Annotated in this window: 53 protein-coding genes, 1 tRNA gene and 1 pseudogene (2 of these 55 cut by a window edge); 17 read left to right on the top strand and 38 right to left on the bottom strand. The window is 47.8% G+C overall.

Annotated features, from left to right (window positions below):
- The 3 genes from gatB to EML15_RS07825 form a co-directional block, all read right to left on the bottom strand.
- On the bottom strand, positions 1-1,245 hold the 5' portion of the coding sequence (gatB, locus tag EML15_RS07835) for an Asp-tRNA(Asn)/Glu-tRNA(Gln) amidotransferase subunit GatB (RefSeq protein WP_144274655.1). The gene continues 261 nt to the left of window position 1, outside the view; the window shows 1,245 of its 1,506 coding nt (coding positions 1-1,245); its start codon is at positions 1,243-1,245; its stop codon lies beyond the left edge, outside the window.
- Between the two features lie 5 nt (positions 1,246-1,250).
- Positions 1,251-2,246 carry a bile acid:sodium symporter family protein gene (locus tag EML15_RS07830; protein WP_144274653.1) on the bottom strand — a complete coding sequence of 332 codons (996 nt, stop codon included), beginning with the start codon at positions 2,244-2,246 and terminating at the stop codon, positions 1,251-1,253.
- Positions 2,247-2,343: 97 nt separating this feature from the next.
- The gene (locus tag EML15_RS07825; RefSeq protein WP_144274651.1) at positions 2,344-3,372 is read right to left on the bottom strand and encodes a 6-phosphofructokinase; all 1,029 of its coding nucleotides are present in this window, start codon (positions 3,370-3,372) and stop codon (positions 2,344-2,346) included.
- 125 nt (positions 3,373-3,497) lie between these two features.
- On the opposite strand from EML15_RS07825, the gene EML15_RS07820 reads away from it, so the two are divergent.
- Positions 3,498-3,827 (top strand): hypothetical protein, encoded by a 330-nt coding sequence (locus tag EML15_RS07820; RefSeq protein ID WP_144274649.1) that lies wholly within the window; start codon positions 3,498-3,500, stop codon positions 3,825-3,827.
- Positions 3,828-3,881: 54 nt separating this feature from the next.
- The gene (locus EML15_RS07815; protein ID WP_246858200.1) at positions 3,882-4,748 is read left to right on the top strand and encodes a siderophore-interacting protein; all 867 of its coding nucleotides are present in this window, start codon (positions 3,882-3,884) and stop codon (positions 4,746-4,748) included.
- A gap of 64 nt (positions 4,749-4,812) precedes the next feature.
- On the opposite strand, the gene EML15_RS07810 is transcribed toward EML15_RS07815, so the two are convergent.
- The 4 genes from EML15_RS07810 to gatC all read right to left on the bottom strand — a co-directional run bounded on the left by EML15_RS07810 (position 4,813) and on the right by gatC (position 9,254).
- Positions 4,813-5,856 (bottom strand): NAD(P)-dependent alcohol dehydrogenase, encoded by a 1,044-nt coding sequence (locus EML15_RS07810; RefSeq protein WP_144274645.1) that lies wholly within the window; start codon positions 5,854-5,856, stop codon positions 4,813-4,815.
- 43 nt (positions 5,857-5,899) lie between these two features.
- Positions 5,900-7,297, bottom strand: coding sequence for an MFS transporter (locus EML15_RS07805; RefSeq protein WP_144274643.1), 1,398 nt, complete (start codon positions 7,295-7,297; stop codon positions 5,900-5,902).
- 172 nt (positions 7,298-7,469) lie between these two features.
- The gene (gatA, locus tag EML15_RS07800; RefSeq protein WP_144274641.1) at positions 7,470-8,954 is read right to left on the bottom strand and encodes an Asp-tRNA(Asn)/Glu-tRNA(Gln) amidotransferase subunit GatA; all 1,485 of its coding nucleotides are present in this window, start codon (positions 8,952-8,954) and stop codon (positions 7,470-7,472) included.
- Positions 8,955-9,254: an Asp-tRNA(Asn)/Glu-tRNA(Gln) amidotransferase subunit GatC gene (gatC, locus tag EML15_RS07795; RefSeq protein WP_144274981.1), complete on the bottom strand. Its 300-nt coding sequence runs from the start codon at positions 9,252-9,254 to the stop codon at positions 8,955-8,957.
- Positions 9,255-9,511: 257 nt separating this feature from the next.
- Here gatC and EML15_RS07790 point away from each other — a divergent pair, with 257 nt between their 5' ends.
- Entirely contained in the window at positions 9,512-10,177 is a 666-nt protein-coding gene (locus EML15_RS07790; protein ID WP_144274639.1) for an amino acid-binding ACT domain protein, read from the top strand.
- Positions 10,178-10,186: 9 nt separating this feature from the next.
- On the opposite strand, the gene ligA is transcribed toward EML15_RS07790, so the two are convergent.
- Positions 10,187-12,274, bottom strand: coding sequence for an NAD-dependent DNA ligase LigA (gene ligA, locus EML15_RS07785; protein ID WP_144274637.1), 2,088 nt, complete (start codon positions 12,272-12,274; stop codon positions 10,187-10,189).
- 103 nt (positions 12,275-12,377) lie between these two features.
- Here ligA and EML15_RS07780 point away from each other — a divergent pair, with 103 nt between their 5' ends.
- Complete coding sequence (locus EML15_RS07780; RefSeq protein WP_246846962.1) at positions 12,378-13,082, top strand: 3'-5' exonuclease; 705 nt, start codon at positions 12,378-12,380, stop codon at positions 13,080-13,082.
- A gap of 14 nt (positions 13,083-13,096) precedes the next feature.
- Here EML15_RS07780 and EML15_RS07775 read toward each other — a convergent pair whose 3' ends face one another.
- On the bottom strand, positions 13,097-14,092 hold the full coding sequence (locus EML15_RS07775) for a hypothetical protein (protein ID WP_144274635.1): 996 nt from the start codon (positions 14,090-14,092) through the stop codon (positions 13,097-13,099).
- 66 nt (positions 14,093-14,158) lie between these two features.
- Complete coding sequence (gene mnmA / locus EML15_RS07770; RefSeq protein WP_144274633.1) at positions 14,159-15,268, bottom strand: tRNA 2-thiouridine(34) synthase MnmA; 1,110 nt, start codon at positions 15,266-15,268, stop codon at positions 14,159-14,161.
- Between the two features lie 202 nt (positions 15,269-15,470).
- On the opposite strand from mnmA, the gene EML15_RS07765 reads away from it, so the two are divergent.
- Positions 15,471-16,412 (top strand): fused MFS/spermidine synthase, encoded by a 942-nt coding sequence (locus EML15_RS07765; protein WP_185967215.1) that lies wholly within the window; start codon positions 15,471-15,473, stop codon positions 16,410-16,412.
- A gap of 17 nt (positions 16,413-16,429) precedes the next feature.
- Here EML15_RS07765 and EML15_RS07760 read toward each other — a convergent pair whose 3' ends face one another.
- On the bottom strand, positions 16,430-17,563 hold the full coding sequence (locus EML15_RS07760) for a cysteine desulfurase family protein (RefSeq protein WP_144274631.1): 1,134 nt from the start codon (positions 17,561-17,563) through the stop codon (positions 16,430-16,432).
- 181 nt (positions 17,564-17,744) lie between these two features.
- On the opposite strand from EML15_RS07760, the gene EML15_RS07755 reads away from it, so the two are divergent.
- Complete coding sequence (locus tag EML15_RS07755) at positions 17,745-20,015, top strand: prolyl oligopeptidase family serine peptidase (RefSeq protein WP_246858199.1); 2,271 nt, start codon at positions 17,745-17,747, stop codon at positions 20,013-20,015.
- A 59-nt stretch (positions 20,016-20,074) separates the two neighbouring features.
- Here the strand turns inward: EML15_RS07755 and EML15_RS07750 are convergent, their stop codons facing one another.
- From EML15_RS07750 to EML15_RS07735, 4 genes are all read right to left on the bottom strand, one after another.
- On the bottom strand, positions 20,075-21,040 hold the full coding sequence (locus tag EML15_RS07750) for an electron transfer flavoprotein subunit alpha/FixB family protein (RefSeq protein ID WP_144274629.1): 966 nt from the start codon (positions 21,038-21,040) through the stop codon (positions 20,075-20,077).
- Positions 21,041-21,085: 45 nt separating this feature from the next.
- Positions 21,086-21,880: an electron transfer flavoprotein subunit beta/FixA family protein gene (locus EML15_RS07745; protein ID WP_144274627.1), complete on the bottom strand. Its 795-nt coding sequence runs from the start codon at positions 21,878-21,880 to the stop codon at positions 21,086-21,088.
- A 96-nt stretch (positions 21,881-21,976) separates the two neighbouring features.
- Positions 21,977-22,774, bottom strand: coding sequence for an NUDIX hydrolase (locus EML15_RS07740; RefSeq protein WP_144274625.1), 798 nt, complete (start codon positions 22,772-22,774; stop codon positions 21,977-21,979).
- A 31-nt stretch (positions 22,775-22,805) separates the two neighbouring features.
- Complete coding sequence (locus tag EML15_RS07735) at positions 22,806-23,657, bottom strand: ABC transporter ATP-binding protein (protein ID WP_144274976.1); 852 nt, start codon at positions 23,655-23,657, stop codon at positions 22,806-22,808.
- Between the two features lie 183 nt (positions 23,658-23,840).
- Here EML15_RS07735 and EML15_RS07730 point away from each other — a divergent pair.
- Both EML15_RS07730 and glgB read left to right on the top strand, forming a co-directional pair.
- A pseudogene (locus EML15_RS07730) lies at positions 23,841-25,841 on the top strand (maltotransferase domain-containing protein); the annotation flags it as partial.
- 151 nt (positions 25,842-25,992) lie between these two features.
- The gene (gene glgB / locus EML15_RS07725; protein ID WP_246858230.1) at positions 25,993-28,131 is read left to right on the top strand and encodes a 1,4-alpha-glucan branching protein GlgB; all 2,139 of its coding nucleotides are present in this window, start codon (positions 25,993-25,995) and stop codon (positions 28,129-28,131) included.
- Between the two features lie 22 nt (positions 28,132-28,153).
- Here the strand turns inward: glgB and EML15_RS07720 are convergent, their stop codons facing one another.
- Both EML15_RS07720 and EML15_RS07715 read right to left on the bottom strand, forming a co-directional pair.
- Positions 28,154-29,050, bottom strand: a complete 897-nt coding sequence (locus EML15_RS07720; RefSeq protein WP_144274619.1) for a tetratricopeptide repeat protein — start codon at positions 29,048-29,050, stop codon at positions 28,154-28,156.
- Between the two features lie 17 nt (positions 29,051-29,067).
- A complete protein-coding gene (locus EML15_RS07715) occupies positions 29,068-29,373 on the bottom strand; it encodes a thiamine-binding protein (protein WP_144274617.1) in 306 nt (101 codons plus the stop codon).
- Between the two features lie 49 nt (positions 29,374-29,422).
- Between EML15_RS07715 and mce the strand changes: the two genes are divergently transcribed.
- Positions 29,423-29,878 carry a methylmalonyl-CoA epimerase gene (gene mce, locus EML15_RS07710; protein WP_144274615.1) on the top strand — a complete coding sequence of 152 codons (456 nt, stop codon included), beginning with the start codon at positions 29,423-29,425 and terminating at the stop codon, positions 29,876-29,878.
- Between the two features lie 9 nt (positions 29,879-29,887).
- Here the strand turns inward: mce and EML15_RS07705 are convergent, their stop codons facing one another.
- The 17 genes from EML15_RS07705 to rho form a co-directional block, all read right to left on the bottom strand.
- Entirely contained in the window at positions 29,888-30,172 is a 285-nt protein-coding gene (locus tag EML15_RS07705) for a hypothetical protein (RefSeq protein WP_144274613.1), read from the bottom strand.
- A gap of 2 nt (positions 30,173-30,174) precedes the next feature.
- Entirely contained in the window at positions 30,175-30,897 is a 723-nt protein-coding gene (nucS, locus tag EML15_RS07700; RefSeq protein ID WP_144274611.1) for an endonuclease NucS, read from the bottom strand.
- A 62-nt stretch (positions 30,898-30,959) separates the two neighbouring features.
- Positions 30,960-31,421, bottom strand: coding sequence for a DUF2550 domain-containing protein (locus EML15_RS07695; protein WP_144274609.1), 462 nt, complete (start codon positions 31,419-31,421; stop codon positions 30,960-30,962).
- A 220-nt stretch (positions 31,422-31,641) separates the two neighbouring features.
- Positions 31,642-32,013, bottom strand: coding sequence for a F0F1 ATP synthase subunit epsilon (locus tag EML15_RS07690; RefSeq protein ID WP_144274606.1), 372 nt, complete (start codon positions 32,011-32,013; stop codon positions 31,642-31,644).
- A 13-nt stretch (positions 32,014-32,026) separates the two neighbouring features.
- Entirely contained in the window at positions 32,027-33,472 is a 1,446-nt protein-coding gene (gene atpD, locus EML15_RS07685) for a F0F1 ATP synthase subunit beta (RefSeq protein WP_144274604.1), read from the bottom strand.
- 3 nt (positions 33,473-33,475) lie between these two features.
- Positions 33,476-34,459, bottom strand: coding sequence for a F0F1 ATP synthase subunit gamma (locus EML15_RS07680; protein ID WP_144274602.1), 984 nt, complete (start codon positions 34,457-34,459; stop codon positions 33,476-33,478).
- Between the two features lie 57 nt (positions 34,460-34,516).
- A complete protein-coding gene (gene atpA, locus EML15_RS07675) occupies positions 34,517-36,145 on the bottom strand; it encodes a F0F1 ATP synthase subunit alpha (RefSeq protein ID WP_144274600.1) in 1,629 nt (542 codons plus the stop codon).
- 65 nt (positions 36,146-36,210) lie between these two features.
- Complete coding sequence (locus tag EML15_RS07670) at positions 36,211-37,029, bottom strand: F0F1 ATP synthase subunit delta (RefSeq protein ID WP_144274598.1); 819 nt, start codon at positions 37,027-37,029, stop codon at positions 36,211-36,213.
- A gap of 5 nt (positions 37,030-37,034) precedes the next feature.
- Complete coding sequence (locus EML15_RS07665) at positions 37,035-37,586, bottom strand: F0F1 ATP synthase subunit B (RefSeq protein ID WP_144274596.1); 552 nt, start codon at positions 37,584-37,586, stop codon at positions 37,035-37,037.
- A gap of 27 nt (positions 37,587-37,613) precedes the next feature.
- Positions 37,614-37,856, bottom strand: coding sequence for an ATP synthase F0 subunit C (gene atpE, locus EML15_RS07660; RefSeq protein ID WP_144274594.1), 243 nt, complete (start codon positions 37,854-37,856; stop codon positions 37,614-37,616).
- A gap of 96 nt (positions 37,857-37,952) precedes the next feature.
- Positions 37,953-38,738 carry a F0F1 ATP synthase subunit A gene (gene atpB / locus EML15_RS07655; protein WP_144274592.1) on the bottom strand — a complete coding sequence of 262 codons (786 nt, stop codon included), beginning with the start codon at positions 38,736-38,738 and terminating at the stop codon, positions 37,953-37,955.
- Positions 38,739-39,139: 401 nt separating this feature from the next.
- On the bottom strand, positions 39,140-39,595 hold the full coding sequence (locus EML15_RS07650; RefSeq protein WP_144274590.1) for a hypothetical protein: 456 nt from the start codon (positions 39,593-39,595) through the stop codon (positions 39,140-39,142).
- 24 nt (positions 39,596-39,619) lie between these two features.
- Positions 39,620-40,774, bottom strand: coding sequence for an MraY family glycosyltransferase (locus tag EML15_RS07645; RefSeq protein ID WP_144274588.1), 1,155 nt, complete (start codon positions 40,772-40,774; stop codon positions 39,620-39,622).
- Positions 40,775-41,425 carry an L-threonylcarbamoyladenylate synthase gene (locus EML15_RS07640; protein WP_144274586.1) on the bottom strand — a complete coding sequence of 217 codons (651 nt, stop codon included), beginning with the start codon at positions 41,423-41,425 and terminating at the stop codon, positions 40,775-40,777. It lies immediately after the preceding gene.
- Positions 41,426-41,539: 114 nt separating this feature from the next.
- Positions 41,540-42,403, bottom strand: coding sequence for a peptide chain release factor N(5)-glutamine methyltransferase (prmC, locus tag EML15_RS07635; RefSeq protein ID WP_144274584.1), 864 nt, complete (start codon positions 42,401-42,403; stop codon positions 41,540-41,542).
- A gap of 72 nt (positions 42,404-42,475) precedes the next feature.
- Complete coding sequence (gene prfA, locus EML15_RS07630; protein WP_144274582.1) at positions 42,476-43,549, bottom strand: peptide chain release factor 1; 1,074 nt, start codon at positions 43,547-43,549, stop codon at positions 42,476-42,478.
- Positions 43,550-45,448, bottom strand: coding sequence for a transcription termination factor Rho (gene rho, locus EML15_RS07625; RefSeq protein ID WP_144274580.1), 1,899 nt, complete (start codon positions 45,446-45,448; stop codon positions 43,550-43,552).
- Positions 45,449-45,851: 403 nt separating this feature from the next.
- Here rho and EML15_RS07620 point away from each other — a divergent pair, with 403 nt between their 5' ends.
- Positions 45,852-47,585 carry a long-chain fatty-acid--CoA ligase gene (locus EML15_RS07620; protein WP_144274578.1) on the top strand — a complete coding sequence of 578 codons (1,734 nt, stop codon included), beginning with the start codon at positions 45,852-45,854 and terminating at the stop codon, positions 47,583-47,585.
- On the opposite strand, the gene thrB is transcribed toward EML15_RS07620, so the two are convergent.
- Genes thrB through argS form a run of 4 tightly spaced genes read right to left on the bottom strand, consistent with a single transcriptional unit; the run spans position 47,582 to position 52,913 of the window.
- Entirely contained in the window at positions 47,582-48,508 is a 927-nt protein-coding gene (gene thrB / locus EML15_RS07615; protein ID WP_144274576.1) for a homoserine kinase, read from the bottom strand. The genes EML15_RS07620 and thrB overlap by 4 nt on opposite strands.
- A gap of 11 nt (positions 48,509-48,519) precedes the next feature.
- Positions 48,520-49,857, bottom strand: a complete 1,338-nt coding sequence (locus EML15_RS07610; RefSeq protein ID WP_144274574.1) for a homoserine dehydrogenase — start codon at positions 49,855-49,857, stop codon at positions 48,520-48,522.
- A 59-nt stretch (positions 49,858-49,916) separates the two neighbouring features.
- Positions 49,917-51,248, bottom strand: coding sequence for a diaminopimelate decarboxylase (gene lysA / locus EML15_RS07605; protein ID WP_144274572.1), 1,332 nt, complete (start codon positions 51,246-51,248; stop codon positions 49,917-49,919).
- A 3-nt stretch (positions 51,249-51,251) separates the two neighbouring features.
- Positions 51,252-52,913 (bottom strand): arginine--tRNA ligase, encoded by a 1,662-nt coding sequence (argS, locus tag EML15_RS07600; RefSeq protein WP_144274570.1) that lies wholly within the window; start codon positions 52,911-52,913, stop codon positions 51,252-51,254.
- Positions 52,914-53,054: 141 nt separating this feature from the next.
- Here argS and EML15_RS07595 point away from each other — a divergent pair, with 141 nt between their 5' ends.
- The 7 genes from EML15_RS07595 to EML15_RS07565 all read left to right on the top strand — a co-directional run.
- Positions 53,055-53,225 (top strand): hypothetical protein, encoded by a 171-nt coding sequence (locus tag EML15_RS07595; protein WP_168195033.1) that lies wholly within the window; start codon positions 53,055-53,057, stop codon positions 53,223-53,225.
- 21 nt (positions 53,226-53,246) lie between these two features.
- Positions 53,247-53,702 (top strand): hypothetical protein, encoded by a 456-nt coding sequence (locus EML15_RS07590; protein WP_144274568.1) that lies wholly within the window; start codon positions 53,247-53,249, stop codon positions 53,700-53,702.
- Between the two features lie 22 nt (positions 53,703-53,724).
- Positions 53,725-54,510 carry a (Fe-S)-binding protein gene (locus tag EML15_RS07585; protein WP_144274566.1) on the top strand — a complete coding sequence of 262 codons (786 nt, stop codon included), beginning with the start codon at positions 53,725-53,727 and terminating at the stop codon, positions 54,508-54,510.
- The gene (locus EML15_RS07580; protein ID WP_144274564.1) at positions 54,507-56,009 is read left to right on the top strand and encodes a LutB/LldF family L-lactate oxidation iron-sulfur protein; all 1,503 of its coding nucleotides are present in this window, start codon (positions 54,507-54,509) and stop codon (positions 56,007-56,009) included. The genes EML15_RS07585 and EML15_RS07580 overlap by 4 nt, the downstream gene beginning before the upstream one ends.
- A complete protein-coding gene (locus tag EML15_RS07575; RefSeq protein ID WP_144274562.1) occupies positions 56,009-56,632 on the top strand; it encodes an LUD domain-containing protein in 624 nt (207 codons plus the stop codon). Before EML15_RS07580 ends, EML15_RS07575 begins: the two co-directional genes overlap by 1 nt.
- A 68-nt stretch (positions 56,633-56,700) precedes the next feature.
- Positions 56,701-56,773: transfer RNA gene (locus EML15_RS07570), tRNA-Arg, on the top strand.
- A gap of 92 nt (positions 56,774-56,865) precedes the next feature.
- Positions 56,866-57,671, top strand: the 5' portion of a protein-coding gene (locus tag EML15_RS07565) for an HNH endonuclease signature motif containing protein (protein ID WP_185967214.1). The gene runs 184 nt beyond the window's last position; the window shows 806 of its 990 coding nt (coding positions 1-806); it begins with the start codon at positions 56,866-56,868; its stop codon lies beyond the right edge, outside the window.

Here is a 57,671-nt window from a genome sequence, read left to right as displayed (position 1 = left end):
ACGAGCTAATTTATTGGTTAGTTTTCCTTCTTTCACCAAAGCAACAACAGTTGCCACTTGCGCTGGGGTGATCTTTAGCTCCGCAAGCTCAACCTCGTTTTCATTAGCCTTTTGCGCCAAATACGCCACCCACCAAGAACGTGCTTCTGCCGGTGCAGCACCGTGTTCCACAGTTTCGATGATGAGCTCTAATGCTCCTGCATTAACAAGATCACGCATTTCTTCATCTTTAAGACCCCACTCAGCTTGAATACGTGCCCGCCGCACCCACGGTAGCTCTGGCAAAGAAGCACGAATCTCCTCCACCCACTGCTCAGGAGCAAGCACTGGTGGCAAATCTGGATCATTAAAATAACGATAATCCTCAGCAGTCTCTTTAGGACGACCTTTAGAAGTAGAACCATCTGATTCTTGATAATGGCGTGTTTCTTGCTCAATAACACCACCGTCTTGCAACACCTGTGCTTGGCGCTGCATCTCATAACGAACAGCCTGCTCAACAGACTTTAAGGAGTTGATATTCTTTGTTTCAGTACGAGTACCAAATTCTTGTTGACCAATAGGACGCAATGACACGTTAGAATCCACACGCATCGACCCCTGATCCATACGAGCATCAGAAACCCCCAATGCTTTTACAAGATCACGCAAAGCAGAAACATAGGCGCGAGCCACCTCTGGGGCGCGTTCGCCTGCACCGACAATAGGTTTTGTAACGATCTCAATAAGTGGAATACCAGCACGATTGCAATCAACTAATGATGCAGTAGCGCCATGAATACGACCATCAGCCCCACCCAAATGGGTCAACTTACCTGTGTCTTCTTCCATATGCGCTCGTTCGATTTCCACCCGCCACGGGGTACCATCATCTAACACCACATCGAGGTAGCCGTCGTAAGCAATAGGCTCATCATACTGGGAGATCTGATAATTTTTGGGCTGATCAGGATAGAAATAGTTTTTCCTCGCAAAACGCGAAGATGGTGCAATAGAGCAATTAAGCGCAAGACCAATTTTGATTGCCCACTCCACGCCTTTCGCATTTACGACAGGTAATGCACCAGGAAGTCCTAGAGAAACTGGATCGACGTTACTATTAGGCTCCGCACCAAAATGTGCCGAAGGCGCTGAAAACATTTTTGTCTCAGTAGCCAACTCAACGTGCACTTCCAAGCCCATCACGGGTTCATAGTGCTCTAAAACCTCATCGAAATCCATTACGTCATATAGTGCGCTTGTCATTCTGCCTATACTACTATGCTTTCCTTGTTCTGCACACGACGATCACGCCAACGCCACAAAGCAGCAAGCATCGCACCAGAAAGGTTATGCCATACAGAAAAGACTGCAGCAGGTAGCGCAGATAATGGCTCAAAATACTGCGTTGCCAAACTAGCTGCTAAGCCTGAGTTCTGCATTCCCACCTCTACCGACAACGTACGAGCAACAACAGGTGATTGTCGGGTAATTCTGCCAGCAACATAGCCCAGAAGATAACCAATCAGATTGTGCGCAACAACAGCAATGAACACGATAAGCCCTGCGGAAAGAATTTTTTCTTTGCTATTGCCCACGACGATTGCCACAATCATGGAAATAGCTAATACTGAAATCCACGGCAAAACCACTGTAATTTTTTCTACTAACTTGGGCAGAATAAGCCGCACTACCAAACCCAAAAGAACAGGTAATAGCACTGCTTTGACAATAGAAATTGCCATTGCGTCGGCAGCGACTGCCAAATAAGAACCAGCGAGCCACAAAGTTAGCATAGGTGTCAAAATCGGTGAGAGTAGCGTCGAAATGCTTGTAATTGTCACTGAAAGAGCTACATCACCACGGCAAAGATAACTCACTACATTGGAGCTTGTTCCACCTGGTGAACACCCCACAAGCACAACGCCAACGGCGATTGCGCTTGGCAAATGCAACAGCCACACAATAAGTACAGCTGTCAGTGGCATGATGAGGTACTGCGCCACCACGCCAATGAGCACTGGGATTGGTCGACGAGCGACGAGTACAAAATCTACCGGGCGCAGTGTCAGCCCCATTCCGAACATGACGATGCCCAGCAGCGGAGAAACCCAGCTAGAAAAAGACGCCATCGACTCTGCGCCTGCTAAACCGATAAAACCGCCAATGATAACCAAGATAGGAAAACCGAGTGCTGCCACAAAGGCTGCTTTATCTTTAGCTGCGTCTGCTTTCGATATATCTGGAGTATCAATTTTTTCAGCCATATTTCACCCAACTATCTCTTATAGTGAGACAAATAATTTCATTGTATGAAATGATGGCATAGGACTAGCCAATACGCAAAAACCATCAACCAAACCATCAACCAAAAAGTGCACGCGCTGTGCGATAACGCCCCTCAGGAACCACCTTGAGCGTACCAACGGCATCTTCAAGATCAATAAGCTCAATATGCTCCCCATGAAGGGCAACCATCTTCCCAAAATCACCGTTATGACACGCACGAGCAGCATGCACACCATAACGCGTAGCAAGCACCCGATCATAAGCTGTTGGGGTACCACCACGTTGAATATGGCCTAATACAGAGGTACGAACATCATGGCCGAGGCGACGTTTGATTTCCTCACCAATAACTTGCCCAATACCGTTAAAGGTCTGATGTCCAAATTGATCCACATCGCCAGCAGAAAAATCCATAGTGCCTTCTTTTGGCAATGCCCCCTCAGCTACGACGATAATGCCATACTTCTCCCCCATTTGGAATCGACGCTGCATCTTCTTACAAATCTCAGCAATATCAAAAGGCTGCTCAGGAATAACAATATAATGAGCACCTCCTGCCATTCCAGCATGGAGCGCAATCCAACCCACATGACGACCCATGACCTCAACAATCATGACACGATTATGTGACTCTGCAGTAGTGTGCAAACGATCAATAGCATCAGTAGCAACGCTGACAGCAGTATCAAAACCAAAAGTATAGTCAGTACCATTGACATCGTTATCAATAGTCTTTGGCACCCCAACCACCGGAATACCATTGTCCGAAAGCCATTGAGCACCTTTGAGCGTTCCCTCTCCACCGATGGGAATCAACGCATCTATCTCAGCATCTGCCAGATTAGCCTTAATTTGCTCCAACCCAGCCTTGAACGTATCCGGATGCACACGACCGGTACCAAGAATAGTTCCACCACGCAAGAGAATGCGATCAATATGTTCGTCATCATAGAGTTGCACTCGCTTATCTTCCATAAGCCCAACCCAACCATCCTGATAACCAACCACAGTAGAACCATACTCAGAGCACGTACGTACAATTCCACGGATTACAGCATTAAGGCCAGGACAATCGCCACCTGAGGTTAAAGTTGCCAGTCGCATAGACATCAAGTGTAATCTTTTAGATCATTTTATGCTTGACAGCACAACAAAGGACATAAGTAGTATGCACTTTTTATGCTTTCACACTAGATATTGCCCTACACAACAGACTACGATCACTACTTATGAGTTCCACTTTGTTTGCGATAAAAAAACCTCAAGATGTCAATACCGCACTAGTCACCAGTCTCGGGCTTATTGGGGGCTGGGTAAGCGCTAAAGAAACAGGAATCCGCCCACTAGGTGGTGCAATTCTCCTCGGCGCAGGTGGCTGGGCAGCACGGAGTTGGTTAAAGAAAACAAACCCTGCTACTACTGCTGCGTTACTTGGCATTTATACTGCTGGCTTTGGACTTTCACATCCTTTGGCTAAAAAGATCGGACCGTGGCCATCAGTACTGAGCGTTACAGCACTCAGTGCTGGTGCTGCCCATTTCCTTTCTGATGCTCGCTAGTAGCGCTCTTGTTCTTAACTCTATTTCTCACACTTCCTATCGCACATGGATACTATGGATAAGTCCCCTATTGGGTTGCCCAAAAACTCTAAGAAAAAACCACGGGTCGCGCAAGAAGCCACGATCACAGCAAAAACCTCCATCAGCGAACATATGATTCGGCTGAGCTTCCATGCTGAAGCACTTATTGGAAAAGAGTTTCCGTTTAGTGATCACTACGTCAAGTTACTGTTTATCCCACAAGGAGCTCCCTATAGTATTCCATTCAATCTTGCTGATATTCAGCAAAACTATCCCCCGGAGCAACAGCCCATTAAGCGCACCTATACGTTACGCAATATCGACCCTGGAACAGGAAATTTTGATATTGATTTTGTTTCGCATGGTGATATCGGTCTTGCCGGACCATGGGCTGCTCGTGCCCAAGTTGGCGAGAAAATAATGTTTCTTGGTCCAGGTGGAAAATGGAAACCAGAGGAAAAATATCCTCATTTCATTTTCGCTGGCGACGAAGCCGCCGCCCCTGCCATTATTGAATCCCTCCAAGCACTGCCACAATCAAGCACTGCTGAGGTATTTCTGGAGATCGCACATGATAATGCGCATATCCCAGTGCCTGAAAACCACAACATAACATACCATTGGGTGCCTCGACAGGGCGCAGTACATGGCACTCAGCTCATGCAGGCAGTACGCCATGCAGATTATGATTGGTCAGTATCTACCTCCTGGTTTGTGCATGGAGTGGCAGAGATGATTAAAGATATTCGCCGCTTTCTTTTCGTAGAGCATAATGTTTCCCCAGCTGATGTTTCCATTTCAGGATATTGGCGCTTAGGCATGACGGAAGACCAATGGCAAGCGTCGAAAGGCGAGTTCAATCGCAGTATTGAGGCTGAGGAAAACGCACTCAAGAAATAAACAAAACTGCTGCATAGCGTAGGTAACACCATGCAGCAGTTTCCACTAGCTACGAGGGTAATTATTATCCGAATGTGCTGGTATCAATAACAAAACGGAACTTTACGTCTCCAGCAACAACACGGTCATAGGCTGCGTCGACCTCGTCAACAGAAATTTTTTCAATTTTGGCACCAAGTGAGTGCTGTGCACAAAAATCTAGCATCTCTTGAGTTTCCTTAATGCCACCGATATTAGAACCGGTGAGCACTTTCCCACCCATAATGAGTGATCCCATCGATACACCTAATTGCTCAGGCGGTAAACCAACGACGGACATAACGCCATGCGGCTTGAGAAGTTTGAGATATGCATCAAGATCATACGAAGCAGAAATGGTGGACAGGATAAAGTCAAACTCACCACGGTGATTACGGAAAAAATCCTCCTCAGTAGTAGCAAGCACCCGAGTAGCACCAAGCTCTTTTGCTTCTTGCTCTTTCTTGAGACTACGAGAAAGCACGGTAACTGTAGCACCCTTAGCAGCAGCAATCTGCACACCCATGTGCCCCAAACCGCCTAGACCAACAACCGCTACGTTATCGCCTTCTTTAATATCCCAACGCGCCAATGGCGAATATGTAGTGATACCCGCACACAAAAGTGGAGCTGCAATATCGAAGTCGAGTTCATCCGGAATACGGCACACAAAACGCTCATTTACCACTACTTTTTGTGCATAACCGCCTTGAGTAATACTACCGTCTACATCCGTGGAATTATAGGTACCAACGCCTTGTTGACAATCTTGTTCATTGCCTAATGCGCATTGCTCACATTCACCACAAGAATTAACGAGACATCCTACTCCTACGCGATCCCCTACTTTATAGCGAGTGACTTCAGAACCGACCGCACTGACGACACCAGCGATTTCATGCCCAACGGTAAGTGGAAAATGCGCTTGCCCCCATTCATTACGAATAGTGTGGATATCAGAATGGCAAATTCCTGCTGCCTTAATGTCGATGACAATATCGTCGGGACGCGGATCACGTCGTTGAATTTCTGCAACCTCAAAAGGTGCATCAGGACCGGTCTTTTGCAAAACTTTAGTAGAAATTGGCATAGCTACCAGTGTACGCCCATCAGATTAATCATGCGGTTTAAGCTTAGCGACGCACAGACAATGCACTTACCGCAGCAAAGCACAATACCACCGCGCCAAGTATCACAGCCTGTGCATAAGCACTACCAGGGCTGTCTTGACCAATGCGCCACTGCAATACTGCACCAATTGCTGCTGACCCCACAACCGACCCAAGTTGCCGTGTGGTGTTATAAATACCCGAACCTATTCCCATCCGTGACATAGGCACATCACGCATAGTAGATGCAGAGTTCGGTGCCCAGATGAAAACATTACCGATGCCGTTACCCACCATAACCGCATAGAAAGCAAAAAGCGGTGCCCCACTAGACATAAGGATACATAGTCCTGCTAATACCACTGCACTCAGGGAGAAACCACAGGCAGCAAGTTTTTCCGGGGAGCGTTTGTCTGATAGCCTACCGACGAAAGGTGCAAAGATTGCAGCGATTACTGCCATAGGTGCCATCACAAAGCCTGCAGATAACGGTGATAACTGATGTACTTGTTGCAAATAAAGCATGATCGGTAACGGAGTGCCACCAATAACAAATCCCATACAAAAGATTCCGACATTACCCATCGCAAAAGAGGGAATATGGAAAAGATCCAAGGGCATGAGTGGTTCCCGATCCGTCGAAATGGAGCGCTGACGCAGTACAAAAAGCACACCAATGGCTAATCCAACACATACTAATGCCCAAATCCACCATGCCCATTGCGCACGCTCGCCTTGGAGGAGTGCGAAAACTACAGCAAATACTGAGCACACTGAGAGCACTATGGAAAGCAGGTCAATTTTTCGCTCAATTGTGGCAAAACGCGGTACATAACATGCCACCATAAAAACAGACAGAAATCCAATGGGGATATTAATGAAGAAAATCCATTGCCAACCCATTGTCTGGGTAATATAACCACCTGCTAATGGACCACTAAAACTAGCTAAGCTGCCCACCATTCCCCATGCGCCTAAGGCTGCGCCGCGTCGATCTCTGGCAAAAACTCGATTGATCACGCTCATTGTTTGCGGTGTTAATAGTGCAGCACCGATTCCTTGCATAGCTCGAGCAATGATCAGCATGAGCATACTAGACGATAAACCACATACGCATGAGCTTATGGTGAAGATGACCATGCCAAGGATATAGATGTTCTTTGGACCGTACCGATCTCCTAGTCTGCCGGTCACAAGAAGTGGAACTGCGAAACTAAGTAAATATGCTGAAGTGACCCAGATGATCTCGTTGTAGTCAGCATCTAATTCTTTTTGTAGCGTTGCAGTCGCAACAGCAACAATAGATTGATCTAACAGGATCATGAAGAACCCAATACACAGGGCGATCAAGGCATGCCAGGCTTGTTTTTCTGGCAACGGTAATGCTGGTATTTCCCGTTGGGAGCAAGCCTTGTGTCTCATAACCCCTACTTATCTCTGCCCCATGCTCATAATCCTTATGACCACATATACGGCACTGTATCAGTGCTATGGACACAATCAGCACTATCACTTGTGCATTTATGACATAAGCGTATATGCGGTCGTTATGCTTATCTCAGCAGTTAACGTATTGCGTAACAGCTCAGATAGTTCAGGCACGTCCTGCCTCAAAGGCAGCACCTACTCGGTATAGGCGATCATCTGCAAAGGCTGGCGCCATAATCTGTAATCCAGTTGGCAACTGTGTATCACTTGCCAGTCCTGACGGCACAGACATACCACACAGGCCTGCAAGATTGAGGGGCAAGGTACACAGATCGAAGTTATACATAGCCAATGGATCGGAGAGCTTCTCCCCCAGCTTGAATGCTGTAGTAGGCGTAGTAGGTGAAATAAGCACATCAGCTTTTTCATAAGCCTTGGCAAAATCCTGTGCAATGAGGGTACGTACTCGCTGTGCCTGCAAATAATAGGCATCATAGTACCCCACAGACAACGCATAAGTACCAAGAATGATGCGTCGCTTCACTTCAGGACCAAAACCTTGCGCTCGACTAAGCGCCATGACTTCATTTGCAGAATGGGTACCATCATCACCTACGCGCAATCCATAGCGCATACCATCGAAACGGGCAAGGTTGGAAGATACTTCACAAGGCAAGATGAGATAATAGGCTGCTAAAGCGTCATCAAAGTGCGGGCAATCTACTTCCACAATTTCTGCGCCTTGTGCCACTAGCTGATCGACGGCTTTTCGGAATTGTTCCAAAACACCTGCTTGATAGCCATCACGATTAAATTGCTTTACGACACCTACGCGTACACCTTTAAGATCGCCATGCGCACCTTGTTTCGCTGCCTCAACCACAGGAGCAACAGGACGGTCAACGCTGGTGGCATCGTATTTATCGTAGCCAGCAATAACCTCGTGCAGCAATGCGGTATCTAGTACAGTGCGAGCAGTTGGTCCACCTTGATCTAGCGAAGATGCGCAGGCAACCAAACCATAACGAGACACTGTGCCATAAGTTGGCTTGACACCAACGGTATTGGTTAGCGCTGCTGGCTGACGAATCGAACCGCCAGTATCAGTACCAATTCCCAACGGTGCTTGACCTGATGCTAATGCTGCAGAGGTACCACCACCAGAACCACCAGGAGTGCGCTCGATATCCCAAGGGTTATGGGTTGGGCCATAGGCTGAGTTTTCTGTAGAAGACCCCATAGCAAATTCATCCATATTGGTTTTTCCTAGAATCGGAATACCAGCTTGGCGAATTTTTTGGGTCACTGTTGCATCATAAGGCGACATATAGCCATCGAGCATTTTAGAGGCACAGGTTGTTGGTGCATCAGTAGTGACAAACACATCTTTAAGCGCAAGGGGCACTCCGGCCAGAGGGGATGCAGGCGCCTGACCTGCGTCGAGAGCTTCGTCAACAGCTTTAGCAGCAGCAAGAGCTTCTTGCGCACCAACGTGCAAGAATGCTGCGATCTCGGAATCAACGTGTTCGATTCGATCAAGATGTGCCTGTGTTACTTCTTGTGAACTGACTTCACGGCTATGAATCTTTTCTGCGAGCTCGGCAGCGCTAAGGCTGACAAGACCAGAATCTGGTACAAGATAGTTGGTCATTTAGCTTCCCTCTCCAAGAATCTGAGGAACCTGGAATCGTTGTTGCTCTACAGCTGGAGCCTGGTCGAGTGCCTGCTGTGGCGTAAGAATCTGCTCAACGACATCTTCACGCATGGTGGTTGCAATGGAATGTGGGTGACTCATTGGCTCTACACCTTGAGTATCTACTTGTTGAACTGCGCTTACATTTCCCACAATTCCATCAATTTGCTGCGCAAAACGGTCAAGTTCTTCCTCGCTCAGCGCTAAGCGGGCTAAATGAGCTAAATGGGCGACCTCGTCGCGCGAAATCTCAGGCACGTAATGATCCTTTACATTTTCGTCTTTATAGTTATCCTCAGCACCACAGTATAATGCTATTTCTATATCAATGACAGAATCAATGACAGATACGGCAAGCCGCCGGATACTGTTAGAGGGAATCACAACTTTCTTGGGAATATCTTTGACGATATAGAACACCAAAAATACATATTATTACCATTTATGAATATATTTTCTTTTGGTTCCATTTCACGCTACTATAGCTAATAGCACTTTCAACACTAAGGTTTTCTATGTCATATATCATCCGCATTTTATTACCCGATACCCCAGGTAGCCTGGGAAGACTTGCCGACGCCATTGGTTTTATCGGTGGCGATATTCAATCAGTCGACGTGGTCGAAGCATTCAATAATGGCACAGTCATGGATGATTTAGTCGTCTCACTGCCACAAAGCGTTATGGCAGATTCCCTTATCACTGCCGCTCACGAAGTAGAAGGCGTAGAAGTAGATTCTATTCGTCCGTTTAGCGGCACAGTTGACCGTCGAGGGCAAATACATATGCTCGCAGAAGTAGCAGGTGCAAGTACACATTCAGAATCGCTTGCCAAATTAGTAGACGAAATACCTCGTGTCTTGACATCAAGCTGGGCCATTTTGCTCAAGATCACCCCTGCTGGACTAGAGCGAGTCACTGCGTCACCCGCAGCGCCAGCAGATGATGGCAGCTCCCCCACAAACGTCGCTATCGACAAAGCACGTATTCTGCACCCAGAAAACGAGACATGGATACCACAATCCTGGGCTCTACTTGACACAGCGCTGAGCGTCGCACCGCTTAACACCGATAATCTAGTGTTAATTCTTGGTCGAGTTGGCGGTCCTGACTATCTCCCAAGTGAAGTAGAGCACCTGGGCAATTTAGGAAAAATTTTGGGCACCCTCCTACACGCCTAGCCCCATACGCTAGGCAGTCGAACCTGTCTCTAAGAGCGCAATGAAAGCATCTTCATCCAGTATTGTTATGCCCAGATCCTGTGCTTTTTGCGCTTTAGAGCCAGCATTATCTCCAACCACCACATAATCAGTTTTCTTGGATACCGAACCCACTGCCTTAGCACCGCGAGCAATAATTGCCTCCTTCGCTGAATCTCGAGTGAAGTGCTGCAACGTACCAGTGACCACAATGCTCTTACCACTGAGTGTTTGTGCTAGACGCTGACTACTATCAGTTTCCATCGTCACACCTGCGCGTTCCCATTGCGTGACAATATCCTGATGCCAATCGATACTGAACCATTCCTTGAAACTCTGGGCAATAATCTCACCCACCCCGTCAGTATCAGCTAACTCATTCACCTGCGCCTGGCGTGCTGCAGGCAAAGATTGAAACTTATGCGCCAACGCGCGAGCAGCAGTAGGTCCCACATGCCTAATTGACAACGCCACAATAACGCGCCACAACTCCACCTTTTTTACTTCTTCAAGATTTTTCAGCAGCTTCTTTCCTGTGGCATTAACCTCTCCTGCTTTCGTGGTATATACCTTGGTTTTAAGCAGATCATCCTCGGTCAAATTGAATAATCCAGCTTCATTATCAAGCACCTTGGATGCAATAAGATCTTGCGCCCCCTTCTCCCCCAATGCCTCAATATCAAAGGCACCACGACCAGCTAAATAGGTCAAACGCGCACTCAACTGTGCTGGACAAGAGCGAGCATTCGGACAACGCCAATCCGCATCATCTTCTTTTTGCGGCGCAAGAACCGCCCCACACGAAGGACAATGTTGTGGAAAGACAAAAGCTCGTTCACTACCATCACGCTTTTCGACGACAGGCCCTAGTACTTCTGGGATGATCTCTCCGGCTTTACGAATCACAATGGTATCGCCGATGAGTATCCCCTTACGTTTCACCTCTGTCTGATTATGCAGTGTAGCCATAGCAACCGTAGATCCAGCAACAAAAACTGGTTCCATCACAGCAAAAGGAGTAACTCTGCCAGTGCGACCAACACCAACTTGAATATCAAGTAACTTTGTGGTGACTTCCTCGGGCGGATATTTATACGCAATAGCCCATCTCGGCGCACGTGCAGTAGCACCGAGACTGCGTTGAGCAGCAATATCATCAACTTTGATCACAAGACCATCCATTTCGTAAATAGCCTCATGACGATGTTTTGCCCAATAATCCACCTGGTCTACTATTGCTTCTGGACTATCGACGAGTTGCGTATGTTCCGACACCGGCAACCCCCATGCCGCCAATGCCTTATACGCATCATGCTGTGATGATAATTGGATGCCTTCTAATGCACCAATACCATGACAGACCATGCGCAATTTCCGTTTTTTCACTGCTTGCACATCTTTTTGCCGAATCGAACCTGCAGCAGCATTTCTTGGATTGGCAAAAGGCTTACCCCCTTCGCGCTGACGTTGTTCATTAACAGCTGCGAAGTCTGCAACAGCAATGAACACTTCGCCACGTACTTCTAACAGCTCTGGGATAACATAATCTGACGACTCAACTAGCTCATGCGGAATGCTCTCAATGACCTTGGCGTTTTCTGTGACATCCTCGCCAATTCTGCCATCCCCCCTCGTCGCGGCGCGTTCTAATTTTCCATTGCGATACACCAAATCAAGGGAAAGTCCATCAATTTTTAATTCAATAAGATATCGGCTCGCCGGAGTACGGGCGCACCATTCTTGCAACTCTGCTTTGCTAAACGCATTATCAAGGCTCAACATTCTTTCAATATGTTCCACATTGGCAAAACTCGATTGTTTTGCAATGGGAGCGCCAACATTCATCGTTGGACTTTCAGGAACAGCAAGTTCTGGATATTTTTCTTCTAACTGCTCTAATTGCCTAAAGAGTGCGTCGAACTGCGCATCGCTAATGAGAGGAGTCTCATTGTAGTAGGCATGACGGTGCTGGCGGATTTGCTCGACAAGCTCATTCCATTGCCGACGAGTATCTGCATCTACTCCTTGATATTGTCCATCATGCGGCTGTGTATTTTCTGCAGTGAGTCGCTCAGTCATAGTTATACAGTCTACTAGGCATAGCCTATAGCTGGCACTAAGCATGAGCTGGTTTTATTTCTTATGATGTGTTAAGTCGCCATCTTTTACTAAGGTTAAAGACATGAATACTCCTCGCTTTGATTCCATGACCTTTGATCCGCAGAAAGTGCTCAGTTTCGATCTAGAAACCACTTCTGCAGATCCTCGCACTGCTCGCATCGTTACCTCCGCATTAGTACGCATTGATCACCAAGGTGTATCCGCCCAAGAGCTACTTGCTGATCCTGGTATCGATATCCCTGCAGAAGCTACTGCGGTTCATGGCATTACCACTGAATACGCCCGCGCCAATGGGCAAGATCATGACACAGTGGTAAAAACAACAATCAAAAATATCTATCAAGCATGGGAAGATGGCTACACTCTCATTGTTTATAATGCTCCATTTGATCTGAGTGTCCTAAAAAACCTTGATACTGATTTTATTGTCTCCGGACCTGTATTTGATCCATTTACCATCGATAAAGCACTCGATCCGTGGCGCAAAGGCAAACGTACGTTAAGCGATCTGTGCCAACATTACGCAGTACGCATTGATAATGCTCACGAAGCCACTGCTGACGCATTAGCTGCAGCACGTATTGCATGGGTGCAGGCCAAGAAGCAATACCGAGAAGAAATAGCACAGCTCAACCTTAATGAACTCATGGAATTTCAAGCAGTAAAGTATTACGAATCCCAACATAGCTTTGCCAAATATCTCAGCGGTCAAGGTAAAGATGCTTCTAGTGTCAATACCTCATGGCCTTTGGCACCACTAGGTTGAGATATCAACCAGCGCTAAAGCTCTCGGCCATCACGCTGTACGATTTCGGCACACACTCGAGCACATGCCAAGGCATGTGCAGCGTCGATAAGCCTCCCCTGGTCAAGATGCTGACGAGGATGTATCTCAATATCTGCTAATTGCTCGCGGCTTATCGACAATTCATCAAATAGTTTTGCAATGCGTCGAGCTTTATCACGCGGAATGCTCTTATCTGTATCAACATAATCGCCTATGCCAACGCACCCAAAACCAATACCCAATCCTTCTGAGAGCGCCTGGGCAAGATCATCATAAAGATGAGTTCCCTTGATTGTATCCTGGCTGATGAGAAAAGAATCTGGCTGAGCCAACTGAGCAAGGAAGAAATTGGGTTCTTGTCCTAGCATGGCAAGCCGTACATGGCGGTAGTGTTGCTGCAACGTCGAAATAATATGCGCAAGTAACTCAGCTAATTCCTTAGGATGATAAGCAGGCAGAATATCAAAATCATGTGTTCCTTTGACTCTACCTTTTATCAAATTATCCAAAGCAAACTCGTCAAGAATAATATCGCATTCAGCATGGCATCTTTTCTTCAGCTGTTGCGCATAGTCGATGAGATTGGCAAGAAAAATGTCAACGATGTCTTTTAACGCGCCGCTATCGGTTAAGGCGCGATGACCGTCAGCAAGCTCTAATTGGGTGCTCAGTGACCACGGTCCAACACAAGAGACTTGCAATTGCTCTGCCCCGGACCAGTGTTGTTCTATGGCATCTAGTTCGCGTTCTTTCTTATCCCATAGTCTTCTGCTGATTATTTGCGCCCGCGTACTCAACCGCCATGAGCGTGGTCCTTTTTCTACTGGCAGATTATGCAATATAGCCAAGGTCGTTGCCATATGATCATACATAAAACCCCGCTGCGGTACGTGCACTAATGTGCGCAAAGGAGTTTCACCGGCTATCACGTCCATTCCGGCGTGGAAGTCATTGCCAGGCAAGGCACCAAGGTTAAAACTCAGAGTCATTATTGTGTGTGCTCCATTGTGTTTCTCTTACACACGCCATGCACTATGAACAGACAGCACAGACAGCTATGAATCCAGTGCACTATGCGTAGCGCAAATAGTACCTGAACCCAAAACAATATCACCAGCTTCATCAGGGAGATAAATCACTGCTGCTTGACCGCGTGCTACTCCGCTGAGGGGCTGGTGCAGCTCAATATCCATATAGTCGTGCTCCTGATTGACGTGTACAGTACAGGACACCACACTGCCATGCGCACGCACCTGCACCTGTGCCTCAAATGTTCCAGTCATGGCAGGATGAAGAAATTTAAGCCGATCAGCACGAATACGCGAGATATCCAGATCTTCGCGTGAGCCCACAGTGACTTGCCCAGTCCGAGCATTGATGTCGGTAACATAACGTGGCTTGCCGTCGGCAGCTGGTTGCTTAATGTTGAGTCCCTTACGCTGGCCAATCGTATAGTTCCAAGCACCATCATGTTCTTTGAGTTCATTGCCTTGCTTATCGACGATCATGCCAGGGCGTAGTCCGATTTTGGCGCCTAAAAATGCTTGGGTATTGCCATCAGGAATGAAGCAAATATCGTAAGAATCTGGTTTTTTAGCTACAGAAAAACCATACTCAGCAGCTTCTTTCCTAATATCTGGTTTGATCGTGTCGCCCACAGGAAACATACAGTGTGCAATTTCTTGTGCGCCCAACACACCAAGCACATATGACTGGTCTTTATGAGGATCCACGCCACGGCGTAGGAATCCATCGCCGCCATCTTCTGGTTGGGTAAGCCTGGCATAGTGCCCAGTTACTACCGCATCAAAGCCTAATGCGATGCCACGTTCTAGCAATGCGGTGAACTTGATCTTTTCATTACAGCGCAGGCATGGGTTGGGTGTTTCACCGCGTTCATAGGATTCTACGAAATCATCAATGACTTCTTCCTTAAAGCGTTCAGAAAAATCCCAGACATAAAACGGAATGCCGAGCTTATCACATACGCGACGCGCGTCGGCAGAATCTTCTAATGAGCAACAACCACGGGCAGATTCTCGTACAGTTTGCGGATCTTGGCTCAGCGCTAAATGCACGCCTACTACTTCGTGCCCTGCCGCCACAGCCCGTGCAGCAGCTACTGCAGAATCAACGCCGCCACTCATTGCTGCCAAGACTCGCATGAAAAACCTTTCTGTGTTGGAAAGTTGAGAAGTTAGGAAAATATGCAGGCTTTAGAATACTTCAGCACGTGCGCATTATGCACATGACGAATACCCGTATAATCCGTAGAGATCAACATAGCGAGGTACTATTTTATTCCACCTCATTCCAGACCATGATATAGCAATATAACTACGCGATAACTACACAAGAAAGATACTTATGGGAAGAAAACGCTTGCATAAACATTCGCGCAGTGATGGCAATAATGACAGTAACACCAAGGGAATACCGTCGCTACCTGGTGTTTATCAGACAAGTACGGGTTGTGTAGAGATAAAGACCGACCCCTATTCTCCTGGTGGCTATGAAATCTTTGTCAATGGTGTTCCCTCAAGTCATATTGCGTATGATCCATTGGTTCTCGAGTATGAATATATGCGATGGATAGCTGCTGCTACTGAGTTTCATATTCAGCACCATGCGGCGTTATCCCCCGAGCAACTTCGGATAACTCACCTTGGTGGTGGTGCGTGTACTCTTGCTCGTTATTTTGCGCACCGATATCCTCAATCACGTAATACTGTCATTGAATTAGATGCAGAATTAGCACGCCTCGTACGCACCTGGTTTGATTTGCCACGAGCTCCTCGGCTAAAAATTAGACAAGCTGATGCCAGGGCTGCAACCAGAGCTTTTGTTCCCGATAGCCGCGATATTATCATCCGTGATGTTTTTGCTGGTTCCCATACTCCCGCATATTTAGCAACCCGTGAGTTCTATGAAGAATGTGCCCGCAGTTTATCCGCTCACGGACTCTATATTGCTAATTGCGGTGATGACCATTCACTTTCTCTAGCTAAATCAGAACTCCACACAATGCGTAGCGTGTTTGCACATTGTGCTGCTATTGCTGATCCACCGATGTTCAAGGGACGCCGTAGGGGCAATATCATTTTATTGGGTGCGCACGTGCCTCTCGCTGATCAAGAACACGCAGCACCATTGCGCAAAGCCTTGCTGGGTGGCGCGGTTCCAGCACACTATCACGACAATAATTGGGTGCAAGACTTTAGCGCACAAGGTCGTATTCTCTCTGATGCCGAGTGCGGCTACCACGATATTCCTGGTATCTCCAGCGCTCCCAGCACCCCCAGCACATAAGAATTATCGAGCAGTTCTTATGCCATGCCAGCGCGTCGAGCGCGCGCAACAATATCAGGTAGCACAGCAATGAGCGCGTGAATATCTGCTTGTGTCGTGGTGTAGCCCATGGTCAGACGTAGGGTGGATCGTGCTGTCGCAGGATCTATCCCTGCTGCAAGTAGCACTGAGCTTGGTCTATTTACTCCGTTATGGCACGCCGATCCAGTAGAGGCTTCAATTCCTTGTGCATCCAGCAACATAATTAAGCTATCGCCTTCTGCGCCGGGAAAAGACATATACAGATGCGACGCCAATGAATTTTCTGGAGTATGGAAAATAACGTCATCAATCTGAGTAGTGATGGCTTCTTTTAGTTGCGTACGCAATGCACTCAGATGTCTATGCTGCACGTCGATCTCTTGAGTTGCTTCAATCAAAGCTGCAGCGAGTGCGCTAGCAGTAGCTGCATCCACTGTCCCTGATCGTATCCCGCGTTCTTGTCCGCCACCATGAATAATGGCAGCTGGCGCTGGGGAACGTCGAGCGAGCAAAATGCCACCACTGCGTGGACCACCGAATTTATGACCACTAGCAGCAAGTGTTGTCGCCCCTAATTCCTGAAAGTTAATGGGGATTTTTCCCGCTACCTGCACTGCGTCAATGTGCACGGGTGTATTGGTTTGCTGTGCTCGCTCGATTACTTCTGTTACGGGCTGTAGTGCACCGGTTTCATTATTTGCCCACATACAAGCAGCTACATCAGCTGGGGTATCCAGAGCGTCGAAGTGGGTAACAATGCCGTGTGGAGATACCGCGAGTTCTTCATGAATAGCTCCGAATTTCTGGGCATATTGTGCACTCGTCAGTACGGCTGGATGTTCTATGGCACTGGTAATTATTCTGCCACCTTGTCCGCCTGTGCGAGCAAGCCATTGTCCTATTACACCGATATTGTTGGCTTCCGTTCCTGAAGCAGTAAAAATGACTTCAATTGGTTCACAACCGAGTACAGCTGCAATGTCTTCCCGAGCATTATCGACGATACTGCGTGCCTTGCGTCCGGAAGTGTATTGGCTTGCTGGATTAACTGCGCTTGCTGCCTCAAGCCATGCTTGCTTTGCGACCTCACGCATGGGTGATGTTGCTGCATGGTCGAAGTAATGTGACATTGCTCGAGTAACCCCTTTGTCGCTTTCATTTTTGTCTCATTGAGATCTGCGAATTTAGGATACACAGCTTATTTCTTGTAACTCAATTATGAAATAATTTTACCAATTATCTATAAAACTATAGAAACAGTGTTAAACTTATCTTCACCATTGATGTTGTTCTTCATGCGAAGGAGCCTCTATGCAGAAACTAATTACGGGCGCTATCTCGCGTCCCCTCATTGCAACAGCAACAGCATTATGCCTGGGACTTGGTCTTAGTGCGTGCAGTCCACCTGGTCAAAAAGATTCCACTCATGCTGCTAGCCCCACTACAACAGATGAAGCAACTAAAGCAGAAAAAATGAATGAACCCACCCCTGCGGATTACGCTCCATTATGGAATGCAGAAACCGGTCCTTACCCACAGCCAAACCAAGAGTACCTCACCGACATCGAATCCCCTCAAGCATTGGAATGGGTCCAAGCGCATAATAAAAAGACAGAAGATGCGCTCACACATTCCAAAGAGTTTAGTGAAACAAAAGAAAAACTCCTCGATGTTTCTAAAAATGACTCACAGATTCCTTATGTTGTTCGTCGTGGCGATAAACTCTATAACTTCTGGACAGATGACAATCACCCTCGCGGCATTTGGCGCACCACAACCCTGGAAAGTTATACCAGCGATTCACCAAAATGGGAAGTGCTGATTGACGTCGATAAGCTGGCGGAAAAAGATAATATGTCATGGGTATGGAAAGGTGCTGAAGTACGTTACCCCACCTATGACCGCGCTCTAATTAAGTTATCCCCAGGTGGATCAGACGCGGTGGTTATCAAAGAATATGACCTGGAGAAAAAAGAGTTTGTTACTGATAGTCCTTTTAACATCCCAGAAGGAAAAACCTCAGTATCGTGGATTGACAAAGATACGATTTTCTTTGGCACCGATCAACTCGAAAACTCTACGACATTATCAGGTTATCCAGCTAAAACCTTTATCTGGAAACGCGGACAACGCATGGAGGATGCTCAAGAATACTACTCCATCGATACCGAGGATCTTTCTACCCACGCATATCACGACGCCACCCCTGGCTATGAACGCACCTTTGCTTATCGGAGCATAGACTTCTACAATTCAGAAACGTTCTACGATACCTCTGATGATCAAAGCGGCGATTTCAAGCAAGTTCCCGTACCTACCGACGCCGACACATGGATAGTAAATGAATGGTTATTCATCAAACCTCGCAGCGAGTACAAAGGTATTCCCGGTGGCGCACTCGGAGTAGCGAAATTTGACGACGTCATGGCAGGAACAGCAACACCCAAACTTATTTATGCTCCCGACGAACGAAGCAGCCTCGAAGACATCAGCTTCACCAAAAACTATCTCCTCATCACCCATTTAACTGATGTTTCTACTGCCATCGAGTACGCTCCGCTTGACGACCCTACTGCACAACTAAAGCAACTCAAACTACCTGAGAAATCCACAAGCAGTGTGTATGCTACAACCGACGACACCGATGAAGTGTGGTTAAGCAGCAGCAACTTCCTTACTCCTAATTCGTTCTTCCGACTAGATCTCAAAGAAGTAGATAACGGATCCTCGGATTATGACCCTAATAAGCCGCTTAAGCACCAGGATAAACTTTTTGATGCTCAAGGAATGGAAACTCGACAGCACTGGGCAACAAGCGCTGATGGCACTAAGGTTCCCTACTTCATCACAGGTAAGTTCACTGATAAACCGGTACCAACCTTGGTGTATGCCTATGGTGGATTTGAGGTTGCCTATACTCCTGAATACAGCTCCTACCGAGGTCGAGCTTGGTTAGAAAAAGGCAATCTCTATGTTTTGGCAAATATCCGTGGCGGAGGCGAGTTTGGTCCCGACTGGCATAGTAATGCAGCAAAAACAAATCGCAATAAAGCCTTTGAGGATCACAAAGCCGTGCTAGAAGATATCGTGGCGCGCGGTTATGCCACCAAAGATCAAGTGGGTATTCAAGGTGGTTCTAATGGTGGTCTACTAACAGCAACTGCCCTTACTCAGTACCCAGAGACTTTTGGCGCTGCGCTTATCGAAGTACCACTAACAGATATGCTGCGCTACCACACCTGGCTAGCAGGTAATAGCTGGATTGCTGAATATGGCGACCCCGATAAACCAGAAGAACGTGCCGTACTGGAGAAATACTCCCCTGTCCACCATGTGGTAGCTAGAGAAAAACGTGCATACCCACCAGCGTTTATCACGAGCTCCACAAAAGACGATCGAGTACACCCAGGCCATGCTCGTCTCTTCGCAGCGGCACTAGAAGATGCTGGTCAGCCTGTTACATATTATGAAAATGTAGAGGGAGGCCACAACGGTGCAGCAGACTATACCCAAAGTGCCCACATTGATGCTATGGAATACACCTGGCTCGATGAACAATTGCGCAAATCTGATAGCGACTAGCGTTTAAGCTGCAATCATAATAAAAGCGGTAGCTGACTTGCTACCGCTTTTATACTGTTTTAGCCTTTGCGCTTTGCTAATTCTTCCGTAAGCAAAGGAGCAATTTCTTGTGCATCTCCTACAACGCCTAGATCAGCGATCGCAAAGAAAGGAGCTTCTTCATCATTGTTGATAACAATAATTTTCTTCGCGGTCTGCATACCCGAGGTATGTTGAATAGCACCAGAAATTCCTAACCCAATATAAAGATCAGGTGATACACTCACACCAGTCTGCCCAACTTGGAATGTGGCAGGATAATATCCCAAATCAACTGCATCACGGGTGGCTCCTACTGCGCCTCCCAGCACGTCGGCAAGCGGTTCTACGATAGCACCAAAATTTTCTGCACTGTCCATACCTCGTCCACCTGCGACGACCACCTTAGCTTGAGTAAGCTCAGGGCGATCCCCATGCACAGCCGGGGTATAAGACTTCACGGTTACTTCTGTATTCTGTGCTGGTGGCAGCTCGAACTCGTTATAAACTGCAGCACCGGCAGCCACGGTCGTTGCTGCCAAATCCTGAGTACCAGGGCGAAGAGTATAGATAGGGCTATTGCCACCCACTGCTGCTGAAACGGCAATAGTATCTCCAAAAATAGACATGCTCGCACTGCGATCAGCATTGATAGCGACAACGTCGAAAAGCACGCCTGAGGCAAGACGAGCAGCAAGTCTACCAGCGATTTCATTAGTATCTGCGCCGGCGGAAAGAATGATTGGAGCTGGGGTTTGCGCAGCCAGTGCGTGAAGTGCGTTCACCTGTGGCACGATCAAACGAGAATCAAGATCCGGAACAATCGCACCCATTACGCTATCGGCACCAAGTGCACCAAGTTCCGCAACCAGCTCGGGCGCGATAGTAGCGTTGCCAAGTACTACGGCACTGACACTGCCAAATACCTTAGCCTGGCTAATAAGTTCAGCAGTAGTTGGTGCAAGAGCGCCATTATGCTGTTCGACGAGAACATATGCAAAAGACATAATCAATCCTTATTTATTGGTAAGAGCTAATACAATACGAATGTCTTAAATGAGTTTTTCTGCCTCTAAATAATCAGCAATTCTATTCGCAAGCTCTTGAGCATTGCCTCGAATCAGCTCACCACCTTGGCGTTGCGGACGTGTATTGGCAGCAGTGACCACAGTTGCAGAATGAGCCAATCCAACCTGTTGGGCAGCCACACCAATGCTTGCCAGATCAAGGTGCGTTATTTCTGCTTTTTTCGCAGCCAAAATGCCCTTGAAGTTCGGGAATCGTGGCTTATCTGCTTTGTCAGTAATAGAGACAATAGCTGGTAATGGTGCTTCTAATTCATAGTCGCCATCATTAGTTTTACGCACGGCTGTGATAACGCCATTATGCACGCTCATCTGACGCAGATGAGTAAGTGCCGGTTGCTGTCGATATTCTGCCAAAATACCTGGCAAAGCACCCGCAGCCCCATCAGAAGATGCTGCACCACACACGATAAGCTCAATATCGGCAATGGTATTGAGCGCATTAGATAGCGCCCATGCGGTACCTAAAATATCTGAACCGGCAAGCTGTTCGTCGTTAAGCAATACTGCAGAATCTGCCCCCATCGCCAATGCTTTACGCAATGCTTCTTCTGCAGATGCGCCACCTGCAGATAATGCCACCACAGTGTACCCAGCATCAGGGTTTGATTCTCGGACTCTTAAGGCTTGTTCCACAGCGAACTCATTGATTTCGTCGATTGTCTCATCAACATCACTGCGATTGAGGGTGAAATCATCCTCAAGAGTTCGCGTAGACCACGTATCAGGAACATTTTTTACCAAAACCACAATTGCGGGCATATATTTCCTTTTCCTAATCGTTTCTCTTTATATTTTCTTCTTTTTAGTCTAACCTAATTTTCCCTTGGGCAGTGAGAGCGCACTAACGACGCCGCTTCAGAAGCGTTTAGGCGGCTTGACATGAAAAAACTCATAATACCGAGGATCATCAACAGGATCACCAATCACAGGAGCAATATCAATCTCTTTGGCTGCCTCAAACGCTTCTTCTACACTATGAAAATGACTTAAGTGGAGCAATTGTGCCCACGTTGGAATCACCAACTGCAATAATCCTGCACGCCACCCATCAAGGATAAGATCAGGAGTAAACCAGCCAGTCGACGCAGCTTCTCGGGTATTTCCATCAGGTTCTTGCCCATCAGGTGCCGTCGCCAAAAAACTATAGACATCAAATTGATGCTCATCCGTCGGAGCACTCACCCATCGCGCAAAGGGATATAGCAAATCAGTGCGCAGTACCAGTTGATTACGTGCCAAAACCTGAGATAAAGAAAGCCGATGACTTTCTAAAGCAAGCCGCTGTGGATGATACGGAGTAGCATCTTGTACCGGTGCACCACCCACATGACCAGCCAATAAGGTTCCTGTTTCCTCAAAAAGTTCACGTGCAGCACCACATACTAAGCCTCGCGCCATCCGCTTATCGACTTTAAGTGACTGGGACCAAAAATCTAGATCCGGACCGCCCCACGTATTATGCACCTGATCCATAGGTTCTTCTAAGTCACGAGGATCTACACCGCCACCAGGAAATACCGTGGTATTAGGAAAAGTAGGCATAGATGAGACACGCTCTTGGACAAAAACCTCTAACCCTGCTGCGGTATCACGAAGTATCAACACGGTAACCGCAAGTTTTCTACCGCCAAGACCCTCAACTATCGGAGGCATAATGCCGTGCCCCTTCTTCCTTTCCTAATTCCTAAACAGCCCGATGTGAACCACCTTGTCGCGCTCGGCGCGCGAAATAGCGCCCATCGATCTTATCTATCCTCATCTGCTGATGAAACGCACGAGAAAGATTCTCATCAGTGAGCACATCATCTATCAAACCTTGTGCCACTACAGTGCCTTCATCAAGTAAAAGGGCGTGGGTAAAACCATCAGGTATTTCTTCCACATGATGAGTAATCATCACCATTGCTGGTGCATCAGGATCAAGAGCAAGTTCGCTGAGGTATCCCACCAGATCCTCACGACCCCCCAGATCCATACCCGAAGCCGGTTCGTCGAGAAGCAATAATTCTGGGTTAGTCATCAAGGCACGTGCTACAAGCACACGCTTGCGCTCTCCTTCGCTAAGTGTTCCCCAATTGCGATCGACCAAATGCAAAGCGCCAACACGCTCTAGCACCTGGAGGGTTTGCGCAAAATCTGGTTCACTATACTCTTCACGCCACCGACCAAGAATGGCATAACCTGCAGAAATAACCAGATCAGTGACTTTTTCTTCCGGCGCTATCCGACTGGCGACTGCAGCAGAAGAAAGCCCAATCATCGTACGTAGATCACGCATATCAGTTTTGCCGATACGCTCCCCCATCAGCCATGCCCGACCAGCTGAAGGAAATTCTTCTGCTGCTGCCAAGCGAATAAGCGTAGTTTTACCAGCGCCATTTGGCCCGAGGATAACCCAGCGTTCATCGAGTTCTACCTGCCAGGTCACCGATTCCAACAGAGCCTTGCCAGAACGGATAAAAGATACATTCTCAAAGTCTATAAGCAAGTCTGGATTACGATCGCTGTGCTCATTATCTGTATCGTGCTTATACATTCCCACTATCCCCGACATTTCTGACTGTTGTGACTGTTCTGGCATTGCGTCTTCCTCTTCCATTCTGGCTTATCCAGCACGCTAACGCATCTATCTCTAATCATTGTGGATAAAGTACTGCATCTGTGTGAGTGACACAGGTAAACTTAGTGGCAAAGCAATCTATGATGAGGAGCCACCAACTTGTCCACTCAGTCTCCAAGCCTCACCTCTTTTCCCCGCCTTGCTATCGACGACATCCACCCCACTATCGCCCACGGCACAGTTGCAGCAAAAGCCGTGGTTGGTGAGTATATTCCTATCAGTGCTCTTATCTGGCGTGAAGGACATGACTGTATCAATGCCACACTGCGCATTACTCCTCCTGCAGATTCAACACGTGATAGCACAGAACTTACTCAAAGTTTTTATCGTGATCCTGTCGATGTTGATCGAATGCATAGTGGCTTTGTTCCAGATGTCATGGGTATCTGGTCTTTTCAGATAGAAGCATGGTCAGATCCAATGGCAACCTGGCGCAATGCCATAACTAAAAAAGCGCAAGCAGGACAAAACAACGAAGAACTAGCCAATGACTGGGCAACAGGGGCTCAACTTTTTCAACGCACTGCACAATTAACCCACACAGCACAGGAAAAAGACACGCTCCTTTCCGTCGCACAACTTCTCCTTTCCGCACAACCCGTAGCTGAGAAACTATCCGTTGCACTCGCCCAACCAATTCTTGAGCTTATTCGCGCCTATCCTCTGCGGGATTTAGTATCTGCCGCACCAAGCCAACAGGTGCTCGTCGAACGCAAAAAAGCGCTTTTTAGCTCCTGGTATGAGCTTTTTCCTCGCTCTACTGGGGGTTGGGATGATCAAGGAAACCCCATTCATGGCACCTTCCGTAGCACTGCTCAAGCACTCAAGCGCGTAGCAGATATGGGTTTTGATACTGTTTATTTTCCGCCGATTCACCCCATTGGTGCGATCAATCGTAAAGGAAAAAATAATACGCTCGTCGCACAGCCAACAGATGTGGGATCCCCATGGGCAATTGGTTCTGCTGCCGGCGGGCATGATAGCGTGCATCCAGAACTGGGAACCCTGGAGGATTTTCAGTTTTTACTCGATACTGCCACATCACTTGGATTAGAGATTGCTCTTGATCTCGCGTTCCAAGCTGCACCCGATCACCCGTGGGCACAAACCCACCCGGAATTTTTCACTATTCTTGCCGACGGAACGATTGCCTACGCAGAAAATCCACCTAAGAAATACCAAGACATTTATCCCCTGAATTTTGATAACGCACCAACAGCAATTTATGAAGAATTGCTGCGCATCGTACAATTCTGGGTTGATCGTGGGGTGCGTACTTTCCGAGTAGATAATCCTCATACTAAACCAACTAACTTTTGGGCATGGCTGATTTCGCGGATTCATCGCAACAACCCTGAGGTCATTTTCCTTGCTGAAGCCTTTACCAGACCAGCACGCCTGTATGGTTTAGCAAAAGCAGGATTCTCACAGTCTTATACATATTTCACCTGGAAAGTAACAAAAGCCGAGGTAGAGCAATTTGCTCGAGAGATAACGGCAATGGCTGATGTATCACGTCCTCATCTTTTTGTGAACACACCAGATATTTTGCACGCAAGCTTACAGCATGGCGGTCGAGCTATATTTGCTATTCGAGCAGTCTTAGCAGCAACATTATCACCATTATGGGGTGTGTATTCTGGTTATGAGCTTTATGAACACACCGCTGTTGCTCCGGGTAGTGAAGAATATCTTGACAGCGAAAAATTTGAGCTACGCCCACGTGATTTTGCCACTGCACGACGCAACGGGGATTCACTAGAACCATTCATTCAATTACTGAACCAGATTCGACGTGACCACCCAGCATTGCAACAACTTCGGGTATTGCACTTCCACCACACCGATAATGACAATATCCTGGCGTATTCTAAAGTCGATCCTGTCACAGGAAACGCGATTATCGTGGTAGTGAATCTCGATCCACACCACGCACAAGAAACCACCCTAAGCCTTGATCTATCAGCGCTTGGTCAACCAGAGAATAAGGACCACAGTTTTGCGGTCTACGATCTAGTGACCAAGCAGCATTTCACTTGGAGTGCGCATAACTACATTCGACTCGACCCATTCTGCGATGTCGCACATATTCTTAGCATCGCACCTGTACCCAAACACCTAAGAACTGGGGTCATAACGCATAGACCAGCTAATTATCATAACTAATACTCGGACTATAGTTTTTAGATCCTAGGAACCTTTCATGTCTACTTTTTCTTCACTACAGCTACACCACCATGATGAGTATTCTCTGCTCACTCATGCTTGCACTGATCCACACGCAATTTATGGCTTGCATACTCTCGACGCGGGTCATAGCCGTTTTCTCACTCGGTGTATTGGGGCGCAAAAGGTAGAACTGCACTGTGGACAACGCAGTTTTCCCTTAGAAAAACTCGATCATGATTTCTTTGGAGCTATCGTCGCACAGCCTGCTGATAGTGATTATCGCTTGCACATCACCTGGGCTAGTGGGCTTGTCGCAGAATGTGCAGATCCTTACTCTTTTTCACCCACCTTAGGCGAGCTGGACTTGCATCTTATTGGCGAGGGACGACATGAACGTCTGTGGGAGGTTCTTGGCGCCCATGTGCGCGAGTACACCACAGAACTCGGTCAGGTTTCTGGTACGTCTTTTGCAGTATGGGCGCCTCATGCCGCTGGTGTTGCTGTCATTGGGGATTTTAATGGTTGGAACCCTGATCAACATCCTATGCGTCTCCTTGGAGATTCAGGCGTGTGGGAAATTTTCATTCCCACAGTAAGCGCAGGTGCAGTGTATAAATATGCTATCTATACTGCTGATGGCACTCGCTTAGATAAAGCAGATCCGTTAGCTCAGCTGGCGCAAAAACCACCAGAGACAGCGTCGATTGTGTCTGGAACAAACTACCAATGGCAGGATGCTGCTTGGCTTGAACAGCGCAAACACTACTGCGCAGATAATGCACCCATGAGTATTTACGAGGTTCACCTTGGTTCTTGGAAACAAGGACGTAGCTATCATGACCTTGCCACTGAATTAGTCGATTATGTCCACACAATGGGCTATACGCACGTTGAATTTTTGCCAGTAGCACAGCATCCTTTCGGCGGTTCGTGGGGGTATCAGGTGTCTGGTTATTATGCGCCCTACTCTGCTTGGGGGAGCCCAAATGAGCTTAAAGCGCTTATCGACGCCTTCCACAATGCCGGTATTGGTGTCATTATGGACTGGGTTCCAGCGCATTTCCCTAAAGATTCCTTTGCCCTAGGACGCTTTGATGGTCAAGCACTCTATGAGCATCCAGACTGGCGACGTGGTGAGCAAAAGGATTGGGGAACTTTTGTCTTTAATTATGGTCTGAATCACGTACGTAATTTCCTTATTGCCAATGCGCTCTATTGGTGTGAAGAGTTCCATATCGATGGACTGCGCGTCGATGCGGTAGCGTCAATGCTCTATTTGGACTATTCACGAGGCGAAAACGAATGGTTGCCCAATGAATACGGAGGCAGAGAGCACATAGAAGCAGTGCATTTTTTGCAAGAACTCAACGCCACTGTGCATAAACATCATCGTGGGGTACTCACTATTGCTGAGGAATCGACTTCCTGGCCAGGAGTTACCGCTCCTACGACGCAGGGCGGATTAGGTTTTTCGATGAAATGGAATATGGGGTGGATGAATGATACCTTGGCCTATTTCCAGGAAGATCCCATTCACCGCCAATATCACCATAACAAAATCACATTTTCGCTGGTATATGCGTATTCAGAAAAATTCATTCTTCCGTTCAGTCACGATGAAGTAGTACATGGTAAAGGTTCACTATGGAGAAAAATTCCAGGTGACAAGTGGAATAAAGCAGCTGGCCTACGTACTTTGCTTACCTATATGTATGCTCATCCCGGGAAAAAACTGCTCTTCCAAGGTCAGGAGTTTGGGCAAGAAAGAGAATGGGCTCATGACCGCAGCTTAGACTGGGAGGATATTAACCAAGAAGATCACTATCACGCTGGTATTAGCCGTTTAACCCATGACCTCAATATGCTTTATCGACGCAGCCCTGAACTTTTTAGCCTCGACAATGAAGAATCGGGGTTTAGCTGGGTGAAAGCAGATGAAGCGCAGCATAATATCCTGGCGTTTATTCGCTATAGCGCCACTGGAGAAAAAATGCTGTGCGTCTTTAATTTTAGCGGTGTCAGCCATACTCATTATCGCCTTGGCGTTCCCGAGGCTGGTACCTGGGAATGCGTATTTAATAGTGATGCAGGGATCTACCAAGGGGCAAATAATCTGCTGCCGAGCACGGTGTGCAGTGGCGAAGAATGGGATAATTATCCCTACTCTGTCAATCTGCATATCCCAGCAATGAGCGCGCAGCTCTATCGCTGGGCAGGCTGAGATTCCCGGTATGGCGACCTCATTAGAATAGAGCACTAGCCATTCGGGCTCGTGCTTTGAGCACTCGAGGATCATGAGCCTCATAAAGCGCAAATAATTCCACCAGACGATCTTTGATCGTGGCCTTATCATCTCCAGTCTTTGTCTCTAATAAATCAAGTAGCAAAGAGAAGGCTTCTTCAGGTTGCGAAGCCGCAATATATGCATCAGCTGCTTGGAATGCCGCATCGATATCGTCGGGATGCATACGCGCATAGGCAATGGGATCTGGCTGATCCTTATTCTGCTGCAACCGATAGAGGAATTTTGCGTTATCACGAGCTTGAAGCGCCTGCTGATTCTTGGGTTCTTTTGCCAAGATCGTGTCATAGACCTCAATTGCTGCAAGGAAATCACCATTGTTAAGCGCCTGAGTAGCCGCAGCAAATTGAGGATCTTCGGGTGTTTCTTGTTGAGCTAAACCAGTTAATTGCCCAGCGACAGCCTTGATAACCGCATTGATCCATTGCTCTAGTGCTTGGCGCGGTTGCCCACCCTCGAAATTAGCAATAGGCTGCCCAGCAGCAATGGCGACAACCGTCGGCAAGCCTTGGATACCAAACATACGAGCAACCTCAGGAGTGGCATCAGCGTCGATATAGCCAAAAATAAACTGCAGTGCAGCCTCTTGTGCCAGCGCAGATAAATCAGCTTTGAGTTGTTCTGAATCAGGGCTGCGCGGCGTACCGATCAGCACGACCACCGGCACTTCAGCAGAGCGCTTAATCAGCTCTTGCTCAACATTGTCCATAGTTAATGTAACTGTGGCTGCTGGTTGAGACGTCGCAGGTTGTGCCAGCGCTTGTGCACGTTGTTCCGCTCGTGCCTTTACTTCAGCTAAATCTATTGCGCCAGCGACAAAACGCTGTGGAGTAGTCATTGCTCTTCCTTCTCTTGTTATTCTTGAGCTAAACGACGCTCAACTGATTCTACTTTTGACTTTAGCTGTCCACTATACCCGGGACGAATATCTGCCTTAATCACTAAAGATGCACGCGGAGAAAGTTCAAGCACCACATCTGTTGCTTTCTTTACCACTGCCATGACTTCCTCCCATTCGCCTTCAATGAGGGTAAACATGGCATTTGTCTCATTAGGAAGTCCAGATTCTCGTACCACCTTAATGGCTGCCGCAACGATATCTGCCATTTCGGCTTGTGCATTAGCTACCTCGGTAGGAGCAACAGAAAAAGCAATAATCATGATAAAAGTACCTGCCTAAGTTCATCGTTACCTATTAGACTACATAACCATGAGTTCTTTTTCTGATATCACTATCCCCCACGAACTTGTTGATTGCCTTGACCATGTAGGTATTGCAGTTGCTGATCTCGACGCTGCTGTGGAATTCTATCGCTCTGCATTTGGTTGGGTAAACCATCACCAAGAAACCAATGAGGAACAAGGCGTTGTAGAAGCAATGATTGGTCCTAAAAATCTCGGCACCACTGATGGAATGATCCAGCTGCTTGCCCCACTCAATGAGGAATCAACCATTGCAAAGTTTCTCGACAAAAAAGGGCCAGGATTACAGCAAATGTGCTTGCGCACCAATGATATTGTGGCGCTGAGCAAACATTTAACCGACCAAGGTATTCGTTTGCTCTATCCGGAACCTAAAATCGGTACCGGAGGGGCAAAAATTAACTTTGTACATCCCAAAGATGCAGGTGGTGTCCTGCTAGAGCTCACACAACCCAACCAGTAATTTTCAAGACTACCGCCGTTGCCAGCATCCAGTATGCCAGTGACGGCGATCTTCTATTCCGCGCCCATAATCACGAGGCCACGCCACAATATGCGCCACCGCTGGCATAATATCTTGGTTGCACCCTGGGCAAATATATCTTTTGGTTGCAGCAGAAGCACTCATCCTTCGCACATGGTAAATTTCGCCTTGCGTCCATGCAGGTCCTTCCATGCTTTGCGTACCCCACAAGGTAGCAGCGTCGAGAGGACGAGACGGCTGCTTCGACGGCGCTCGCCTATTCTTTCTTCCCATGATTAGAACAAACGCAATTCCGTAGACTCAATGCCACGGAGCGCATCATAATCGAGAGTGACGCAACGAATCCCTCGGTCATTGGCCAAAGTACGTGCCTGCGGTTTAATTTCTTGCGCAGCAAACACTCCCTGCACTGGAGCCAATAGCTCATCTCTGTTTAATAGTTCTAGATAACGAGAAAGCTGCTCAACGCCATCAATACCACCACGTCGTTTAATCTCGACCGCTACAGTCTGCCCTTGCTCATTGCGGCACAAAATGTCTACTGGTCCGATAGCAGTGGGATATTCACGTCGAATAAGCGAATGCCCTTCCCCTAAAGTATCAATATGCTCGGCTAATAATTCTTGTAAATGCGCCTCGACGCCGTCTTTAATCAATCCAGGATCTTCACCAAGATTGTAAGACAAATCAGAGTGGATGGCTTCAACTGTGATTCTTAGCTGCTCACCTTTTTTATTTTCTACGATCCATAATGCCACCGTTGTCTGCGCGTCCATCTGTGCTTTTACTTGTGCATCGTCAAGCTCGGCTACTGGTACTTCTGTTTCTGTGAGAGTACATGGCGGTGTCATCCAGTTGAGTGGTTTATACGCACGATCATCTGCATGGATTGAAACTGAACCATCAGCTTTGATCATGATAAGCCGATCAGCCATCGGCAGGTGTGCTTCAAGACGACCGACATAATCCACTGAACAACGAGCAATGACTAAACGCATTCTTTAGACCTTAACTGCAGATAAGCAAATATAGCGCACCCCACGCTGAACTTGGCACAGGATTACTTTTGCGTATTATCTTTACCGATTCTACGAAGTAAATCTTTAGGATTCATTTTATCCATACGCGAACTGGGTGCCGCCTCTACCCAAGCGGTGAAAGCCATTTCTGCATGGGGACTGCATACTAATTCATAGTCTTGTCCGTGGTGTGAAAACTGAACAATTTTATCACCAAATAAAAAAGAGTCCTCACGATTAGTTACATCACGATGACCCTTAATAACTACATGCGTACGCTCAAAGAGCATATCTGCTAGCGGTGCGATAGAACGCAACATGAAATAGTGCAAGCTATCCCCATGATAGCGAAAAAGACCATGACGCCAGCCATGCGTACCAGTGGCAGGAAGGCGACGCAAAATAACTGGTGTACCTTTAGAACGCAAAGTTAAGAAACGCCATGCGGCAAATACTACAAAAAATAGGGCGATAATACCCAGTGCAATAAATACGTACTTCACAGGCGAAACGCATCCTTAACACAGAGGGACTGATGGGTGATGTGTTCAGATTTTAATCCATAATACTACTTCGCCTTCTAAAAAACAGAATTACTTTCTAAAATGTGGAACGTATCACTATCCAGCTAGAATGACCTGAAAAAGCAAAGGCGGCATGACTCCCATAAGAGGAATCATGCCGCCAATACATGAACTACGTGAACACTGTCGCAGGTGTAGGTTATACTCCTGCGCTTCGACGGACAGCTTTTAGTTCAGCTTCAGCACGAGCTTTAGATAGTGCATCACTAGACTGCAAATTCGCTTCTGCTGATGTGGTGTCAACCTCATCAGACCAAATAGCGTATTCGGCAAGCACAGTGATTTTATCTGCAGAAACAGAGATGAAGCCACCTTGAACAGCAGCAACAAGTTTGCTGCCATCCACAGGAGTAACCGTCACAATGCCATTTTCGGCTAGTTGCCCTAGAAATGGCACGTGACCAGGCTGCACGCCGAGTTCGCCTTCTGTGGTTTGTGCGGTAACAATGCTAGCGTGTCCGCTCCACAACACACGTTCCACAGAGACTATTTCAACGGTGATGTCAGCCATGTCCGTTCCTCCCCTACTTCTCAGTCAATTTCTTGTATGCAGCTTCGACGTCGTCCAAACCACCTAGACCGTTAAAGGCCTGCTCAGGGTAGTGATCGAAATCGCCATTGCAAATGCGCTCGAAAGCGTCGATGGTATGAGAAAGCGGCACATAAGAACCTGGGATACCAGTGAACTTCTCTGCAACGAAGAAGTTCTGACCCAAGAAACGCTCAAGGCGACGAGCACGCTGAACAGTGATCTTATCCTCTTCAGAAAGCTCATCCATACCAAGAATGGCGATGATGTCCTGAAGTTCTTTGTTCTTCTGCAAGATGTGGATAACTCGCTGCGCAACCTCGTAGTGACGCTCACCAACGATACCTGGCTCAAGAATACGAGAGGTAGATGTTAGTGGGTTCACCGCTGGGTAAATACCCTTGGAAGCAATAGAACGGTCAAGCTCTGTGGTTGCATCCAAGTGAGCGAATGTGGTTGCTGGGGCTGGGTCGGTGTAGTCATCAGCAGGAACATACACAGCCTGCAAAGAGGTAATGGACTTACCCTTTGTAGAAGTAATGCGCTCCTGTAGAACACCCATCTCATCAGCCAAGGTTGGCTGGTAACCCACGGCGGAAGGCATACGGCCTAGCAGCGTGGATACCTCAGAACCTGCCTGGGTGAAACGGAAGATGTTGTCGATGAACAACAGCACGTCCTGGTGCTGAACATCGCGGAAGTACTCCGCCATTGTCAGACCAGAAAGAGCTACACGCATACGAACTCCTGGTGGCTCGTCCATCTGACCGAATACCAAGGCGGTATCCTGAAGCACACCCATTTCTTCCATTTCAAGGAAGAGGTCAGTACCCTCACGAGTACGCTCACCAACACCTGCGAATACAGATGTACCGGAGAACTCACGAGCGATACGGGTAATCATCTCCTGGATAAGAACGGTCTTACCCACACCAGCACCACCGAACAGACCAATCTTTCCACCCTTTACGTATGGGGTAAGAAGGTCGATCACCTTAATGCCAGTTTCCAAAATCTCGGTTTTACCTTCGAGCTGGTCGAATGGTGGTGGGTCGCGGTGGATACCCCACTGCTCACCATCACGGCCTAGACCTGGCTGGTCAAGACAATCACCTAGCGCGTTGAAAACGTGTCCTTTCACAACGTCACCAACTGGCACGGAAATTGGCTTACCAGAATCAGTTACCTCAGCGCCGCGGACAAGTCCGTCGGTAGGCGCCATGGAAATGGTACGCACGAGGTTGTCACCCAAGTGCTGGGCTACCTCAAGCGTAATGGTCTTTGCAACTGCCTCGAGAGTTACCTCGACAGTCAGCGCGTTATACAGTGCCGGCAGCTCGCCGCGTGGGAATTCCACGTCGACGACCGGACCGATGACGCGCACAACGCGACCCGCGACAGACGCGGTTTGCGTGTTCTGCTCTGTAAGAGCTGTGGTCATAATCTAGTCACTTTCTGCGCTTTCGGCGAGCGCACCAGCGCCACCGACAATCTCTGTGATTTCCTGGGTAATTTGTGCCTGACGAGCCTGGTTAGCCACACGTGAAAGATCCTTAACCAATGCAGTAGCATTATCGGTCGCAGATTTCATCGCATTACGACGAGATGCAGATTCCGAAGCAGATGCTTCTAAGAACATTGCATACAAGCTGCGGGATACATACTGTGGCAATAATGCAGACAGCAAAGTATCCGCATCAGGCTCAAACTCTACATCTGACTCTGGTGTACCAGATGTCTTATCGTGACGATCGATTGCACTATCTGTGTGATCGCTCGTCTCAATAACTGGTTCGATGGGCAGCAGTTGGAAAGCACGAGGGGTTTGGGTAAGCATTGACTCAAACTCAGTGTAGACCACATGAACTTGGTCAAAGCCTTTAATGCCGTTTCCTTCTTCAGCAGTTAAGCCCTCGCACCACTGTGTGGTTCCCTCAGACGTTGCAGTGAATCCATCAATGAGATGATGGCGAACGTCGTGAGTACCACTCCACGTCGGATCCTGGGAGAAACCTGTCCAAGCACCTGCGACTTCTTCGCCGCGGAACTTATAATAAGCAACTCCCTTATTTCCTGTGACGTAGCGGACAACCTCATAGCCGGTTTCTTCAAGCAATTTCTGCAACTCAGCAGCTTTCTTGAAGACATTGTAGTTGTACCCACCAGCCATGCCGCGATCACTCGATACTACAAGAATAGCTGCGCGGTTACCGCCTTCTCGTTCACGTAGCATCGGATGATCCAAAGAACTAGCTGAGGCCAAACGCTCCATCACATTGTGGATCTCGGTGGCGTAAGGCAATGAAGCCTCGACCCGTGCCTGCGCTTTAGTAATGCGAGATGTCGCAATAAGCTCTTGCGCTTTAGTAATCTTCTTTGTTGAGTTCACCGATTTAATTCGGTCACGCAATTCTCGAAGATTTGCCATGGATCTTTCGCCTCCCTTCTTTCCTAATTGATGGCTCTAAAATAAAGTCTTAAAACTTTACTTCTTCACCTTTAGCTGGTTCTTTTGTACGTCACCTGCAGCAAGCGCATCAACCTCAGGTTCATTGATAACAACAGTGCCATCAGTGGTCTGGAAAGAACGCTTGAACTTATCGGTAGCAGCAACCAGAGCATTCTGAGAGTCCTCAGAAAGCTGTGCACCACCAGCGATTTGCTCGAAAACTTCAGGTGTTGTGGAGTGAAGATTCTCAATCAACTCTGACTCAAAGCGACGGATGTCTTCGACGGGAACAGAATCGAAGTGTCCATTACCAGCAAGCCAGATTGACACAATTTGATGTTCAACAGTCTGTGGTGAGTTCTCAGATTGCTTGAGCAATTCCACGAGACGAGCACCACGATCAAGCTGAGCTTTCGACGCAGGATCAAGGTCAGACGCGAAAGTAGCGAAAGCCTCAAGATCACGATATGCAGCAAGATCAAGACGCAAGGAACCAGAAACTTTCTTCATGCCCTTTGTCTGTGCAGCACCACCAACACGAGAAACCGACACACCAACGTTAATCGCAGGACGAACACCCTGGTTAAAGAGATCGGACTCAAGGAATACCTGACCATCAGTAATAGAAATTACGTTGGTAGGAATGAAGGCAGATACATCGTTCGCTTTGGTTTCGATGATTGGCAGCGCGGTCATAGAACCAGCTCCCATATCGTCGGAAAGCTTAGCTGCACGTTCTAGCAAACGAGAGTGCAAGTAGAAAACGTCACCTGGGTATGCTTCACGTCCTGGTGGGCGACGAAGAAGCAAGGAGATAGCACGGTATGCCTCAGCCTGCTTAGTCAAATCATCATAGATGACCAATACGTGATTGCCCTGGTACATCCAGTGCTGTCCCAATGCTGCACCTGCGAAAGGCGCAAGCCACTTGAAACCAGCAGAATCAGAAGCAGGTGCTGCCACAATTGTGGTGTACTCCAATGCACCATGCTCTTCTAGGGTTTTACGGACAGCGGCAATTGTTGAGCCTTTTTGACCAATAGCAACATAAATACAACGAACTTGTTTGTTCTTGTCGCCAGACTCCCAGTTAGCCTTCTGGTTCAAGATGGTATCGATGCATACAGCAGTCTTACCAGTCTTACGGTCACCAATGATCAACTGACGCTGACCACGACCAATAGGGGTCATTGCGTCAATAGCTTTGATACCGGTCTGCATTGGCTCTTCCACTGGCTGACGCTGCAAAACAGTTGGTGCCTGCAACTCAAGCACACGGTTTTCTTCAGCTTCAACAGCACCAAGCCCGTCAATGACCTGACCCAAAGGGTTGATAACACGACCAAGGAAATTATCCCCGACCGGAATCGAAAGGACTTCTCCAGTCCGCTTAACTTCATCGCCTTCTTTAAGGCTTTCATAGTTGCCCAAGACTACGACACCAACGCGATCGGTATCGAGGTTCTGAGCGACGCCAATTACGCCACCTGGGAACTCAAGCAGCTCATTCGCCATAACAGATGGAAGTCCAGATACCTGGGCAATACCATCGGCTGCCGAAATCACCACGCCAACCTCCTCACGGGAGGCCTCCGCGGAGTAGCTCGAGGTGTAGTTCGCAATCGCGCTACGGATCTCGTCGGAGGAGATCGTAAGCTCCGCCATGTTCTTCCTGCTCTCGGTTGTTTCTTCCAGCAATTTCTATTCTTAACTATTAGTGTGTTGTCGTGTTAGACAAAATTCGCACGTAGACGTTCAATCTTTCCAGAAGTTGATCCATCTATTACTTCATCGCCAACTCGGATAATCATGCCACCGAGGAGGCTGGGATCAACCTCAGAGTGGATGTTCATCGCACGACCATAAATCTGCTCTAGCTTATTCGCCAATGAGTCATTTTGTGCACCACTGAGTTCTGTAGCAGACACCACAAAAGCAACATCGCGCCCCTGCAATGCAGCAGCTTTCTTCGATAATGCATTGATATCATCAATAACATTGTGCTCAGTGCGACGCGTTACCTGCAAAGCAAGTGCTTCAGTTACCGCAGTAACCTTGCCATAAAGAACACTTGCAAATAACGCACTCTTTCGTTGTGGATCTGCGCTGCGATCATCAAGCAGAAGAGTCAATTGTGCTTCTTTGCCCAAGAGACGAGACAAACGGAAGAGTTCTTCTTCTACTTGCCCAATCTGCCCTTGAACTTCTGCTGATCGCAATAGTGCATGGCGACCTAATTCGACCAAACCAGCACGGAACTCGCGAGGAGTAGACCACTCGAGACTTGCTGCAGTGATGAGCACTTCAAGAGTAGTCTGTGAGACTTTACCGGCAAACACAGCAGAGATGAGACCCGAACGTTGCTGAGCTGTGCGTGATGAATCTGCAACGGCAATGCGTAAACGACGATCGCCTTCCAAAACATCAACAACATCAAAAAGCTCAGCGCCAGTCTGGGCGGCAATAGCTACAGCATTTTCATTCCCCTGCAATGCAGTATCAATATGGGAAGAAACCTGAGCTAGTGCCTCACGGCTCGCTGTATGCATTGTGCTCACTTTCCTGTTGCGCTAACGGTGTCTAGACCAGACAAGAACTGATCAATGGTCCCTGAACGTTTTACGTCGTCAGAGAGTTGTTCTCCGAGCAAACGCTCAGCCAAAGAAATCGAGTTCTGACCCATTTCACGACGTAGCTCTGCAACAACCTGCTCACGCTGAGCAGCAAGTTGCTTTTCGCCAGATTCAATAATTCGGTTGCTCTCTTCGATAGCTTTCGCTTTGTATTCAGCTTCAATTTGCTTACCCCGCGCACGGGCTTCATCACGAATTTCAGCTGCCTCAGCGCGTGCATCAGCAAGTTGAGCATTGTACTTCTCAAGAGCCGCTTTCGCCTCAGCTTGTGCTACTTCAGCACGCTGAATACCACCTGCGATCCGGTCCTCACGTTCGGAAAGAACTTCCTTAAACTTCGGTAACACGAAGTAAGTGAATAGTGCCCCTAGGACAATAAGCACAACGATAGACCAGACGATGTCGTAAGTAGCAGGTAGAAGAACACTATTTGAGCCTTCTTCTGCGGCTAGAAATTGAATGACGTTCGTCATGTATCTGTAGCTTTCGTGTTGTAATGATTAGAAGATAAAAGCGCCGATGAAGCCCAAAAGACCCAAAACCTCGGCGAAAGCGATAGCCAAAATCATAGCGGTACGAAGCTGACCAACCATCTCAGGCTGGCGTGCCATACCCTCAACAGTTTTACCACCGATGATACCGATACCGATACCAGGACCAATGGCAGAAAGACCGAAACCGATACCAGCGATGCTACCTTCAATTCCACCAGCGTTTCCTGCTGCCAAAATGATTTCATTCATGAGAAAAAGTTCCCTTTCTATAAGTCAGATATTTACCTGACAAATACTTCAATACTATAGAGATTTGTGATCCGCAAGGGATGCACTGGTTGCTCATCAGTGTTCATCTGCATGAAGCGATAATTCAATGTACACAGCGACCAACAAGGCGAAAATATACGCCTGCAAGAAGATCACTAGACACTCAAAGAGTGTCATAAGTACACCAAAAACAATGGTTACTGCGGACATTGCAGTCCAGCCATTTAACTGCCAGAAGAAGAAATTTGTCGCAGAGAAAATAAGCACGAGGATGACGTGTCCTGCGAGCATATTAACCATAAGACGAATAGCTAACGATACTGGACGAACAATAAATGTAGATATGAACTCCAGTGGAATAACAAGAAAATAGACCAGGAATGGCAAATGCGGAATTACCACTGATGATCGTATGTACTTGAAGAAACCGTATCGTTTAACTCCGGCATAAATGAAAGCTATATATCCAAATGCCGCCAGCACAATTGGCATACCAATACGAGCATTAGGCGAAATGTTAAGGAATGGAATAACCGAAGGGATATTCATAATAAACACAATGAAGAAAATGGTGGCAATTACCGGAAGGAAACGACGTCCTTCTTTCTTACCTAAAATATCTTCCGCAATGTGAATACGTACAAAATCCAAGAAAAACTCGGCTAGATTCTGCAAACCAGAAGGAACAAGCTTTGGATTGCGCATTGCTATAGCAAAAAAAGCGCCCAAAACCACTGCCATCAGCAGACGGACAAACATCAAGCGGTCGATCTGGAACCAACCGCCAGCCACATCAGTAAACCAGAAGGCATCCGGGAAAAATTCGTGATCAATGTTGGGTGTATGAAATTCACCCTTCATCGACAGTGTTATAACGCTCAGCGTTCTCTCCCGTGTTCGGGCCGTGAAAAAATTTCACGGTGCGATGGACGTCTAAAATCTCACTGTCATCACCATGGATTCCGTCGCACATCAGCACGGTAACAACAGGGACACTTCCCAGAGCCCTTTTTACTCACCTGCAAGCATGGAGTACACACAGCAGACCTACAAAAACCCTGAGTAGTCCATCGATTAGATTAGCAGGCATTTTAGTTAAATATCTATTCCATGCCAGGACTTTTTGGAGCAAAACCTTTAGCTGGCATCACAATTAGCCTTTAGCGGGGAAAACGTATGACTGTAAGTTCAATCACAGCAATAAGAATAGAGTCACTTACCCCCGCATCATCCCCCCGCCGCGATAGCGCCGATAAGGAAACTCACTGTGTATAGGTAGTCTTGGAACGCAAAATCGACATGACTTCTACGCCTAATGTCACTGCCAAAGCAATGAAGGTAGTAGTCACAAAAGCACCTCGATGATAAAAGGTCAGATCACGGATAAGCACCATAACAACAAAGAGAAGCACCATTTTCAGCAACCAACTACCGAGGATAATGCCCACACTAAGCTGCGGTGCAACATAAGCACTCACCCAACCACTCAGCATCGTAAAAAGGGTAAAGCCGCCACCAATGGCACCACCGATAAGCACAGCCCACACGCCTGGCATACCTGCAGCAATTCCCCACACGATCAAAGAAAGGACAATAATGCCCGCTAAAGCTATAAGCCCTCGACGAACCGCCATGGCATATGGCTTGCGTTGGTCGTCGTAAGGCGATAATCGTGCAGCAGCTGAAGAAAGGATAGATTCTGTATTTTCTTGAGACACAAAGACTATCTTACAGTCCAAAGGTCACGATGTATTTTTAGCAGCTTGTTTTTGTCGAATATGTACGGGATACCAGGTAAAGAAAATAGCGACGGCGATAGCAATAACAATGGCACCGACTGCATAAAAAGGCGGCACGATCGAAAAGGACACCGCACCAAAAGCAGCAACCGAAACCCACAAGTAAAGCAACAACGCCACTCGCCTATGTGTATGCCCCAAAGAAAGCAAACGATGGTGCAAGTGCTTCTTATCTGGCATAAACGGCGATTGCCCCTTGCCTACTCGACGAACCACTGCCATGACCAGATCCAACATAGGAACAAACACTGCTGCTATCACTACGATAATGGGCGACATCAACGCAATTAAATCTGCAGTGCCATAGAGCCCCATATTGATCTTCCCACTGGCCGATGTAGCTGCTGCTGCCAGCAACAAACCAATGAGCATCGCACCTGAATCTCCCATGAAAATGCGAGAAGGCTCAAAATTATGTGGCAAAAATCCTGCACAAATTCCCACCAAGGCAGCAGCAATGATTGCTGGTGGATAGGCAGAAACCATGCCTCCTTGGTCGTGGAGAATAATCATAGAAAAAACTAAAATAGCAAGCCCGGCTATCATTCCCAGACCAGCCGCAAGACCATCAAGTCCGTCAATGAAATTGATGGCGTTGATCAACGTAACAGTAAAAAGCACTGTGATAATTGTGGAAAAAAATTGATCCAAAAGTACCGTGGTACCGCCACCAATGGGGATATAGAGCAAAGTCCAGGTCAGACCAAGCAAACTCATGATAAGTGCACCCAATAGTTGCCCCACCAGCTTTGTCAACGCATCAAGATCCCATAAATCGTCCAAGACACCAACGACAACAATGACAAAAGCAGACCAAAGCACTGCACTCATTTCTGGGGTAATCGGTTGGAAACCACGAGTAAGAGCTGGCAATTGTTGCGCCAAAAACACTGCACCAATAAAACCAGAAAACATGGCAACCCCACCTAAACGCGGCTTAGGCTGTTCATGCGCATCACGTTCTCTGATCTCATTGAGAATGCCGTACCTGACCATGACATATCTAATTATGCCAGTAGCAAGATACGTCAAAGCTGCTGCCACTAATAGAACGAGAGCAAGCTCACGCATTGGCACACCAGCAACACCCGATCCCATTTAGGTCAGACTCTCCGGATCACGATTGAGCACTTGGGCAATGCGCTGCTTACTAATAGCTCCCTCACGCAAAATAACAGGGTGGTCACCAGATAAGTCGACAATAGTGGAGGCAACTCCCACCGGAGTAGTACCACCATCAAGATAAACATTGACCGCTGCCCCAAGTTGTTGCTGAGCTTCTTCGACGGTTGTCGCTGGTTTTTGCCCAGACACATTTGCACTCGACACTGCCATTGGTCCAGTCTCACGCAACACTTCTATGGCCACTGGGTGCAAAGGCATACGGAGCATGACCGTGCCACGGGTATCGCCCAGATTCCACGGTAGACTAGGAGCTTGCGGCACCACTAGAGACAGGCCACCTGGCCAAAATGCTTCCACTAATGTTTCTAGCTGCTCATCATAATGAGCGACCAAACCACGCACAGTATCCCAGCTGCCAATAAGCACTGGCACAGGCATATCAGGCCCACGTCGTTTAGTACTGAGTAGTTTTGCGACAGCATCATTATCGAAAGCATCACAGCCCAAACCATAAAGTGTATCGGTAGGCATAACGATCAACCGTCCACTTTTCACGGCGCTTACTGCTGTTCTAATACCAGTTGCGCGAGTGTGTGCATCAGCACAATCATAAACTCTACTCATAACGTTTTGTACCCAATTATTGCTTTCAACACTTAAGACCTGAACAATGCTCACGTCTGATTCATATTGGTCTATCTGCTTATCATAACAGTTTGACCTGACTTAACAATGCACTCAACTACGCTTAGCCAGAATAAAGCGATCAATACCTGCTAAATCCTTGAGCACACGTATGTCCTGAGACAACCCAGTAGCACTCACACATTCCCGTACTGCTGCACTAGTAGTGTCGTCATGTTCAATACCGCATAATCCACCTGGTTTCAGTAGCTGCATCATACGCATGACCATGCCGTTAATCACGGTCATGCCATCTGCACCGGAAAAAACGGCATGATGTGGGTCGTGATAGACCTCTGGTTGTAAGCAGTTGCTTTCTGGTACATAAGGCGGATTACTCACGATGAGGTCAAAGGTAGAGTCTTGACCTTTTAGTAATTCTGGGTCACAGACATCTGCATGGCACAAACTAACGTGTTCCGGCACATTTTTCCGTGCCCACTTTAAGGCTCGCTCATCTTTATCGACTGCCACAATACTTACATTCGGACAATAATGCGCAATGTAGGCCGACAAAGCTCCAGAGCCAGTACACAAATCAGCAACTTTCATGTGCTTATTGCCAATCTGGCGCACAGCCCAATCTGCCAATACCTCTGTCTCCGGTCGCGGAATAAAAACCCCTGGACCAACAGCAAGACTGAGCGGACCAAACCATGCTGTTCCTAGAATATGCTGCACAGGAATGCGCTGAGCACGCTGGGCAACATGAGCAAAAAACTGTGTCGGCATAAGCGCTGTTGCATGGAGTCTTACTTCTAAAACAGCACACCCCAATGCCTCAGCAGCAAAAATAAGTGCATCCTGCTCAGGAGTTTCAATACCAGCTCGAGTAAATACTGCTATGGCTTCTTTGAGAGCTTGTGCCACATTCGAGCCGGAAGTCAAAACCGTATCCGGTATGTGCGACCCAACCATTTTCACTATCAACCCCTATCCCAACACAAAAGGTACTGAGCATTAGTGCCCAGTACCTCATTGGATCGGTTATTATTCCGCTTCCAAACGTTGTGCTCGTTCATCAGCCTGTAGTGCAGTAAATAAATCATCCAAATCGCCGCCAAGCACAGAATCAAGGTTATTTGCTTTATAACCAATGCGATGATCGGCAATACGATTCTCCGGCCAATTGTAAGTGCGGATACGCTCGGAACGATCAATAGTACGAATCTGTGCTGCTCGACCTTCCGCTGCCTGTGCATCAGCTTCAGCCTCAGCCATTGCTTGCAATCGCGCAGATAATACCTGCATAGCACGTGCTTTATTCTGAATCTGTGAGCGTTCCTTTTGACAGGTCACCACAATTCCAGTAGGTAAATGCGTAATACGCACAGCTGAGTCAGTAGTGTTAACGCCTTGACCACCCTTACCTGATGAGCGATAAACATCAATGCGTAAATCTTTTTCATTGATCTCAACTTCCCCGACCTCATCGGGCTCTGGATAAACCAACACACCAGCGGCTGAAGTCTGGATGCGACCTTGAGATTCTGTCACAGGAACACGCTGTACACGGTGCACCCCGCCCTCAAACTTAAATACGCTCCATGCGCCATCACGTGAAGGTTGCTTTGAGCGAATAGACATCGTGAGGTCTTTGACACCCCCCAGATCCGATTCTGAGAGATCTAAAATCTCAGTGCTAAACCCATGTTTTTCAGCATAACGCTGATACATTCGTACTAAGTCGCCAGCAAAAAGTGCTGCCTCCTCACCACCAGCTCCAGCTTTTACCTCCATAAAAATGTCATCACCATCATGGGGGTCACGAGGAGCCAAGAGATCAGCCAGCTTTTCTTCGCTTTCGACGACCAACTGCTCCAAACGCGTAACTTCTTCAGCAAACTCATGATCCTCATGTGCCATTTCTTTGGCATCTGCTAGATCTGCACGCGCCTGCACAAGAACATCATTGACTTTGATAATAGGCTGGAGCTCTGAATAGCGTTTTGACAGCTTGCGGAAGAGTTGCTGATCCCCCATAGTTTCTGGATCTGCCATTTGGGCTTCAATGCCTTGATACTCAGAAACTATGTCATCAACTGCAGAAACCTGAGCTGCCACTTAGTCCTCCTCGTTATCTTCAGCCATTGGAGTTGAGGTAGCAACTTGCATGAGGAACTCGCCATTATTCTTCGTCTTCTTGAGTTGCTTAATCAGCAAATCAATAGCTTGCTGTGGCTCAAGAGCAGAGAGAATACGACGCAATTTGTGCATAATGCGTGCTTCTTCTGGTGCCAAAAGCAACTCATCCTTACGAGTACCAGAAGGATTAACATCCACCGCTGGGAACACCCGACGCTCGGAAATTTTACGATCGAGTTTCAGTTCCGCATTACCAGTACCCTTGAACTCCTCGAAAATGACTGTGTCACCAGCAGAACCAGTTTCTACCATTGCAGTGGCGATGATGGTGAGCGAACCACCATTTTCGATATTGCGCGCCGCTCCCAAGAATCGCTTTGGTGGATAAAGGGCATTAGAATCCACGCCACCAGACAAAATACGACCAGAAGCAGGCGAGGAATTATTGTAAGCACGTCCCAAACGAGTAATCGAATCAAGAAGTACGACAACGTCACGGCCTTGCTCCACCAAACGCTTTGCACGCTCAATAGCCAATTCGGCAACAGCGGTGTGTTCGCTAGGTGGACGGTCAAAGGTAGAAGCAATAACTTCTTCACCTTTAACATTGCGTTTCATGTCAGTAACTTCCTCAGGACGCTCGTCGACAAGCACAACCATGAGATAGCACTCTGGATTATTTGTCTTAATCGCATTCGCGATATTTTGCAAAATAGTTGTTTTACCCGCTTTAGGTGGGGAAACAATCAAAGCACGCTGCCCTTTACCGATTGGCATAATCAAATCAATCACACGTGTGGTAAGAATATGTTTTTCTGTTTCCAAGCGTAAGCGTTGATTTGGATAAAGCGGAGTCAATTTAGCAAACTCTGGGCGAGCTTTCGCTTCTTCAACACTAACTCCATTAATAGTATCCACGTTAACCAATGGATTATATTTTTGGCGACTACGTCCACGTCCACCCTGATGATTATCATTATGAACGCGTACCTGCCCAGTTACTGCGTCACCAGCACGCAAACCAAAACGGCGAATAACCTGTGTACTTACATAAGCATCAGCAGGCCCTGCATGGTAATCAGTAGTACGTAAGAAAGCAACATTGTTGTCGATGATGTCGAGGATACCGGCAACATTTTGTAATACTTCATCTTCACGTGTCTCGTTCGTGTCGGTGTCACGGTCACGATCACGTCCACGACGATTCCTGCGGTTACGACGCTCACCACGCTCTCGACGGCGCTCCTGACGCTCCTCAGCAGCATTATCGTGTGACGCATTCTCCTGCTGCTGTGCTGCTTCCTTCTCCTCAGTTGGCTCAGCAGAATTATCTGCCTCACGCTGAGCCTTTATTTCACGATGCTCTCGACGTGCCCGGTTTCGACGTGCTCGTCGTGCGGCAGAACGTGATTCATACCGTGGCTCTTCTGAGTCAGAGTTTTGTGCATTCTCATCTGCTTTTTCTGCTACATCTGTGGTTTCCACATCGTGAGCAGAATGATCAGCTGTTTCTTCTGCTTTAGCACGCACTGCACGACGGCGAGAAGTTGCTTTACGTGGTTGTTCACCAGCATCTTGAGTATCCTGAGCTGGCGTACTTTCTGATTCAGTGCTGTCATTTATTTGTGCAGTGTTTTTTGCCACTCGACGGCGACCACGCTGCTGTGTTGGCGGTGTTTGCGGTTGTGATTCTTCTTTTACTTCTTGCGTAGCCTTTGCCGCAGTACCAGCCCCCTGTGCACCATTAATCGCGGCGATAAGATCACCTTTACGCAGTGCTGAAACTCCTTTAAGTCCCATTTCAGCAGCAATTTTACGTAGCTCTGGAAGACGCATTGCCGCTAAGTTGCGCTGCGCGCCATTATCTGTACCAGTCACAGATGTCCTTTCATGTGCTCACGCCATGCTGAGAGGTTGTCGCGGCATTATTTTCGGCGAAATACATGGGTTCCATGATTCCACACGAGCCCCCACACCGCCCAGACCTATGGCAGTAGCATTTTAGGGAAATATTTAGTCGATCGTTTGACATGGAAAGTCAAAGCTGTGGAAAAGAGAAAGTCATAATGGCGAAGAATTGGCGGTAAGAAAACTGATATACCCACCAGAAAAACTTCTGACTTATCTCACCGCTTGGCAGTGTAACACATATTCACGCTCCAAGCGAGAAACATTCAGAAAAACAAAGAACTATTGCGTTCGACACGGGATGACGAGAAGATAATTCACCACCTGTGCGTCGATAAGCTAATGCCTGCCTTTCTCACTAAACTAGGTAAATATGCTGTCCACAATGCAAGATCTCCCGTTGAACCTTTCTCGAATCTTGACACATGGTTCCACCCTGCTGGGCGAGACAAAAGTCACCACGTGGGAAAATGACACAACCCACGAAACTACCTTTGCCCACATCGGCGCTCGGGCTGCTGCATTAGCGCATGCACTCAGAGATGAATTGGGTATCGACGCAGATCAACGTGTGGGCACCTTAATGTATAACTGCGCTGAACATTTAGAAACCCTTTTTGCAGTTGCCTGTATGGGAGCCGTATTTAATCCACTCAATAAGCAACTCATGAATGACCAGATACGGCATATCATTAACCACGCACAGGATCAGGTCATTATTGCCGACCAGCGCATGGCAAAACAATTGGGCACCATCCTGGCGCAAGGATGCCCCACTGTGAAATATGTAGTATTCATCGGCAGCAATGATATCAGTGCTGCTGTAGCGCATATTCCAGAAAATATCATCTGCTATTCCTATGAGGCTCTTCTCGACGGCAGATCCACAGACTATAAATGGCCAGTGCTTGATGAAAATACCGCTGCTGCATTATGCTATTCCACTGGTTCTAGCGGTGCACCAAAAGGAGTTGCGTACTCTCATCGCTCCTTATACTTGCAATCATTAAGTCTGCGTACCACAGATTCCATGGCTATCACGCACGGGCAATCATTCCTATGCTGCGTACCTATCTACCATGTTTTATCTTGGGGAGTGCCTATTGCAGCTTTCATGTCTGGCACCCCGCTCGTCTTTCCCAGTGTCAATGTTTCCCCGGCATCATTGGCAAAGGTCATTGCCGCTACTCACCCACGTTCTGCGCATGGCGTGCCAACAATCTGGATTCAGCTCATGGTGCACTACATGCATAATCCACCAGAGCGCATGAGCTTACAAGAGATTTTCGCAGGTGGTTCGGCTGTGCCACCCATGCTTATCACATTGTGGGAAGAACATTATGGTGTGGATGTTGTTCATGTGTGGGGAATGACAGAAACCTCTACAGCAATCACTGTTGCACGGCCGCCTTCTGGAGTATCCGGACAAACACGCCTGACCTATCGAGAAAGCCAAGGGCGATTCCCCGCGTCTATCGAATATCGCGTGGTTAACGATGGAGAAATCGTAAGCTCCACCGACCGGCACCAGGGTGAGATCCAAGTCCGAGGGAATTGGGTTACTGGCAGTTATTATCACTCACCCACCACAGACGCTGATGGCATTGCTGCATTATTCAGGAATGAACCTGTCGACGATGGTCCTGAACAATTCACTCTCGACGGTTGGCTACGCACCGGAGATGTCGGTTCAGTAACCTCAGACGGATTTTTAACAATCCACGACCGAGCACGAGACGTTATTCGCTCTGGTGGTGAATGGATCTATTCGACGCTACTGGAGAACGAAATTATGGCAGCGCCAGAGGTCGTAGAGTGCGCAGTCATTGGCCACCCAGACGAAAAATGGATGGAACGCCCATTGGCAGTAACAGTCTTAGCCAAAGGAATCGATGCCAATGCCGAAACTGCTGCACTGCTACGCGATAAAATGCGTAATGCATTCCCAGCGTGGATGCTCCCGGAATACTGGACTTTTGTGGACTCCATCGACAAGACTTCAGTAGGAAAATTCGACAAAATAGACCTACGCAAACATCTCAATGATGGTGATTTCCAGGTCATTGCGTTGCCTGGTCCAGGGCATAAAGCTGGGAATAAAAGTTAAGAAAACCGCTCCACGCTCACTGGCTCTGCTACGTCTAAAGACAGAACCCGCAAGCCCTCATCACGTGCTTGATCTAAAATTTTCTCATCTATTGGTGTAGTAGAAAGCACCATGATGGTTGGTCCCGCACCAGATAAATATGCAGCATAGCCTTTATTGCGTAGGCGATTCACCCATTCAGCGGTAACTGGCAAAACATCAGCGCGATAAGGCTGGTGCAAACGATCCCTGGTCCCCTCCCACAATAATTCAGGGTGTTTTTGCAAGGCCACAGTCATCACTGCACAGCGCGATACATTAAACCGAGCATCAACATGGGTCACATCACTAGGCAGCACTCGACGCACAGCCTCAGTAGAAGCATGAAAATCTGGCACCAATGCTGTTGCTTTAATTTTTGGGTGAACGTCGATAGTAACTGCATGATATTGCGGTTGCGTACGACCATCTACCGGAACTTCTGTCCACGATACAACTGCAGCACCCAATACCGATGCCGCTGCATTATCCGGGTGCCCCTCAAAAGCCGAAGAAAGCTGCACAAGCTGCTGCTGTGTCAAAGGAAAACCAGCCAAACCATTAGCTGCACTCACCCCAGCCACTGCTGCAGCAGCTGAAGAACCAAGCCCCCTGGACTGCGGAATAGAATTATGGCAGACCACTTTAAGACCTGGCACCTGTGCCTGGGCACAACGTAAACCAGAACGAATTGCTTTGACTACAAGGTGAGAATCATCAAGAGGTAGTTCTCCTTCTCCCTCACCAGAAACTACTACTTCCAGCCCTTGCGCTATGACCTCCACTTCCACGGTGTCATACAGTGTCAGAGCTAACCCTAAGGTATCGAATCCAGGACCTAAATTGGCAGAGGAAGCTGGAACACGCACACGAACTTTTGTGCCTACAGGTATCTCAATGGGCATTTTATGCTCTTTCACTGGGTCACAAGGCGAATAACGCTGTTGATCTTCTTTACCGGTTCAAGCTGTTCCACCAAGGCTACAGTATGTGCCAAATCAGCTTCCCGAGCAGTATGCGTGACAAGAATCAGCCTTGAACTACCCGACTTTTCTTCCTGACGTACTGTGCGTAAAGAAATAGAGTGCTCCGCAAAAATCTTTGTAAGCAGCGCCAACACACCAATACGATCTTCAACTTCCATATCAATGTGATAGCAGGTAGGAACATCACCAAAACTTGCGATAGGCAAATTCGCATATGTTGACTCCCCTGGCGCACGCCCCCCAAACACTTTATTGCGCGCCGCACCAACAATATCGCCCAATACCGCTGACGCTGTAGGATTACCACCAGCACCATTACCATAGAACATGAGTCGACCAGCAGCTTCTGCCTCCACAAAGACTGCATTGAAAGACTTATCGACGCTTGCCAAAGGATGAGAACGTGGAATCAGAGTTGGATGCACTCTGGCCGAAATAGACTCATTACCTTCCTCATCAACAAGACGCTCACAAATAGCCAACAGCTTAATGATATTGCCTGCTTGTTTCGCTGCCAGGATGTCCTCAGCCGATATTTTACTAATACCCTCACAGTACACATCATCGGCAGTAACCCGGGTATGGAATGCTAAGGACGCCAAAATCGCCGCTTTGCTCGCAGCATCATAGCCCTCAACATCTGCAGTAGGATCTGCCTCTGCATAGCCAAGTCTCATTGCCTCAGCAAGCATATCGTCATAGGAAGCACCGGTAGAATCCATAGCATCCAAAATAAAGTTCGTGGTGCCATTGACAATACCAGCCACAGACTGCACTTGGTCACCCGCTAAAGAACGACGCAACGGACCTACCACAGGAATTGCCGCGGCAACGGCAGCCTCAAAGTACAAGTCCACCCCTGCCTCATCAGCAGCTTGCGCTAATTCTGCAGAATGTGCCGCTACAAGCGCTTTATTGGCAGTAACAACAGATTTACCACTGCGCAATGCTTGAAGAACCAACTCTCGTGGGTAGTCAATGCCGCCAATAACCTCGACCACAATATCGACATCATCACGAGACACCAAGAAGCGAGCGTCGTCGGTAAGCAATCCTAAGGAAGCGGCAAAGGAATCACGGTGTTTTTCCATGTTACTTACCGCAACACCTTTAACCTCTAAAGGACCGCCAGCCCGATGTGCAAACTCATCTGCATTTTCCTGCATAAGACGAAGCACTTGGCTACCAACCGTACCGTAGCCAAGTAATGCAACACCTACCGACTCTCCTGCACCTTTTCCAGGATTAAACTGCGCTTGTTGTGTCATGGTGATTTAGTTTAATCTGTTTAATCCACAAAGGCACAAATAAAACCTGATAGGCATAATCACGAGACTTCAAGAGCAAAGAAATCATCAACGGTTTCCCTGCGCAGCATTACAGTTACTTGCCCATCTTTGACGGAAAGCACTGCTGGGCGCATGAACATATTGTATCTACTCGATAAGGCATAACAATAAGCACCAGTAGCAGCAAAAGCGATATATTGCCCTGGTGTAATATCATCAGGCAGCTTGCGGTTACGCACCAAAATATCCCCTGATTCACAATGTGATCCCACTATCCGTGAATCTACAAGTTCCCCAGAGCAAAAACCATCAATCGCACGAACATCATATTCTGCTTCATACAACAGTGGACGCACATTATCAGACATACCACCGTCGACGGCAATATAACGGCGTTTATTTTTCTCCGCTACTGAAACATCTTTGATAGTCCCCACCGTGTAAATACTCACGGCACTCGGTCCTACTATTGACCGCCCCGGCTCCACCATAACACGTGGTGGCTTCACACCTAAGCGCTGAGCCGTATATGCCACCACGTCGATAAGCTCGCGTGCAATCGCAGCAACATCAAAAGGCGCCTCCTGCGCCTGGTACGCAATGCCAAAACCGCCGCCAAGATCGAGCACCTTCAAGACATCGGCACCAATTACCAAGGAGAGCTGCTGATAAAGCTGCAAAACACGCTCAGCTGCTAACTTAAATCCTTCTGCATCAAAAATCTGGCTTCCGATATGACAATGTAAGCCGCACAAAACCAGATTCTGTGCCTCATGGGCTTGCACTGCTGCCTGATATGCAGAACCAGATGCCAAGGAAAAACCAAACTTTTGATCTTCGTGACTCGTCGCAATGAACTCATGGGTATGCGCCTCAATTCCAGGCTTTACTCGAATCAGCACATCCTGGGTACGGCCACATTCTGCAGCAATCTCATCTAAGCGCCGTAATTCATAATAAGAATCAACGACAATTGTGCCTACGCCTAGACTAACGCACCTACGCAAAAACTCATCACTTTTGTTATTACCGTGTGCAGTAATATCCTCTGGCGGAAAATCAGCATGTAATGCCACTTCTAATTCTCCCTGAGAAGCAACATCAATATGCAGTCCCTCCTCATGAACCCACCGAGCAATTGTTGTAGAAATAAAAGCCTTCGACGCATAGTGCACATTGCTTGCGCCAAAAGCACGAGCCATGTCTTGACACCGGGAACGAAAATCCTGTTCGTCAATCACCATGAGCACCGTGCCATATTCTTTGGCAAGTTCAGGCAACGAGACACCCGCAATGCTCACACTGCCATCAGCTTCACGACGAGCATTACGCGGCCACACATGAGCAGGTAAAGCATTGAAATCGCCCATAAGTTACATCCTCTCTGGCGCAGAAACCCCTATGAGCCCCAAAGCATTAGCCAGCACCTGACGGGTTGCTGCTGCTAATTGCAAACGCGCATAATGAATATCCTGAGTTTGCTCGTCCTGCTTAGGCAAAATCTGGCAAGAATCATAAAAACGATGGAATGTACCAGCAAGATCTTCAGCATACCGAGCAATACGATGCGGCTCACGCAACTGGGCAGCTGCTTTCACAATTGCCGGGAACTCCCCTAAGGTACGAATAAGATCGCCCTCACGCTCATGAGTAAGGACAGAGAGGTCAGATACTGTACCTTCAGCCTGAGTCACCCCGATATCGGCAGCTTTACGCGCAATCGAACATAAGCGCGCATGGGCATATTGCACATAATAAACAGGGTTCTCATTAGTCTGCGCTGCCCATTGCCCTAGGTCAATGTCGATAGATGTATCCACAGAAGAACGCACCAAAGAATACCGTGCTGCGTCAATACCAATTGCCTCGACAAGATCGTCGAGAGTAACAACAGTACCCGCACGCTTAGACATACGCACCGGTGAGCCATCCTTGAGCAAATTGACCAACTGGCCAATCAGCACCTCAACCTGCTCAGGGTTATAGCCCATAGCTGCAGCTCCAGCACGCAAGCGGGAAATATATCCATGATGATCAGCGCCGAGCATATAAATGCACAAATCATGACCACGCTCGAACTTATCGGCCACATAGGCAATATCACCTGCAATATAAGCAGCATCACCATCAGACTTAATGACCACGCGATCTTTATCGTCACCATACTCAGTAGAACGCAGCCACCATGCACCATCTTTAAGATACAACTTGTCCGTATCCTTGAGCTTCTGTACCGCCTTATCGACGGCACCCGACTCAAATAATGAGTTCTCATGGAAGAACACATCAAAGTCAGTACCAAACTCATGCAATGACTCTTTAATATGCGCAAACATCATCTCCACACCAAGTGCGCGGAACGACTCATGCTTTTCCTGCGGCTGCTGTTCAAGAACCTGCGGATTGCGCTGCACAATCTCACGGGCAATATCGTGAATATACTCGCCACCATAACCATCCTCAGGGGTTGGCTCGCCCTGAGCAGCAGCAATGAGTGAAAACACAAAGCGATCGATTTGGCGACCATGATCATTAAAATAATACTCACGCGTAACTTTCGCACCACTAGCAGCAAGAATACGCCCCAAGGAATCACCAGCAGCAGCCCATCGCGCCCCACCAAGATGAATAGGCCCTGTAGGGTTAGCGGAAACAAACTCTAGATTAACACGCTGACCAGCATAAAGATCACTTGAGCCATAGTTATCCTTATACTCAAGAATCTGCGTCACGATTTGAGCCTGTGCCCCAGCAGCCAAACAGATATTAATAAAACCAGGACCAGCAATCTCTACTGTATCGATTGCTGAATGCCCTGACAGTGCGTCGGCAAGCAAAGTAGCAAAATCACGTGGTGGCAGACCCACTTTCTTTGCCACCTGCAAAGCAAGATTCGTAGCATAATCACCATGCGCAGCATTACGCGGACGCTCAACCGTAACCTGCTCAGGCAATGCAGCCGTGTCTAAACCTTTATCAGTTAAAACAGTAGTGGCTGTGTCTTTAATCAAAGTAGATAATTCTGCTGGTGTCATGACACAACAGTTTAGCTGATATTGACACTGATACCTATCTTGATACCTGCCCAAGCGTCAAGATAAAAGTTGTGCTATACAAGGATACATAGGGTTTTCATCAAATAGATCTTCAACGACTCAGATCACCTAGGAGAAAACATGAAGCGCTCCGAGATCGAAAAAACCAAAGCAATCGTAATAACAGTCTTTGCTATTACATCATTTTTGCTTGTGCTATGGGTGCATGACTACTCTATGGCATGGCTACCACTTATCCTCGGTGCCCTCGCAGGCTGGTTCTGGTGGAAAACCGACCACTTTTCTCATTAAAACCACTAAAGGTTAAAGATTGTGGCGCATAAACTACACAAATCGCGAAAACCTATCATCACAATCTTTCTCTATTTCGTCGTCGCCCTGCTTTCCCTTTCTGCTGTCTGTCTCATCTACAGCATTGCCAATTTTCAATCCTATGCCGACGCTTTTGCCGCTACACACCCAGATTCATTCCATAACATTGACGATAAAACAATCACACACAGAATCGTCTTCGCAGCATTAGTATTGAGATTTTTAGCAGCCCTAGGTTGGGTTGGTTCCTTTTTATATCTCAAACGCTTCCTGCTCCACCATGAAAAATATCGCACACTCGTGATGATGGGATACAGCATTGTTTCCGTCGGAGGGTTTATCTACCTAAGTTTCCATGCCGAGCTGCACATTATCGCAATAATACGAGTAATTCAGGTAGCAATCTCTCTTCTAATGCTATCTTTTCTTATTATCTCCGTCATTAAAGAGACATAAACTCTACCCAAGGAACTCGCCCATGAAAGTTGCACTCTTTTCTACGTGCATTGGAGACGCACTCTTCCCCGACGCGTCCAAAGCCACTGCAGTGATTTTATCAAGACTCGGCTGTGAAGTAATTTTCCCGCAAGAACAAACCTGCTGCGGACAAATGCATATCAACTCAGGCTATCAAAAAGAAACCACAGCATTCATTAAAAACTATGTCGAAGCATTTTCCGATAACTCCATTGATTATGTCGTAGCACCCTCCGGATCCTGCGTCGGAACAGTCAGAGAACAACATGAACGCGTTGCCCGTCGTTATGGTACTCAAGCCTTAGCCGACGGTGCGAAAACCACAAGCGCGAAAACATATGATTTGCCTGAATTTCTGATAGATGTTTTAGAAACTGACCAACTCGGCGCATTCTTCCCACACAAAGTCACCTACCACCCCTCCTGCCATGGATTACGGTTTATCAAACTAGGAGATCGCCCCTATCGACTACTAAAGAACGTCGAAGGCTTAGAACTCATCGACTTGCCCAATAGCGAAGAATGTTGCGGTTTTGGCGGCACATTCGCCCTCAAAAATGCAGCAACCTCAGCAGCAATGGTCACAGATAAAACCAGAAATATCGAAAGCACCGGAGCTGAATATATTACTGGGGGCGACTCCTCCTGCCTCATGAATATCGCCGGAGCACTCTCACGCAAACGTGCAGGAATTCGCGCAGTGCATATCGCAGAAATTTTAGCCTCAACCAAAAAACACCCGCTCAGCCCCACTTCTGCCATCTATAGCAAAGAGGATATGCTATGAAAATCTCCCTCGGCTCACCCACCATGCCACCACGTGCCTCTGAAAACAGTGAACTACGCTCCGAACACAACTTTGTATATGCCGCACAAACTGGTTTGAGCAATGCTACACAACGAGCAAACCTCAAGAAAGCCACCACGACTATTCGCGATAAGCGCCTGCGCGTCACCAATGAAAAAGAAGATTGGGAGCAACTTCGCCAAGCTGGCTCGGATATTAAACGTGATGTTGGAGCACGCTTAGACGAACTACTCCTCCAATTCGAGCATGCCGTTACCCAACGAGGCGGGCACGTACACTGGGCACGGGATGGGCAAGAAGCCTGCGAGATTATCACACGCTTAGTGCAAGAAACCGGTCAACGCGACGTCGTGAAAATTAAGTCAATGGCCACAATGGAAATTGGACTTAACTCGCACCTCGAACAAGCAGGAATTAGCGCCCAAGAAACCGATCTGGCAGAACTCATCGTACAACTTGGCGACGATAAACCCTCACATATTCTCGTACCAGCCATACACCGCAACCGCGCAGAAATACGTGACATCTTCCTAAAGAAAATGCCACACACTGACGACTCCTTATCCACCAACCCGACTGATCTAGCCGAAGCATCACGAGTGTTCTTAAGAGAACAATTCATGAAAGCCAAAGTAGCCATCTCTGGCGCAAACTTTGGCGTAGCAGAAACCGGAACCATCACCATCATGGAATCCGAAGGCAACGGTCGAATGTGCTTGACCCTGCCAGAAACACTCATCACAGTCATGGGAATCGAAAAAATCGTACCCACTTTCCGCGACCTTGAAGTATTTTTGCAATTGCTCCCCCGATCGTCGACGGGCGAAAGACAAGCACCCTATGTTTCCACATGGTCAGGCGTAACCAAAGGCGACGGACCACAAAACTTTCACATTGTTCTTGTTGACAACGGTCGAACTGCCGTACTAGCAGATGAAATCGGGCGCGAAGCACTCAAATGCATACGCTGCTCCGCCTGCCTCAACGTCTGCCCAGTCTATGAACGCGCAGGTGGGCACGCCTATGGCTCTACCTACCCAGGTCCAATTGGAGCCATCCTCACCCCACAACTGACTGGCATACACGATAAACATGATCCCAGCGCCTACCTACCCTACGCATCATCCCTATGCGGACGCTGCAATGAAGTATGCCCAGTGAAAATTCCGTTCACAGACATCCTATTAGAACTCCGGCACCAAAAAATCGAAAAAGACAAGCCAAAAATTGAAGGTTCACTCATGGGCATCATGCAACTAACTTGGGGAAATGCCAAAGCATGGGACACTGTCTCCCGCATGGTTTCGCTCGGGCGAATTCTCGGCTGGCGCTCACAGAAAATAACACACCTCCCCAGTTTTCTATCCGGCTGGACCGATAACAGAGACGTTGCATTACCCCCACGCGCCACATTCCGACAATGGTTCGAGACTCAACAAGCCCAAGAGCTACTGCGTACTGAAACAAAGGAAGCATAATGGATGCCAAAACCGAAATTTTGCAGCGAATACGCAATGCCAACGCACTCGCCCATGCCCAACCGACAACTATCGCGCGTAACTATACTCATAGCAGTACGCTGCCTAGTGAACAATTACGCGAACTACTCATCGAGCGACTCGTAGACTATAAAGCACAAGTTGTTCGCAGCGGCGTCGACAAGCTCCCACAGCACCTTACGCGCCTGCTTCACGAACGCAATGCACACAACATACGCTACGCACCAGGACTAGACCCAACGCTTTTTGCAGACTTTGATGGCGTCGCCAAGCCCGATGACCCCGCCACAGATCCACGTTTGCTTAACGACGTAGATGCAGTGGTCACCGACTCGCATTCAGCCTCAGCGCAAACAGGCACAATCTGCTTAGAATCAGGCTCCATCTGCGGCAGGCGAGCACTGACCTTAGTTCCCGACTGCCACATATGCATCGTGCGCATGGACAATGTGGTTTATGGTGTTCCCGAATTACTCAGTCGACTCAACCCCAATGTGCCTAACACCATGATTTCTGGACCATCGGCCACCTCAGATATTGAACTCAACCGCGTCGAAGGTGTGCATGGGCCGCGTACTCTCATCTGCATCATTGTCGACTAGAGCTAAGCGTTTATGTTTCTGCTACAGCAAGGTGATAGAATAACCGGCGTTATTCTTTGATAACGCCCGTCTCCGTAGCTCAGTGGATAGAGTATTGGTTTCCGGTACCAAGGGTCGCAGGTTCGAATCCTGTCGGGGACACCGATGTGGATAACTCAAGTATGAATGCGAGTTATCCACAGCCTTGTGTTGAGGCTCTTTTATTGAATACGCCAATCAGTTACAGTATGCCCATGACGCTGTTGCATACTTACCTCCAGGCTCACGCCCAAGGCATAGCCCTGGTTGAAGCAGCATCACAGCTAGAAGAAAAAGACTTAACCGCCCTGGGGGCAGATCTCACCACCACCAAAAACTTGCTTGCACTGGCCAAAATCTATTTCGGCGATACGTCCTTTAGCCAGTACCAAACCCAGTGCATTGGCACTAGCCACAATCTAACCACCCTACTCGCCATCGAACGTTACGTATCAAGGATAAAAACCACACGGAATCAATGGGTACTGCGCGTAAAACTCTGCCAGACCCCAGAGCAGCATATTGCACACGTGGCAAAGCAATACATGCCCTCTACCACGCCCAAAGAAGGTATAAGGATTAGACGCAGAGATAATGGAGCGCCCATGACAGTGTCACTGACCGGGGCATCCACCATTCTGTCGGACTTTGTCAGCGCACTTGATGCTGATCAACCCATCGCTTCACTCAATGCACTGCTATCCGGTAATGCAGTACGCCCACAGACACAAACCCATATCATTATCCCACTAGACAAACTAGACAAAGTTACACAGGGCGATAATGACGTTATCGTGCATACTTCCCACGGCGCTACCATGACTGGGGCAGAATTCGTACAGCGAACACTAGAAGATGAAGGTTTCGCCACTCTGGTATCGCCAGTGCAAGGCGCAATAAATCTTTACCGTACCCGCAGATTCGCATCAACAAAGCAACGCATCATGCTCCAAGCACAATCGCACAGCTGTGCTTGGCCAGGATGTCGAAAGCCCATCGACAAGTGCCAACCCCATCACAT

This window comes from Corynebacterium sp. sy017 (genome assembly GCF_017918135.1).
In the GTDB taxonomy this organism is placed as follows: domain Bacteria; phylum Actinomycetota; class Actinomycetes; order Mycobacteriales; family Mycobacteriaceae; genus Corynebacterium.
Note: the sequence above shows the minus strand (reverse complement) of the source record. Positions and strands in the feature narration are given on the sequence as shown.

What these genes read in the sequence shown, in the direction of transcription:
- EML15_RS07830 (WP_144274653.1), bottom strand. Translation starts at nt 2,246, where the DNA reads ATGGCTGAAAAAATTGATACTCCAGATATATCGAAAGCAGACGCAGCT.
- EML15_RS07825 (WP_144274651.1), bottom strand. Translation starts at nt 3,372, where the DNA reads ATGCGACTGGCAACTTTAACCTCAGGTGGCGATTGTCCTGGCCTTAAT.
- EML15_RS07820 (WP_144274649.1), top strand. Translation starts at nt 3,498, where the DNA reads ATGAGTTCCACTTTGTTTGCGATAAAAAAACCTCAAGATGTCAATACC.
- EML15_RS07815 (WP_246858200.1), top strand. Translation starts at nt 3,882, where the DNA reads ATGGATAAGTCCCCTATTGGGTTGCCCAAAAACTCTAAGAAAAAACCA.
- EML15_RS07810 (WP_144274645.1), bottom strand. Translation starts at nt 5,856, where the DNA reads ATGCCAATTTCTACTAAAGTTTTGCAAAAGACCGGTCCTGATGCACCT.
- EML15_RS07805 (WP_144274643.1), bottom strand. Translation starts at nt 7,297, where the DNA reads ATGAGACACAAGGCTTGCTCCCAACGGGAAATACCAGCATTACCGTTG.
- gatA (WP_144274641.1), bottom strand. Translation starts at nt 8,954, where the DNA reads ATGACCAACTATCTTGTACCAGATTCTGGTCTTGTCAGCCTTAGCGCT.
- EML15_RS07790 (WP_144274639.1), top strand. Translation starts at nt 9,512, where the DNA reads ATGTCATATATCATCCGCATTTTATTACCCGATACCCCAGGTAGCCTG.
- ligA (WP_144274637.1), bottom strand. Translation starts at nt 12,274, where the DNA reads ATGACTGAGCGACTCACTGCAGAAAATACACAGCCGCATGATGGACAA.
- EML15_RS07780 (WP_246846962.1), top strand. Translation starts at nt 12,378, where the DNA reads ATGAATACTCCTCGCTTTGATTCCATGACCTTTGATCCGCAGAAAGTG.
- EML15_RS07775 (WP_144274635.1), bottom strand. Translation starts at nt 14,092, where the DNA reads ATGACTCTGAGTTTTAACCTTGGTGCCTTGCCTGGCAATGACTTCCAC.
- mnmA (WP_144274633.1), bottom strand. Translation starts at nt 15,268, where the DNA reads ATGCGAGTCTTGGCAGCAATGAGTGGCGGCGTTGATTCTGCAGTAGCT.
- EML15_RS07765 (WP_185967215.1), top strand. Translation starts at nt 15,471, where the DNA reads ATGGGAAGAAAACGCTTGCATAAACATTCGCGCAGTGATGGCAATAAT.
- EML15_RS07760 (WP_144274631.1), bottom strand. Translation starts at nt 17,563, where the DNA reads ATGTCACATTACTTCGACCATGCAGCAACATCACCCATGCGTGAGGTC.
- EML15_RS07755 (WP_246858199.1), top strand. Translation starts at nt 17,745, where the DNA reads ATGCAGAAACTAATTACGGGCGCTATCTCGCGTCCCCTCATTGCAACA.
- EML15_RS07750 (WP_144274629.1), bottom strand. Translation starts at nt 21,040, where the DNA reads ATGTCTTTTGCATATGTTCTCGTCGAACAGCATAATGGCGCTCTTGCA.
- EML15_RS07745 (WP_144274627.1), bottom strand. Translation starts at nt 21,880, where the DNA reads ATGCCCGCAATTGTGGTTTTGGTAAAAAATGTTCCTGATACGTGGTCT.
- EML15_RS07740 (WP_144274625.1), bottom strand. Translation starts at nt 22,774, where the DNA reads ATGCCTCCGATAGTTGAGGGTCTTGGCGGTAGAAAACTTGCGGTTACC.
- EML15_RS07735 (WP_144274976.1), bottom strand. Translation starts at nt 23,657, where the DNA reads ATGTATAAGCACGATACAGATAATGAGCACAGCGATCGTAATCCAGAC.
- EML15_RS07720 (WP_144274619.1), bottom strand. Translation starts at nt 29,050, where the DNA reads ATGACTACTCCACAGCGTTTTGTCGCTGGCGCAATAGATTTAGCTGAA.
- EML15_RS07715 (WP_144274617.1), bottom strand. Translation starts at nt 29,373, where the DNA reads ATGATTATTGCTTTTTCTGTTGCTCCTACCGAGGTAGCTAATGCACAA.
- mce (WP_144274615.1), top strand. Translation starts at nt 29,423, where the DNA reads ATGAGTTCTTTTTCTGATATCACTATCCCCCACGAACTTGTTGATTGC.
- EML15_RS07705 (WP_144274613.1), bottom strand. Translation starts at nt 30,172, where the DNA reads ATGGGAAGAAAGAATAGGCGAGCGCCGTCGAAGCAGCCGTCTCGTCCT.
- nucS (WP_144274611.1), bottom strand. Translation starts at nt 30,897, where the DNA reads ATGCGTTTAGTCATTGCTCGTTGTTCAGTGGATTATGTCGGTCGTCTT.
- EML15_RS07690 (WP_144274606.1), bottom strand. Translation starts at nt 32,013, where the DNA reads ATGGCTGACATCACCGTTGAAATAGTCTCTGTGGAACGTGTGTTGTGG.
- atpD (WP_144274604.1), bottom strand. Translation starts at nt 33,472, where the DNA reads ATGACCACAGCTCTTACAGAGCAGAACACGCAAACCGCGTCTGTCGCG.
- EML15_RS07680 (WP_144274602.1), bottom strand. Translation starts at nt 34,459, where the DNA reads ATGGCAAATCTTCGAGAATTGCGTGACCGAATTAAATCGGTGAACTCA.
- atpA (WP_144274600.1), bottom strand. Translation starts at nt 36,145, where the DNA reads ATGGCGGAGCTTACGATCTCCTCCGACGAGATCCGTAGCGCGATTGCG.
- EML15_RS07670 (WP_144274598.1), bottom strand. Translation starts at nt 37,029, where the DNA reads ATGCATACAGCGAGCCGTGAGGCACTAGCTCAGGTTTCTTCCCATATT.
- EML15_RS07665 (WP_144274596.1), bottom strand. Translation starts at nt 37,586, where the DNA reads ATGACGAACGTCATTCAATTTCTAGCCGCAGAAGAAGGCTCAAATAGT.
- atpE (WP_144274594.1), bottom strand. Translation starts at nt 37,856, where the DNA reads ATGAATGAAATCATTTTGGCAGCAGGAAACGCTGGTGGAATTGAAGGT.
- atpB (WP_144274592.1), bottom strand. Translation starts at nt 38,738, where the DNA reads ATGAAGGGTGAATTTCATACACCCAACATTGATCACGAATTTTTCCCG.
- EML15_RS07645 (WP_144274588.1), bottom strand. Translation starts at nt 40,774, where the DNA reads ATGGGATCGGGTGTTGCTGGTGTGCCAATGCGTGAGCTTGCTCTCGTT.
- EML15_RS07640 (WP_144274586.1), bottom strand. Translation starts at nt 41,425, where the DNA reads ATGAGTAGAGTTTATGATTGTGCTGATGCACACACTCGCGCAACTGGT.
- prmC (WP_144274584.1), bottom strand. Translation starts at nt 42,403, where the DNA reads ATGGTTGGGTCGCACATACCGGATACGGTTTTGACTTCCGGCTCGAAT.
- EML15_RS07620 (WP_144274578.1), top strand. Translation starts at nt 45,852, where the DNA reads ATGCTGTCCACAATGCAAGATCTCCCGTTGAACCTTTCTCGAATCTTG.
- thrB (WP_144274576.1), bottom strand. Translation starts at nt 48,508, where the DNA reads ATGCCCATTGAGATACCTGTAGGCACAAAAGTTCGTGTGCGTGTTCCA.
- EML15_RS07610 (WP_144274574.1), bottom strand. Translation starts at nt 49,857, where the DNA reads ATGACACAACAAGCGCAGTTTAATCCTGGAAAAGGTGCAGGAGAGTCG.
- lysA (WP_144274572.1), bottom strand. Translation starts at nt 51,248, where the DNA reads ATGGGCGATTTCAATGCTTTACCTGCTCATGTGTGGCCGCGTAATGCT.
- argS (WP_144274570.1), bottom strand. Translation starts at nt 52,913, where the DNA reads ATGACACCAGCAGAATTATCTACTTTGATTAAAGACACAGCCACTACT.
- EML15_RS07595 (WP_168195033.1), top strand. Translation starts at nt 53,055, where the DNA reads ATGAAGCGCTCCGAGATCGAAAAAACCAAAGCAATCGTAATAACAGTC.
- EML15_RS07585 (WP_144274566.1), top strand. Translation starts at nt 53,725, where the DNA reads ATGAAAGTTGCACTCTTTTCTACGTGCATTGGAGACGCACTCTTCCCC.
- EML15_RS07580 (WP_144274564.1), top strand. Translation starts at nt 54,507, where the DNA reads ATGAAAATCTCCCTCGGCTCACCCACCATGCCACCACGTGCCTCTGAA.
- EML15_RS07575 (WP_144274562.1), top strand. Translation starts at nt 56,009, where the DNA reads ATGGATGCCAAAACCGAAATTTTGCAGCGAATACGCAATGCCAACGCA.